56 protein-coding genes (1 of these 56 running past the window's edge) are annotated in these 57,296 nt (G+C 74.5%); 31 read left to right on the top strand and 25 right to left on the bottom strand.

The genetic code is table 11. From position 1 onward, the window contains the following. On the bottom strand, nt 1–841 hold the 5' portion of the coding sequence (locus tag LWC33_RS01590) for a tetratricopeptide repeat protein (protein WP_233302312.1). It extends 50 nt beyond the left edge of the window; 841 of the gene's 891 nt are visible here — the first part of the coding sequence; the start codon lies at nt 839–841; its stop codon lies beyond the left edge, outside the window. A 1,068-nt stretch (nt 842–1,909) separates the two neighbouring features. Here LWC33_RS01590 and LWC33_RS35720 point away from each other — a divergent pair. Genes LWC33_RS35720 through ilvA form a run of 3 tightly spaced genes read left to right on the top strand, consistent with a single transcriptional unit; the run spans nt 1,910 to nt 5,532 of the window. Continuing rightward, nucleotides 1,910–3,481 (top strand): LCP family protein, encoded by a 1,572-nt coding sequence (locus tag LWC33_RS35720; protein ID WP_233302311.1) that lies wholly within the window; start codon nt 1,910–1,912, stop codon nt 3,479–3,481. Nucleotides 3,482–3,503: 22 nt separating this feature from the next. Next, on the top strand, nt 3,504–4,220 hold the full coding sequence (locus tag LWC33_RS01580; RefSeq protein WP_233302310.1) for a TIGR03089 family protein: 717 nt from the start codon (nt 3,504–3,506) through the stop codon (nt 4,218–4,220). A 52-nt stretch (nt 4,221–4,272) separates the two neighbouring features. Beyond that, nucleotides 4,273–5,532, top strand: coding sequence for a threonine ammonia-lyase IlvA (gene ilvA / locus LWC33_RS01575; RefSeq protein ID WP_233302309.1), 1,260 nt, complete (start codon nt 4,273–4,275; stop codon nt 5,530–5,532). A 233-nt stretch (nt 5,533–5,765) separates the two neighbouring features. On the opposite strand, the gene LWC33_RS01570 is transcribed toward ilvA, so the two are convergent. Then, complete coding sequence (locus LWC33_RS01570; protein WP_233302308.1) at nt 5,766–6,923, bottom strand: acyl-CoA dehydrogenase; 1,158 nt, start codon at nt 6,921–6,923, stop codon at nt 5,766–5,768. Nucleotides 6,924–7,010: 87 nt separating this feature from the next. Between LWC33_RS01570 and LWC33_RS01565 the strand changes: the two genes are divergently transcribed. Then, complete coding sequence (locus tag LWC33_RS01565) at nt 7,011–7,688, top strand: TetR family transcriptional regulator (protein WP_233302307.1); 678 nt, start codon at nt 7,011–7,013, stop codon at nt 7,686–7,688. A gap of 322 nt (nt 7,689–8,010) precedes the next feature. On the opposite strand, the gene purE is transcribed toward LWC33_RS01565, so the two are convergent. Together purE and LWC33_RS01555 are read right to left on the bottom strand one after the other, a co-directional pair. After that, the gene (gene purE / locus LWC33_RS01560; RefSeq protein WP_308190885.1) at nt 8,011–8,517 is read right to left on the bottom strand and encodes a 5-(carboxyamino)imidazole ribonucleotide mutase; all 507 of its coding nucleotides are present in this window, start codon (nt 8,515–8,517) and stop codon (nt 8,011–8,013) included. Further along, nucleotides 8,514–9,704 (bottom strand): 5-(carboxyamino)imidazole ribonucleotide synthase, encoded by a 1,191-nt coding sequence (locus LWC33_RS01555; RefSeq protein WP_233302476.1) that lies wholly within the window; start codon nt 9,702–9,704, stop codon nt 8,514–8,516. The genes purE and LWC33_RS01555 overlap by 4 nt, the downstream gene beginning before the upstream one ends. Nucleotides 9,705–9,828: 124 nt before the next feature. Here LWC33_RS01555 and LWC33_RS01550 point away from each other — a divergent pair, with 124 nt between their 5' ends. Then, entirely contained in the window at nt 9,829–10,362 is a 534-nt protein-coding gene (locus tag LWC33_RS01550) for a GtrA family protein (RefSeq protein ID WP_233302306.1), read from the top strand. A gap of 6 nt (nt 10,363–10,368) precedes the next feature. Here LWC33_RS01550 and LWC33_RS01545 read toward each other — a convergent pair whose 3' ends face one another. From LWC33_RS01545 to LWC33_RS01535, 3 genes are all read right to left on the bottom strand, one after another. Next, complete coding sequence (locus tag LWC33_RS01545) at nt 10,369–11,310, bottom strand: alpha/beta fold hydrolase (protein ID WP_233302305.1); 942 nt, start codon at nt 11,308–11,310, stop codon at nt 10,369–10,371. Nucleotides 11,311–11,395: 85 nt separating this feature from the next. Beyond that, nucleotides 11,396–12,667 carry an ATP-binding protein gene (locus tag LWC33_RS01540; protein WP_233302304.1) on the bottom strand — a complete coding sequence of 424 codons (1,272 nt, stop codon included), beginning with the start codon at nt 12,665–12,667 and terminating at the stop codon, nt 11,396–11,398. A 6-nt stretch (nt 12,668–12,673) separates the two neighbouring features. Next, nucleotides 12,674–13,330 (bottom strand): response regulator transcription factor, encoded by a 657-nt coding sequence (locus LWC33_RS01535; RefSeq protein ID WP_233302303.1) that lies wholly within the window; start codon nt 13,328–13,330, stop codon nt 12,674–12,676. A 54-nt stretch (nt 13,331–13,384) separates the two neighbouring features. Here LWC33_RS01535 and hisN point away from each other — a divergent pair, with 54 nt between their 5' ends. Both hisN and LWC33_RS01525 read left to right on the top strand, forming a co-directional pair. Next, entirely contained in the window at nt 13,385–14,221 is an 837-nt protein-coding gene (gene hisN / locus LWC33_RS01530; RefSeq protein ID WP_233302302.1) for a histidinol-phosphatase, read from the top strand. 9 nt (nt 14,222–14,230) lie between these two features. After that, nucleotides 14,231–14,707 (top strand): MaoC family dehydratase, encoded by a 477-nt coding sequence (locus tag LWC33_RS01525; RefSeq protein ID WP_233302301.1) that lies wholly within the window; start codon nt 14,231–14,233, stop codon nt 14,705–14,707. On the opposite strand, the gene LWC33_RS35715 is transcribed toward LWC33_RS01525, so the two are convergent. From LWC33_RS35715 to LWC33_RS01505, 4 genes are all read right to left on the bottom strand, one after another. Next, nucleotides 14,708–14,833 carry a hypothetical protein gene (locus LWC33_RS35715; RefSeq protein WP_308190883.1) on the bottom strand — a complete coding sequence of 42 codons (126 nt, stop codon included), beginning with the start codon at nt 14,831–14,833 and terminating at the stop codon, nt 14,708–14,710. It lies immediately after the preceding gene. A 221-nt stretch (nt 14,834–15,054) separates the two neighbouring features. Then, nucleotides 15,055–15,987 carry a hydroxymethylglutaryl-CoA lyase gene (locus LWC33_RS01515; protein WP_233302299.1) on the bottom strand — a complete coding sequence of 311 codons (933 nt, stop codon included), beginning with the start codon at nt 15,985–15,987 and terminating at the stop codon, nt 15,055–15,057. After that, nucleotides 15,980–16,465: a PH domain-containing protein gene (locus tag LWC33_RS01510; RefSeq protein ID WP_233302298.1), complete on the bottom strand. Its 486-nt coding sequence runs from the start codon at nt 16,463–16,465 to the stop codon at nt 15,980–15,982. Before LWC33_RS01510 ends, LWC33_RS01515 begins: the two co-directional genes overlap by 8 nt. 22 nt (nt 16,466–16,487) lie before the next feature. After that, nucleotides 16,488–17,330, bottom strand: coding sequence for a biotin--[acetyl-CoA-carboxylase] ligase (locus LWC33_RS01505; protein ID WP_233302297.1), 843 nt, complete (start codon nt 17,328–17,330; stop codon nt 16,488–16,490). A 212-nt stretch (nt 17,331–17,542) separates the two neighbouring features. Between LWC33_RS01505 and LWC33_RS01500 the strand changes: the two genes are divergently transcribed. Beyond that, complete coding sequence (locus LWC33_RS01500) at nt 17,543–19,180, top strand: acyl-CoA carboxylase subunit beta (RefSeq protein ID WP_233302296.1); 1,638 nt, start codon at nt 17,543–17,545, stop codon at nt 19,178–19,180. Beyond that, complete coding sequence (locus LWC33_RS01495) at nt 19,177–19,455, top strand: acyl-CoA carboxylase subunit epsilon (RefSeq protein ID WP_308190882.1); 279 nt, start codon at nt 19,177–19,179, stop codon at nt 19,453–19,455. The genes LWC33_RS01500 and LWC33_RS01495 overlap by 4 nt, the downstream gene beginning before the upstream one ends. A 118-nt stretch (nt 19,456–19,573) precedes the next feature. Here LWC33_RS01495 and LWC33_RS01490 read toward each other — a convergent pair whose 3' ends face one another. Genes LWC33_RS01490 through LWC33_RS01475 form a run of 4 tightly spaced genes read right to left on the bottom strand, consistent with a single transcriptional unit; the run spans nt 19,574 to nt 23,387 of the window. Then, nucleotides 19,574–20,140, bottom strand: coding sequence for a GTP-binding protein (locus tag LWC33_RS01490; RefSeq protein WP_233302295.1), 567 nt, complete (start codon nt 20,138–20,140; stop codon nt 19,574–19,576). After that, a complete protein-coding gene (locus LWC33_RS01485) occupies nt 20,124–20,507 on the bottom strand; it encodes a DUF742 domain-containing protein (RefSeq protein WP_233302294.1) in 384 nt (127 codons plus the stop codon). Before LWC33_RS01485 ends, LWC33_RS01490 begins: the two co-directional genes overlap by 17 nt. 1 nt (nt 20,508) lies before the next feature. After that, nucleotides 20,509–20,910 (bottom strand): roadblock/LC7 domain-containing protein, encoded by a 402-nt coding sequence (locus LWC33_RS01480; protein ID WP_037046421.1) that lies wholly within the window; start codon nt 20,908–20,910, stop codon nt 20,509–20,511. Continuing rightward, on the bottom strand, nt 20,907–23,387 hold the full coding sequence (locus tag LWC33_RS01475; RefSeq protein ID WP_233302293.1) for an ATP-binding protein: 2,481 nt from the start codon (nt 23,385–23,387) through the stop codon (nt 20,907–20,909). Before LWC33_RS01475 ends, LWC33_RS01480 begins: the two co-directional genes overlap by 4 nt. Before the next feature lie 826 nt (nt 23,388–24,213). On the opposite strand from LWC33_RS01475, the gene LWC33_RS01470 reads away from it, so the two are divergent. From LWC33_RS01470 to LWC33_RS01410, 13 genes are all read left to right on the top strand, one after another. After that, nucleotides 24,214–25,965 carry a hydrogenase maturation protein gene (locus tag LWC33_RS01470; RefSeq protein WP_233302292.1) on the top strand — a complete coding sequence of 584 codons (1,752 nt, stop codon included), beginning with the start codon at nt 24,214–24,216 and terminating at the stop codon, nt 25,963–25,965. A gap of 97 nt (nt 25,966–26,062) precedes the next feature. Further along, complete coding sequence (locus LWC33_RS01465) at nt 26,063–26,575, top strand: hypothetical protein (protein WP_233302291.1); 513 nt, start codon at nt 26,063–26,065, stop codon at nt 26,573–26,575. Continuing rightward, complete coding sequence (locus LWC33_RS35710) at nt 26,572–27,693, top strand: sensor histidine kinase (RefSeq protein ID WP_233302290.1); 1,122 nt, start codon at nt 26,572–26,574, stop codon at nt 27,691–27,693. Before LWC33_RS01465 ends, LWC33_RS35710 begins: the two co-directional genes overlap by 4 nt. Next, nucleotides 27,690–28,337 (top strand): response regulator, encoded by a 648-nt coding sequence (locus tag LWC33_RS01455; RefSeq protein ID WP_233302289.1) that lies wholly within the window; start codon nt 27,690–27,692, stop codon nt 28,335–28,337. Before LWC33_RS35710 ends, LWC33_RS01455 begins: the two co-directional genes overlap by 4 nt. Nucleotides 28,338–28,507: 170 nt before the next feature. Further along, on the top strand, nt 28,508–29,140 hold the full coding sequence (locus tag LWC33_RS01450) for a Maf family protein (protein ID WP_233302288.1): 633 nt from the start codon (nt 28,508–28,510) through the stop codon (nt 29,138–29,140). A 77-nt stretch (nt 29,141–29,217) separates the two neighbouring features. Continuing rightward, nucleotides 29,218–30,153 (top strand): sulfurtransferase, encoded by a 936-nt coding sequence (locus LWC33_RS01445; RefSeq protein WP_233302287.1) that lies wholly within the window; start codon nt 29,218–29,220, stop codon nt 30,151–30,153. Further along, on the top strand, nt 30,150–30,587 hold the full coding sequence (locus LWC33_RS01440) for a SufE family protein (protein WP_233302286.1): 438 nt from the start codon (nt 30,150–30,152) through the stop codon (nt 30,585–30,587). Before LWC33_RS01445 ends, LWC33_RS01440 begins: the two co-directional genes overlap by 4 nt. A gap of 124 nt (nt 30,588–30,711) precedes the next feature. Next, entirely contained in the window at nt 30,712–31,698 is a 987-nt protein-coding gene (locus LWC33_RS01435; RefSeq protein ID WP_233302285.1) for a TIGR04222 domain-containing membrane protein, read from the top strand. A gap of 40 nt (nt 31,699–31,738) precedes the next feature. Continuing rightward, nucleotides 31,739–32,608, top strand: a complete 870-nt coding sequence (locus tag LWC33_RS01430) for an MbnB/TglH/ChrH family RiPP precursor modification enzyme (RefSeq protein WP_233302284.1) — start codon at nt 31,739–31,741, stop codon at nt 32,606–32,608. Next, nucleotides 32,605–33,027, top strand: coding sequence for an SCO6045 C-terminal-like domain-containing protein (locus LWC33_RS01425; protein WP_233302283.1), 423 nt, complete (start codon nt 32,605–32,607; stop codon nt 33,025–33,027). Before LWC33_RS01430 ends, LWC33_RS01425 begins: the two co-directional genes overlap by 4 nt. A 183-nt stretch (nt 33,028–33,210) precedes the next feature. Further along, nucleotides 33,211–34,992 carry an acetyl/propionyl/methylcrotonyl-CoA carboxylase subunit alpha gene (locus LWC33_RS01420; protein ID WP_233302282.1) on the top strand — a complete coding sequence of 594 codons (1,782 nt, stop codon included), beginning with the start codon at nt 33,211–33,213 and terminating at the stop codon, nt 34,990–34,992. Nucleotides 34,993–35,006: 14 nt separating this feature from the next. Then, nucleotides 35,007–35,465, top strand: coding sequence for a GNAT family N-acetyltransferase (locus LWC33_RS01415; RefSeq protein WP_308190881.1), 459 nt, complete (start codon nt 35,007–35,009; stop codon nt 35,463–35,465). Nucleotides 35,466–35,683: 218 nt separating this feature from the next. Then, entirely contained in the window at nt 35,684–36,187 is a 504-nt protein-coding gene (locus LWC33_RS01410; RefSeq protein WP_233302281.1) for a hypothetical protein, read from the top strand. Nucleotides 36,188–36,303: 116 nt separating this feature from the next. Here LWC33_RS01410 and LWC33_RS01405 read toward each other — a convergent pair whose 3' ends face one another. Further along, on the bottom strand, nt 36,304–36,651 hold the full coding sequence (locus tag LWC33_RS01405) for a hypothetical protein (protein ID WP_233302280.1): 348 nt from the start codon (nt 36,649–36,651) through the stop codon (nt 36,304–36,306). A gap of 58 nt (nt 36,652–36,709) precedes the next feature. Then, a complete protein-coding gene (locus LWC33_RS01400; RefSeq protein WP_233302279.1) occupies nt 36,710–38,113 on the bottom strand; it encodes an NAD(P)H-quinone dehydrogenase in 1,404 nt (467 codons plus the stop codon). A 157-nt stretch (nt 38,114–38,270) separates the two neighbouring features. Here LWC33_RS01400 and LWC33_RS01395 point away from each other — a divergent pair, with 157 nt between their 5' ends. Next, on the top strand, nt 38,271–38,720 hold the full coding sequence (locus LWC33_RS01395; RefSeq protein ID WP_233302278.1) for a gamma-glutamylcyclotransferase: 450 nt from the start codon (nt 38,271–38,273) through the stop codon (nt 38,718–38,720). Nucleotides 38,721–38,796: 76 nt separating this feature from the next. On the opposite strand, the gene LWC33_RS01390 is transcribed toward LWC33_RS01395, so the two are convergent. Beyond that, nucleotides 38,797–39,771, bottom strand: coding sequence for a DUF559 domain-containing protein (locus LWC33_RS01390; protein ID WP_233302277.1), 975 nt, complete (start codon nt 39,769–39,771; stop codon nt 38,797–38,799). 114 nt (nt 39,772–39,885) lie between these two features. Beyond that, nucleotides 39,886–41,121, bottom strand: coding sequence for an amidohydrolase (locus LWC33_RS01385; protein WP_233302276.1), 1,236 nt, complete (start codon nt 41,119–41,121; stop codon nt 39,886–39,888). A gap of 346 nt (nt 41,122–41,467) precedes the next feature. Here LWC33_RS01385 and LWC33_RS01380 point away from each other — a divergent pair, with 346 nt between their 5' ends. From LWC33_RS01380 to LWC33_RS01365, 4 genes are read left to right on the top strand one after another with little or no spacing between them, the layout of a single operon-like run. After that, on the top strand, nt 41,468–43,189 hold the full coding sequence (locus tag LWC33_RS01380) for a serine/threonine-protein kinase (protein WP_233302275.1): 1,722 nt from the start codon (nt 41,468–41,470) through the stop codon (nt 43,187–43,189). 19 nt (nt 43,190–43,208) lie between these two features. Further along, the gene (locus LWC33_RS01375) at nt 43,209–43,988 is read left to right on the top strand and encodes a purine-nucleoside phosphorylase (protein ID WP_233302274.1); all 780 of its coding nucleotides are present in this window, start codon (nt 43,209–43,211) and stop codon (nt 43,986–43,988) included. Nucleotide 43,989: 1 nt separating this feature from the next. After that, nucleotides 43,990–45,687, top strand: coding sequence for a phospho-sugar mutase (locus tag LWC33_RS01370; protein WP_233302273.1), 1,698 nt, complete (start codon nt 43,990–43,992; stop codon nt 45,685–45,687). A 10-nt stretch (nt 45,688–45,697) separates the two neighbouring features. Further along, nucleotides 45,698–46,150, top strand: a complete 453-nt coding sequence (locus LWC33_RS01365; RefSeq protein WP_233302272.1) for a flavodoxin family protein — start codon at nt 45,698–45,700, stop codon at nt 46,148–46,150. Here the strand turns inward: LWC33_RS01365 and LWC33_RS01360 are convergent. After that, nucleotides 46,140–46,937: an SGNH/GDSL hydrolase family protein gene (locus LWC33_RS01360; protein WP_233302271.1), complete on the bottom strand. Its 798-nt coding sequence runs from the start codon at nt 46,935–46,937 to the stop codon at nt 46,140–46,142. The two genes, LWC33_RS01365 and LWC33_RS01360, sit on opposite strands and share 11 nt — an antisense overlap. Before the next feature lie 179 nt (nt 46,938–47,116). Between LWC33_RS01360 and LWC33_RS01355 the strand changes: the two genes are divergently transcribed. Next, on the top strand, nt 47,117–47,701 hold the full coding sequence (locus LWC33_RS01355; RefSeq protein WP_233302270.1) for a TetR/AcrR family transcriptional regulator: 585 nt from the start codon (nt 47,117–47,119) through the stop codon (nt 47,699–47,701). 27 nt (nt 47,702–47,728) lie between these two features. Here the strand turns inward: LWC33_RS01355 and upp are convergent, their stop codons facing one another. Both upp and LWC33_RS01345 read right to left on the bottom strand, forming a co-directional pair. After that, nucleotides 47,729–48,352 carry a uracil phosphoribosyltransferase gene (upp, locus tag LWC33_RS01350; protein ID WP_233302269.1) on the bottom strand — a complete coding sequence of 208 codons (624 nt, stop codon included), beginning with the start codon at nt 48,350–48,352 and terminating at the stop codon, nt 47,729–47,731. 33 nt (nt 48,353–48,385) lie between these two features. Next, entirely contained in the window at nt 48,386–49,930 is a 1,545-nt protein-coding gene (locus LWC33_RS01345) for a metallophosphoesterase family protein (RefSeq protein ID WP_233302268.1), read from the bottom strand. A gap of 399 nt (nt 49,931–50,329) precedes the next feature. On the opposite strand from LWC33_RS01345, the gene LWC33_RS01340 reads away from it, so the two are divergent. Continuing rightward, nucleotides 50,330–50,566: a hypothetical protein gene (locus LWC33_RS01340; protein WP_037046372.1), complete on the top strand. Its 237-nt coding sequence runs from the start codon at nt 50,330–50,332 to the stop codon at nt 50,564–50,566. 298 nt (nt 50,567–50,864) lie between these two features. Next, entirely contained in the window at nt 50,865–52,184 is a 1,320-nt protein-coding gene (locus LWC33_RS01335) for a SatS C-terminal domain-containing protein (protein WP_233302267.1), read from the top strand. Nucleotides 52,185–52,202: 18 nt separating this feature from the next. On the opposite strand, the gene LWC33_RS01330 is transcribed toward LWC33_RS01335, so the two are convergent. Further along, complete coding sequence (locus LWC33_RS01330) at nt 52,203–53,276, bottom strand: adenosine deaminase (protein ID WP_233302266.1); 1,074 nt, start codon at nt 53,274–53,276, stop codon at nt 52,203–52,205. Between the two features lie 171 nt (nt 53,277–53,447). Here LWC33_RS01330 and LWC33_RS01325 point away from each other — a divergent pair, with 171 nt between their 5' ends. Next, entirely contained in the window at nt 53,448–54,560 is a 1,113-nt protein-coding gene (locus LWC33_RS01325; RefSeq protein ID WP_233302265.1) for a PA containing protein, read from the top strand. 67 nt (nt 54,561–54,627) lie between these two features. On the opposite strand, the gene LWC33_RS01320 is transcribed toward LWC33_RS01325, so the two are convergent. Together LWC33_RS01320 and murJ are read right to left on the bottom strand one after the other, a co-directional pair. Then, the gene (locus tag LWC33_RS01320; protein WP_233302264.1) at nt 54,628–55,236 is read right to left on the bottom strand and encodes a DUF5701 family protein; all 609 of its coding nucleotides are present in this window, start codon (nt 55,234–55,236) and stop codon (nt 54,628–54,630) included. A 67-nt stretch (nt 55,237–55,303) separates the two neighbouring features. Further along, a partial coding sequence (murJ, locus tag LWC33_RS01315) for a murein biosynthesis integral membrane protein MurJ (RefSeq protein ID WP_305080841.1) occupies nt 55,304–57,296 on the bottom strand: 1,993 nt, incomplete at its 5' end.

The following is a 57,296-nucleotide window of genomic DNA, read 5'->3' as shown; positions in this document are numbered from 1 at the left end:
CGGCCCGGTCGCCCCAGGTCACCGCCATCTCCAGGTACCAGCGCGCCGCCTCGGGCCGCCCGGTGTCGAGCAGGAACCGGCCGATGGTCCAGGCCCAGCCCGGCTCGTTGTGCCGCTCGGCCTCGCGGTACTCGCGGTCGGCCCCGTCGAGGTCGCCGCGCGCGACGAGGAACGCGGCGTAGGCGGTGTGGGCGCGGACGGCGCCGAGCTCGCCGGCGCGCCTGTAGAGGGACTCGGCCTCCGCGTCCCGGCCCTGCACCGCCCGCACGTCCGCCAGCGCGACGAGCGCGTCCGGCCGCCGCTCGTCCGCGTACCGCTCGGCGGCCACGACAGCGGCGGCGAGGTCCTCCGCCTCGAGGTGCAGCGCGACGAGGTTGTCCGGCGCCTGCGGGTCGCCCGCCTCGGCGGCGTCGGTGAGGACCCGGACGGCCTCGGCGAAGCGGCCGTCGGCACGCAGCAGCAGGGCGAGGTCGTTGGCCGCGGGGAGCTCGCGCTGCGCCACGGCGAGGCGCAGCATCTGCTCGGCCCGCGAGTGGTCGCCCAGCTCACCGAACGCCACGCCCAGCCGGCCGGCGAACTCCAGGTGCCCCTGCTCCACGAGCGGTGCGAGGAACTCGATCGCCGCGGTCCAGCTGCCGCTGTCGAGGTACGCACGGACGAGGAGGTCCACCGCACCGGGTTCGCGGCAGGCGACGGCGCGGCGCAGCGGCTCGACCGCCTCCCAGGCCCGGTGCTGCTCCAGCAGCCCCCGGCCCTCGGTCGTCAACGGGCCTTCCGGGGGCGGGACAGGGGTCCGGTGCACGGCATCGGCCCGGGCCACCTCGTCGGGCTGTGCGGTCATTCAGGCCCCTCGCGATGGGAAGATGTGAATGGTCTCACTCCTCCGGTGGTCCAGCAGGACGGGGCCGCGCGTCACCGAGATGATCACACCCAGGTCCGAGTTCGTCACTCTCCGGCGTGGAGGATCGCCCAACGGTGATCTCGAGTGGTCGACACGCCGAGCGACGCGCCGCGATCATGTGCCAGGATGCTGCACCCTCTAGGAAGGCCGGGTGACGGCCGCGCCGTCTACAGGAGACCACGCCCGTCGTGCGGCGGGAGCGAGCGAGAGCGAGGAGGTGGAGTGGACCCGACGTCCGGTGGCCGCTCCTCCTCGGGCGGGCCGCGGCGCGATCGCCGCGCCGGCGCGTCCGCGCTCTTCGGCGAGGGCGGCGCGCTGTCCGGCGGCGGCCCCGACCGCCCCCCGCCGGCCCGCACGACCGGCTCGGCGGAATCGGACGGCGCACCGGCCGCCGGCCGCCGCACGGGATCGGGATCGTCGCGCGACGGCGGATCCGCGTCGGACGGCGAAGGGTCGGGCCGTGCGGGGTCAGGCCGCACGGGGTCGAGCCGCAAGGGTTCCGGCGGCACGGGTTCCGGCGGCACGGGTTCCGGCGGCACGGGTTCCGGCCGTGCACGATCCGGAAGCACGGCATCGGGCCGCACGGGTTCCGGAAGCACAGCGTCGGGCCGCGCGGGATCCGGAAGCACAGCGTCGGGCCGCACGGGTTCCGGAAACACGGCGTCGGGCCGTGCGGGGTCCGAGAGCGCGGGGTCGGGCCGTGCCGGGTCGGGGCGCACCTCGGGCGGCTCCTCGGCCCGCGACCGCGGCTCCGGTGACCGCTCGGCCTCCGGATCCTCCCGCGACCGGTCCGGCGGCGCGGGCGGGGACGCGACCGGCCGGAACAGTACCGGTGGCCCGGCCCGCGCCTCCGATCCGACCGCGCGCGAACGCCGCGGCTCGGCGGGCTCCGCCCGGACCGCGGGCGGCGCGTCCGCCCGCTCCGGCTCCCCCACCTCGGCCCGCCGGACCGCGGCCGACCGGGCCGAGGCCCGCAGGCCCGCCCGCCGGACCGTCGTCGAGCCGACGGTGCGCCGACCTGCTCGGGACGTCGCGCGGGGCACCGCGCCCACCCGACCGCCCACCCGCACGCGTCCGCGCACGCCACCGCCCGCGCCGTCCGGCCCGCCCGCCCCCCCGCCCCGGCGGCCGTCCGGTCGCCTCGTCCGCCGGGCCCGGATCACGCTGTGCGTCCTGTCCGCGCTGGTCGTGGCGGTCACCGGCACCGCGTGGGGCCTCTACCGCGACCTCACCGCGGGCCTGACCACGACCAACGTCATCACCGGCAGCTCCTCCGGCGACGGTCAGAACATCCTGCTCGTAGGGGTGGACAGCCGCACGGACGCGCAGGGCAACCCGCTGCCCGACGACGTCCTGCGCACCCTGCGCAGCGGCGCCGAGTCCGGGGTCCTCAACTCCGACACGATCATCGTGCTGCACCTCCCCGCCGACGGCGGCAGCGCGACGGCCTTCTCGATCCCGCGCGACAGCTACGTCGACATCCCCGGCTACCGCAAGGACAAGATCAACGCCGCCTACCCGGCCACCAAGGCGCTCAAGGCCGAGGAGCTGGTGAAGTCCGGCGTGTCGCAGAAGGACGCCGACCAGCAGTCGTCGGCGTCCGGGCGGACCGCGCTGATCGACACGGTGCAGAACCTCACCGGCCTCACGATCGACCACTACGCCGAGATCAACCTGCTCGGCTTCTACAACCTGACCCAGGCCATCGGCGGCGTCGACGTCTGCCTCAAGGCCCCGGTCGACGACGACTTCTCCGGCGCCCGCTTCGCCGCCGGCCCGCAGACGATCTCCGGGGCGGACGCGCTGGCCTTCGTCCGCCAGCGCCACGGCCTGCCCGAGGGCGACCTCTCCCGCATCCGCCGGCAGCAGGTGTTCCTCGCCGCCGTCGCCGACAAGGTCCTCTCCAGCGGCACGCTCACCAACGGCTCCACGCTGTCCGCGCTCATGGACGTCGCCAAGAAGTCGCTGGTCATCGACTCCGGCTGGGACCTGCTCGGCTTCGCCCGGCAGGCCTCGGACATCGCCGCGGGCAACATCGACTTCATGACCGTCCCGACGCAGGGCGGCGCGACCAACGAACGCGGCGACGTCGTCCTGGTCGATCCGGCGCAGATCCACCAGTTCGTCGAGCAGAAGACCGCGCCGAAGGAGGAGACACCGGAGACCACCGCCGACGCGCCACCCGCCGCGGCCACCGCGGCCACCGTGAACCCGGCGGCCGTCACCGTCGACGTCGGCAACGGCTCCGGCGGCACCGGCCTCGCGGCCCAGGTCGCCGACCGCCTCGGCGGCGCCGGCTTCCAGCGCGGCACCGTCGAGAACTCGGTGAGCCGCTCCACCTCGGTGGTCCGCTACGCGCAGTCCGACGGCGACGAGGCCGCGAAGGCCGTGGCCGCCCAGCTCGGTGGGATCGGCGTCGAGCAGGCCGACGGCGTCCGGGCCGGGCACGTCCAGGTGCTGCTCGGGACCGACTTCGCGAACACCGCCGCGCCCTCCGCGCCCACGGGCGCCGGCTCCCCCTCCTCCGCCCCCGCGCCGACCTCCGAGGTCAACGCGGGCGGCGTACCGTGCATCGACTGACCACCCCGTGTGAAGGACCTCCGTGTCGCTGACCGCCACCCTGCTCGACCCGATCCTCGCCGCGGCCCCGGCGAGGCCGCTGGTCACCTTCTACGACGACGCCACCGGCGAGCGGATCGAGCTCTCCGCGGTCACGACCGCGAACTGGGTCGCCAAGGCCGCCAACCTGCTGCGCGACGAGTGCGACCTCGAGCCCGGCGGGAAGGTGGCGGTGCTGCTGCCCGCGCACTGGCAGACGGCGTCGGCGCTGCTCGCGGCGTGGTCCTGCGGGGCCGAGGTGGTCGGCGAGCCGGCCGAGGCGGACCTCGTGCTGTGCGACGCCGGGCGGATCGACCTCGCGCTCGCGGCGGACCCGTCCGGCGGGGTGGTCGCCCTGTCCCTCGACGCGTTCGGCCGCGGTATCGACGGCCTGCCCGCCGGGGTGATCGACTTCGCGACCGAGGTGCGGCTGCACGGCGACGAGTTCGTGCCCTGGGAGCCGGTGCCGGCCGACGCTGCGGCGCTCGACGGCAAAGCTGTGTCGGAGGTGGCCGCCCGCGCGGCCGCGCGGGCCGCGGACCTGGGGGTCTCGGCGTCGGACCGGGTGCTGTCGACGCGGGACTGGACCGCGCGCGAGGACCTGGTCGACGGCCTGCTCGCCGTCCTCGCCGCCGGCGCCTCCCTCGTCCAGGTCGCCCACGCCGACGCGGGCCGCCTGGAGCGCAAGTTCGAGACGGAGAAGTGCACCACCCGCCTGTGAGCGGGTGTGGGCTCGGCGCGAGCCCCGCCGGTGGCCTGGCTACGGTGGGGTGATGACCAGCGCCCCCGCCCAGAGCGTGACCGCCTCCGACGTCGATGCGGCGGCCGGGCGGTTGCGCGCGGTGATCGGGCCGAGCCCGCTGCAGCTGTCGGCACGGCTGTCCGACGCCGTCGGCGGCGAGGTGTGGCTCAAGCGCGAGGACCTGCAACCGGTCCGCTCCTACAAGATCCGCGGCGCCTACAACCTCGTCGCGCAGCTGTCGCCCGAGGAGCGCGAGCGCGGGGTGGTGTGCGCGTCGGCCGGGAACCATGCGCAGGGCGTCGCGTTCGCGTGCGCGCGGCTGCACGTCACCGCCCGCGTCTACCTGCCCCGGACCACGCCGCGGCAGAAGCGGGACCGGGTCGCGCGGCTGGGCGGCAAGGTCGTGGAGGTCGTGGTCGTCGGCAACACGTACGACGACGCCGCCGCGGCCGCGGCGGCCGACGCCGCGCAGACCGGGGCCACGCTCGTCCCCGCCTTCGACGATCCCCGCACCGTCGCCGGGCAGGGCACGGTCGCCCGCGAGGTGCTGAGCCAGCTGGCGGACCCGCCGGACCAGGTCATCGTGCCGGTCGGCGGCGGCGGACTGCTCGCCGGAACCCTCGCCTACCTGCGCGAACGACACCCGGACGTCCGGGTGATCGGGGTCGAGCCGGCCGGCGCCGCGAGCATGGCGGCGGCCCTGGCGAAGGGCGAGCCGACGACGCTGGCGGAGGTCGAGCCGTTCGTCGACGGCGCCGCGGTGCGTCGGGTCGGCGACACCACCTTCCCGATCGTGCGCGACGCGGCGATCGCCGTCGACGCCGTCGACGAGGGCCGCATCTGCGTCGAGATGCTCGCGCTGTACCAGACGGACGGGATCATCGCCGAGCCCGCGGGCGCGCTCGCCCCGGCGGCGCTGGGCCAGCTGGACATCCCGCGCGGCTCCACCACGGTGTGCCTGCTCTCCGGCGGCAACAACGACGTCAGCCGCTACGCGGACATCGTCGAGCGGGCGCTCGTCTGGGAGGGCCGCAAGCACTACTTCCTGGTGGAGTTCCCGCAGGAGCCGGGCGCGCTGCGCCGCTTCCTCGACGACGTCCTCGGGCCCGACGACGACATCACGCTCTTCGAGTACGTCAAGCGCAGCAACCGGGAGACCGGCCCCGCGCTCGTCGGGATCGAGCTGGGCGACCCGGCGGACCTGGAACCGCTGCTGGAGCGCATGGAGGCGGCGCCCCCGCAGATCGAGCGGATCCCGCCGGACTCCCCACTCTTCCGCTTCATCCTCTGATGCATTATGGAACCATAGGGCGCTCAGGACATCGATTTCCGAGCGTTATGGAACCATAACGCGTATCTGCGCACCGGATTCTGAGCACTATGGAACCATAACGCGCTCACGGGGCAGGATTGTGAGCACTATGGAACTATAACGCGCTCACGCCGTCGGATCCTGAACGCTATGGAACCATAATGCGCATCGGAGCCCCGGTTTCGCGCATTATGGTTCCACAGCGCGCCGGGTCAGCGGAGCAGGGAGCGCGCCATCACCATGCGCTGCACCTGGTTGGTGCCCTCGTAGATCTGCGTGATCTTGGCGTCGCGCATCATCCGCTCCACCGGGAAGTCCTTGGTGAAGCCGGCGCCGCCGAAGAGCTGCACCGCGTCGGTCGTCACCTGCATCGCGGTGTCCGAGGCGAGGCACTTCGCCGCCGAGGAGATGAAGCCGAGGTTCTTCTCGCCGCGCTCGGCGCGCGAGGTGGCGACGTAGACGAGCTGGCGCGCGGCCTCCACCTTCATCGCCATCTCGGCGATCATGAACTGCACGCCCTGGAAGTCGGCGATCGCCTTGCCGAACTGCTTGCGCTCCTTGACGTACGCGATCGCGTGGTCGAGCGCGCCCTGCGCGATGCCGACGGCCTGCGCGCCGATCGTCGGGCGGGTGTGGTCGAGCGTGGCGAGGGCGGTCTTGAAGCCCGTGCCCTCGGCGCCGATCAGCCGGTCGCCGGGGATCCGGCAGTCCTGGAAGTAGATCTCGCGGGTGGGCGAGCCGGCGATGCCGAGCTTGCGCTCCTTCGGGCCGACCTCGAAGCCCGGGTCGTCCTTGTGGACGACGAACGCGGAGATGCCGTTGGCCGTCTTCTCCGGGTCGGTCACGGCCATGACGGTGTACCAGGTCGACTCGCCGGCGTTGGTGATCCAGCACTTGGTGCCGTTGAGGACCCAGTCGTCGCCGTCGCGGCGGGCGCGGGTCCTCATCGAGGCGGCGTCGGAGCCCGCCTCGCGCTCCGAGAGCGCGTAGCTGATCATGGCCTCGCCCGAGGCGATCGACGGCAGGACCTGCTTCTTCAGGTCGTCCGACGCCGAGAGCAGGATCGGGACCGAGCCCAGGCCGTTGACCGCCGGGATGAGCGACGACGACGCGCAGACCCGCGCGACCTCCTCGATCACGATGCAGGCGGCCAGCTCGTCCGCCCCCTGCCCGCCGTACTCCTCGGGGATGTGCACGGCCTGGAAACCGGCCTTGACCAGCGCGTCCTTGGCCTCGTGGGGGAAGCGCGCCAGCTCGTCCACCTCCGCGGCGTGCGGCGCGATCTCCTTCTCGGCGAGCGCACGCACGGCGTCGCGGAGCGCCTCGTGCTCCTCGCTCAGCCGGTAGGCGTCGAAGTCGGCGTTCAGCATCTCTTCTCCCACGTCGGTGTGTCCGGGTGCGCCCCACTCTAACGGCACTCCGTGCCATTCAACAACGTCCCTGCTACCCTCCGTGCCATGTCCAGCGTCACTCCGCGCCGCGGCCGCTCGGCGGAGGGGCGTGCCGAGGTGCGCCGCGACCTGGTCACGGCGGCGGTGAACCTGTTCACCGCGCAGGGCTACGACGAGACGACGGTCGACGACATCGCAGCCTCGGCCGGCGTCGGACGCCGGACCTTCTTCCGGTACTTCAAGGGCAAGGAGGACGCGGTCTCCCCCGACCACGAGCTCGGCCTCGCCCGGATCGCCGAGGTCTTCGCGACGGCGCACCCCACCGAGCCGCTGCTGTCGGTGGTGCTGCGCGCCGGGGAGACGGTGTTCGACCTCTACCTGTCCGATCCCGGAACAGCCCGCAAGCGGTTCGCGCTGGTCCACGAGGTGCCCGCGCTGCGCGACCGGGAGGCCGCGATGGTGCACCGCTACCGGCGGCTGTTCACCAAGGAGCTCGCCGCCCGGCTCGCCGGCGTCGAGGACGGGGACCTGCGGGCGGCCGTGACGGGCGCGGCGGTCGTCGCCGCGCACAACCAGGCCCTGCGCCGGTGGTTGGCGGACGGCGGGACCAGCGAGGGCACCGAGGCCTGCCGGGCCCACTTCCGCAAGGTCGCGGACATGCTGCCGCTGGAGCAGGCACCGGACCTGGAGCAGGTGGCGCGCCGGCTCGAGCGCGCCGCGCGCTCGCTGGAGCGCCGGGCCTGACGGGCGTGCTCCCGGCGGGCCGCACGGGTCCGTACTTCGCCCGGAACGACCCCGGACATGGGTGATCCCCGGGCCGCACCCCGTCGGAGCGGGGAGCGCACGCCGAGCTGGACTGGGCTCGGGCCCGGGGACCACCGGTGACTGCCTGGGATTCGCCGGCACCTACCGGCTTCCACTGGCCGTCAGGAAGACGTCCTGTTGGTGCCTAGCGGGCAGCCACCTCACGTGTCCTGTCGCTAATCAACGTCGGACCACCTCCCTTCTCGTGTACCGCCACCCTACGACCGCGGGCGGGCTCGCGCCACGAATTAGGCGAGTGTGATCAGGCCCCCTGCCCGGACGCCTTGTCGCGCAACGCCGCGTCCTTCTGCAGCACCATCTCCTCGAGCGCGGACTGGAAGGCCTCCATCCGCTCGCGCAGCGCGGGATCGGCCGCGGCGAGGATGCGCACGGCGAGCAGGCCCGCGTTGCGCGCGTTGCCCACGGCGACGGTCGCGACCGGCACCCCGGCCGGCATCTGCACGATCGACAGCAGCGAGTCCAGGCCGTCGAGCACCTTGAGCGGCACGGGCACGCCGATCACCGGAAGCGGGGTCGCGGCGGCGACCATCCCGGGCAGGTGGGCCGCCCCGCCCGCCCCGGCGATGATCACCTGGATCCCGCGGCCCGCGGCGTCGCGCGCGTAGTCGAGCATCCGCTGCGGGGTGCGGTGGGCGGAGTACACGCCGACCTCGTACGCCACGTCGAACTCGGCGAGCGCCGCCCCGGCGGCCTCCATCACCGGCCAGTCCGAGTCGCTGCCCATGATCACGCCGACGCGTGCGCTCACAGCCGCGCTCCCGTCTCGGTGGGGACCTCCGCGGGGGTGCCCTCGTGCACCGACCAGCCGTCGTCCCACGTCGCGGTGGACAACCAGTGCGCCGCGAGGACGGCCTTGCGCCGCGTCTCCGCGAGGTCGCTGCCCAGGACGTTGACGTGCCCGACCTTGCGCAGCGGCCGCTCGCCCTTGCCGTAGAGGTGGACCTTGACGTCGGGGAACCGCGCGAAGAGGTGGTGGATGCGCTCGTCGACGCTCATCTCCGGCGTGACGTCCGCGCCCAGCACGTTGGCCATGACGACGACCGGTGCGGTCATCGTGGTCGTCCCCAGCGGGTAGTCGAGGACCGCGCGCAGGTGCTGCTCGAACTGCGAGGTCCGGGCGCCCTCGATCGTCCAGTGCCCGGAGTTGTGCGGGCGCATCGCGAGCTCGTTGACCACCAGCCCGGAGTCGGTCTCGAAGAGCTCGACGGCGAGCAGCCCGGTCACGTCGAGCTCCTGCGCGATCCGCAGGGCGAGCGCCTGGGCCTCGAGCGCGCGCTCCTCGGGCAGGTCCGGCGCGGGCGCGAGGACCTCGACGCACTGGCCGGCCTCCTGCACCGTCTCGACGACGGGCCACGCCGCGGCCTGCCCGAACGGCGACCGCGCGACCTGCGCGGCCAGCTCGCGGCGCATCGTCACGGCCTCCTCGGCCAGCAGCGGGGTGCCGGCGGCGAGCAGTTCGCGGACGAGATCCGGGTCGGCGGCGCGGAGGAACCAGACGCCGCGGCCGTCGTACCCGCCGCGGGCGGCCTTGAGGACGACGGGCCAGCCGTGCTGGGCCGCGAACTCGTCGACCTGCTCGGGGTCGGTGATCTCGGCGAAGGCCGGCACCGGGAGCCCCATCGCCGACAGCCGGCGGCGCATGACGAGCTTGTCCTGCGCGTGCAGCAGGGCGTCGGGGTGCGGCCGGACCGGCACGCCCTTCGCGACGAGCGCCCGCAGGTGCTCCTGCGGCACGCCCTCGTGGTCGAAGGTCACCGCGTCGCAGCCGACGGCCAGCGCCTCGAGGGCGCCCAGGTCGTCCGCCCCACCGGGCACGACGTCCGGCGCGACCAGGGGCGCGGGCTCGTCCGGCTTGACCGCCAGGACCCGCAGCGACTGGCCCAGCCCGATCGCGGCCTGGTGCGTCATCCGGGCCAGCTGGCCCCCGCCGACCATCCCGACGACGGGGAAGTCCCGGCGCGGTGCTGAGGTGCTCACGGTCGGAGGAGCCTACCCACCGACACGCGGCGGAGCCGGGCCGGACGCCGGTGCGCTGCGGCGTTCTGGCACGATCGATCGAGTGTCCCTGGTCGAGACGACGCTGGCGCGCATCCCCGAGCCCTACCGCGGCATCGCCATCAGGTACCGGGAACTGTTGAAGTTCGCGGTCGTCGGCGGGGCGACGTGGGTGATCGACACTGCGGTCTTCCTCGTGCTGAAGACCACCGTGCTCGACACCAAGCCGATCACGGCGAAGATCCTCGCGGTCCTCATCGCCACGATCGTGTCCTACGTCATGAACCGCGAGTGGTCGTTCCGGACCCGCGGCGGGCGTGAGCGCCACCACGAGGCGCTGCTGTTCTTCCTCGTGAGCGGGATCGGCGTCGCCGTCTACACCGCTCCCCTCGCCGCCTCGCGCTACCTGTTCCACCTGCAGGTGCCGGAGGTGTCGCTGGTCGTCCAGGAGGTCGCGGACTTCGTCAGCGGCCAGATCCTCGGCACGCTCGTCGGCATGGCGTTCCGCTGGTGGGCCTTCCGCCGGTTCGTGTTCCCCGACGAGAACGTGCGCCGCCAGGTCACCGTCCCCGAGCACATCGAGGAGCTGGGTCAGTAGCCCGGCTCACCAGCCGATCGCGCGCAGGAAGCCCAGCAGTGCGGCGTTCACCTCCGCCGGGCGCTCCTGCTGCACCCAGTGCCCCGCGCCCTCGACCAGTACCTGTCCGCGCAGGTCGTCGAGGTACTCCGCCTGCCGGTCCGGCGGCGTCATCCACAGCACGGGGTCCGCGGCGCCCGCGACGAAGAAGCTCGGCGCCGTGACGTGCGCCCCCGCGAGCTCGGCGGTGCGCTCCCAGTTGCGGTCGAAGTTGCGGTACCAGTTGATCCCGCCGGTGAACCCGGTGCGGGCGAACTCCGCGGTGTAGTGATCGAGCTCCGTCCGGGTGAGCCAGCCCGGCAGGGAGTCCGGCTGCGGCAGCCGCTCGACGACGCCGCGGCCGTCGTCCGGCCCGATCAGGCTCGTCCCGTCGCCGGCGACCAGCCCGCTGAGCATGCCCCGCATCGTGCGGGCCGGGTCCTTCGCCATCTCCGCGTCGGCGACGCCGGGCTGCTGGAAGTGCAGGATGTAGAAGAACTTCCCGGCCAGCTTCTCCCTCCAGATCTCGGTCGGCGGCCGTTGCGCGCGGGGCACGAACGGCACGCTCATCCCGCACACGCCCGCGACCCGCTCCGGGTGCAGCACCGCGAGGTTCCACACGACCATCGCGCCCCAGTCGTGCCCCACGAACACGGCGCGCTCCTCGCCGAGGTCGTCGAGCAGCGCGACGAGGTCGCCGGTCAGCCGGTGGATGTCGTAGTCCTCGACCCGTTCGGGCCGCGACGAACCGCCGTACCCACGCTGGTCCGGCGCCACCGCGTGGTAGCCCTCGGCCGCGAGCGCCGGGAGCTGGTGCCGCCAGGAGTACGCCAGCTCCGGGAAGCCGTGCGCCAGGATCACCGGCCGTCCCGAGCCCTCCTCGGTGACCCGCAGCCGCACCCCGTCGCCCACCTCGACCGTCCGCTCCATGCCCGCACCGTACCGAGCGGGCGTTCAGTGGCCCGGCGCCGGGAGCGGCGGTGTGGCCCAGGACGTGCCGCTGCGGCGGCTCGCGCTACCGCGGGGTGCCGGTGGGGCGGGGCGGGCCGACGACGTCGTCGGCGCGGGCGGCGGGGAGGAAGATCGTGAAGGTCGGCGGGCGGGCCCGGGAGAGCTCCAGCCGCCCGCCGTCGGCCTCGACCAGCGCGCGGGCCAGGGCCAGCCCCAGCCCGGTCGACGACTGCACGGAGACCCCCCGGTCGAACACGTGCGGAACCAGCTCCTCCGGAATCCCGGCCCCGGTGTCGCTCACCTCCACGACCAGGGCGTTCGTGCCCTCGCGCGCCGAGATCGTCACGGTGCCGCCGCCGTGGTGCAGAGCGTTGTCGACCAGCGCACCCACCGCCTCGCGGATCCGGGCGGGTGTGACGCGGGCGAGCAGCCCGTCCGGCACCCGCAGCTTGAGCCGCCGCCCGGCGGACTCGAGCGCGGGCCGCCACTCGTCGGCCACCTCGGAGAGGCCCGAGCGCAGGTCCATCGGCTCGGCCCCCGCGGCACGCGCGGCGCGGGCGGCCTCCAGCAGCTCGTCGAGCACCTCGGAGAGCTTCTCGGTCTGCTCGAGGGCGGCGAGGGCCTCCCGGCGGGCGCTGGGGTCGGGGTGGGTGGAGAGCTCGTCGAGGCGCAGGGTGAGGGCGGTGATCCGGCTGCGCAGCTGGTGCGAGACGTCGCCGACCAGAGCGCGCTCGCGCTGCACGAGGTCGGCCAGGGCGCCGGCGGAGGTGTCCAGCACGTCGGACACCCGGTCCAGCTCGGGGATGCCGTGCCGGTCCGGGGCGCGGCGGAAGTCGCCGGCACCGAGCCGCGCGGCCCGGTCGGCGACGTCGAGCAGGGGCCCGGCCAGACGCCGGGCGGTGACGGTGGCGACCACCGCGCCCGTGCCCACGGACAGCACCACCAGGAGGATCACGATCACGGTCACCTGCACCTGTTGGGTGCGCATCACCGAGATCGGCTCGGAGAGCGTGATCGTGCCGCCCGGCCCGAACGGCAGCGACTCGGACAGGATGTCGGGGCTCGCGAGCGCGCCCACCCGCTGCGCCGGCATGCCCGGGACGTCGACCACGAGCTCTCCGCCGGACGGCACCGCGAGCGCGATCGCGGACGAGTCGAGCGGGGCGCCGGGCAGCTTGTCGTCGAGCCGGTCGTCGATCTGCTCGAGCCGCTGGATGAGCTCGGCGCGGGTGAAGTCGTCGACCAGCCGCCAGGTGGTGAACGCCAGCGGACCGCCCAGGACCAGCGCCGTCACCGCGACGACGAACAGGGTCGAGAGCAGGATCCGCCGGCGCACGCGGGGTCAGCCGTGGTTGAAGCGGAACCCGACGCCGCGCACCGTCGCGATGCGGCGCTCGCCGCCGATCTTGCGGCGCAGCCACGACATGTGCATGTCCAGCGTCTTCGACGTCTTCATGTCGGGGTCGTTCCACACCTCCCGCAGGATCTCCTCGCGGGTCACGACCTGCCCGGCACGCAGCAGGAGCACGCGCAGCAGCTCGAACTCCTTGTTCGCCAGGCCGACCTCCTCGCCGTCGACCAGGACGCGGCGGCCGGAGAGCTCCATCCGGACCCCGCCGACCTCGACGGTCTCCGGGGTGAGCCGGCGCAGCAGCGCGCGGACGCGGGCGAGCAGCTCGGCGAGGCGGAAGGGCTTGCCGACGTAGTCGTCGGCGCCCGCGTCGAGGCCGACGACGAAGTCGACCTCGTCCGTCCGCGCGGTGAGCATCAGCACCGGCAGGTCGGGGAAGTCCGGGCGCAGCCGGCGGCAGACCTCGAGCCCGTCCATCCCGGGCAGGCCGAGGTCGAGGACCAGCAGGTCGACGTGCCCCTGCCGGACGGTCTCCAGCGCGGAGGTGCCGTCGGCGGCGACGTCCACCTCGTAGCCCTCGCGTTGCAGGGCTCGGGAGAGCGGCTCCGCGATCGCGGCGTCGTCCTCCGCCAACAGGACGGTGGTCACGTCCGCAGAGCTTAGGCCCGTCCGTGTGTGGCACGCGTGGCATGCTCCCCGCCCGTGACCTCCACCGGACCCGATTCGGACACGCGGGCCGATCTCGCCCTCGCGCTCCAGCTCGCCGACATCGCCGACGCGATCACCCTGCCGCGCTTCCGCGCCGCCGACCTCCGGGTCACGCGCAAGCCGGACCGCACACCGGTGACCGACGCCGACACCGCCGCCGAGGACGCCCTGCGCGCCGCGCTCGGCGGACAGCGGCCGGGCGACGCCGTGCTCGGCGAGGAGCGCGGCGGCTCGCTCGACGCGCTGCCGCCGAGCGGGCGCGGCTGGGTGCTCGACCCGATCGACGGCACCAAGAACTTCTCCCGCGGCATGCCGGTCTGGGCCTCGCTGATCGCGCTGACCGAGCACGGGCGGCCGATGGTGGGCGTGGTCAGCGCGCCCGCGCTGGGCCGGCGCTGGTGGGGCGCCGTCGGCCACGGCGCGTGGACCAGCGACCGCCCGGGCGGGGAGGCGCGGCGGATCTCGGTGACGGGAGTGGCCGAGCTGGGCGACTGCTACGTCTCCACCACCGACCTCAACACCTTCCGCGAGCACGGCCTGCTCGACGCCTGGCTCGCGCTCACCGACGCCTGCTGGGAGACCCGGGCCTTCGGCGACTTCTGGCAGCATTGTCTCGTCGCCGAGGGCGTGCTCGACCTGGCCGTGGAGCCCGAGGCCAACGCCTGGGACCTCGCCGCGGTCCAGCCGATCCTCGAGGAGGCGGGCGGGCGGCTCACCGACCTCGCCGGGCGGCCGGGCTTCGCGGGCGGCAACGGGATCGCCTCCAACGGCCTGCTGCACGACGCCGCCGTGCGCCTCCTCGGCGCGGGGTCCGGTCCCGCCGCGGGTTAACGTTCGTTCATGCCGGATGCTCCCGAGATCGCCTTCGAGGACCTCACGCCGGGCCGGGTCTTCGACCTCGGTGCCGTGACCGTCGACCACGACGAGATGGTCGAGTTCGCCCGCCGCTTCGACCCGCAGCCGTTCCACCTCGACGAGGCGGCCGGCAAGGAGTCGATCTTCGGGCAGCTCGCCGCCTCGGGCTGGTTCACCGCGGGCCTGTGGATGCGGCTCTACGCCGACGGGCTGCTGCTGCGCTCCACCGCGCTCGGCTCGCCGGGCGGCGACGAGATCGCCTGGCCCGCACCGGTCTTCGCGGGCGACCGGTTGTTCGCCTCGCTCGAGATCCTCGAGGCACGGCGCTCGTCGTCGAAGCCGTGGATGGGCCTGGTCACCCTGCGGGCCTGGATGCGCCGGGGTGCCGCGGACAGCGAGGACGTGGTCTACCGCGGCCGCTTCACCGGGATGTTCGGCTCCCGCGAGCACGCCCGCCCGTAGCTACGCCAGGGCCGCGACGTCCACGGTCAGCTCGACCGGCGCGTCGAGCGTGACCGTGGCGCGCAGCTCGCCGGCGACCGCCGGCCGCTCCACGTAGCCCTCGCCCGGGACGCCGAGCGCGAACACCGTGAGCGTCGGGGCCGGCGGGTCGAGGTCGACGACCCAGTACTGCGGGATCCCGGCCTCGGCGTACTCGTACGCCTTGAGGCGCAGGTCGAGGTTTGCGACTGCCCGGCGCGATGATCTCCACGGCGAGCGCGACCTCCGCCGGGTCGAACCGGACGTCGTCCGGGTCGCCGTCCCGCAGGACGACCGTCTGCCGCGCCGCGAGGAGTTGTCCCCAGGGCTCAGGCTCCCGAGAGCGCCTTCACCACGCGCGAGGGCGAGGGGCGGCCGAGCTTCCCCGCCATCCACACGCTGGTCTCCACCAGGGCGTCCAGGTTGGCGCCGTGCCTGATGCCCAGCCCGTCCAGCATCCACACGAGGTCCTCGGTGGCGAGGTTGCCGGTGGCGGACTTCGCGTACGGGCAGCCGCCGAGCCCGCCCGTGGAGGCGTCGACGGTGGTGACGCCGCGGCGCAGGGCGGCGAGCGTGTTGGCCAGCGCCTGGCCGTAGGTGTCGTGGAAGTGCACCGCGATCGTGTCGACGGGCACGGCGCCGGCCACGCAGGCGTCGATCACGGCCTCGGCGTGCCCGGGCGTGCCGGTGCCGATGGTGTCGCCCAGCGAGAGCTGCCAGCAGCCCATCTCCACCAGCCGCCGGCCGACGGTCGCGACCTTCGCGGGCTCGACCGCGCCCTCCCACGGGTCGCCGAAGGCCATGGAGACGTACGCGCGCACCCGCATGCCGTGGTCCAGGGCCCGCTTCACGGTCGGCTCGAACATGTCGAACTGCGAGTCGAGGGTTCGGTTGAGGTTCTTGGCCGCGAAGGTCTCGGTGGCGCTGGCGAACACCGCGACGTGGTCCACGCCGGCCTCGATCGCGCGGTCCAGCCCGCGGTCGTTGGGCACCAGGACCGGGTAGTCGACGCCGGGGCGGCGCTCGAGCCGTTCCAGCAGCTCGGCGGCGTCGGCCAGCTGCGGCACCCACTTGGGGTGCACGAAGCTGGTGGCCTCGAGGGTGGTCAGGCCGGCGTCGGCGAGCCGGGACAGGAACTCGGCCTTCACCTCGACCGGCACGACGGCCTTCTCGTTCTGCAGCCCGTCCCGCGCACCGACCTCGTAGATCGTCACGTGCGCGGGCAGCCCCGCGGTGGGCACGGTCATGGGCAGCTCAGGCATCGTCGGCGACCTCCTGGTAGAGCAGCGAATGCACCTTCTCGACGGCGGGGACGTCCGTGAACTCCAGCGGCTCGTCGGAGGCCGACTCGATGACGAGCGTCCCGCACCCCAGCATGCGCTCCACGGCCGTGTGCCGGAACTGCACGGTGTTGATCCGCGACATCGGGATGTCCATGCCGCTGCGGGAGAGCACGCCCTCGCGGACGAGCACCCGACGGGTGGTGACGACGAAGTGCGTGGTCCGCCAGCGGACGAAGGGCAGCACGGTGAACCGGCCTACCAGCACCACACCGACGACCGCGAGCGCGACCCGGGCGACCGGCGCCCAGCCCTGCGCGCTCACCAGCGCCGCGAGGAACGACGCCGCGGCGACCACCACGAGGAACACCAGCACCGGGAGCACCAGCATCTTCCAGTGCGGCCGAGTGTGGAGCACCACCCGCTCGCCCTCGACCAGCAGCTCGTCCGGATAGGCCACGCACCCACCGTATCCGGGGTGATCACGCGTCGGGACGGTCCGCCGGTCGCAGGTGCACGATGTCGCCCGCCGCGATCGCGCGGCGGTGCCCGTCGGCCTCGAGGACCAGCAGGTGGCCCTGCGGGTCGACGTCCTCGGCCATCCCGACCAGCGCCGTGCCGCCGGGCAGCTCGACCCGCACCTCGGAGCCGAGCGACAGGCAGCCGGCGCGGTAGTCGGCGCGCAGGCCGGACTCGTCGGCGTCGCCGGCGGCGGCACGCCAGGCGGACTCCCGCTCGGCGAGGTTCCGCAGCAGCGTGACGAGCAGCTCCGAGCGGTCCACCGGGGCGCCCTCGGCCGCCAGCGAGGTGGCCGTCGGCGGCAGCGTCCCGGCCGGGGCGTCGACGTTGATCCCCATGCCGAGCACGACGCCGGGGCCGCCACCGGACACGGGCGTCATCTCGGCGAGGATCCCGGCGCCCTTGCGGCGGTCCGTGCCCAGCAGCAGGTCGTTGGGCCACTTGAGGCCGGCCGCGACGTCGGGCGCGACGGCGCGGATCGCGTCGAGCAGCGCGACGCCCGCGAGCATCGGCAGCCAGCCGAGCCGCTCGGCCGGGATGCCCTCGGGCCGCCAGAGCACGCTCACGGCGATCCCCGACCCGCGGGGCGCCTCCCAGGTGCGGTCGAGGCGGCCGCGACCCTTGGTCTGGTGCTCGGTGACCAGCACCGAGCCGTCGGGGGCGCCGGCGAGGGCCTCGGCCATCAGGTCGGCATTGGTGGACCCGGTCTCCTCGACGACGTCGAGCCGGGCCCAGCGGCCGGCGGGGCCGAGCAGGGCGTGTCGCAGCGCGTGCTCGTCGAAGGGCTGCGGCGCGGGGGTGCTCACCGCCGGAACCTATCTCCGCCCGGCCCGTCGTTCCCGTCGCGAGGGGCGGTGAAGGCGCTCGGCGGTGCGGCAGGCGCGTCCGGTGCGCCGAGCGGCGCGCCGAGCGAGCGACCAGCGTCACCGGACGTCACCCGGGTGACCGGCGGGAACGTGACGCAGACCGCTCCGCCGGGCGGCCCGGGCGCGTTACCGCCGGGTTAGGCTCCGCAGCCATGAGCGCTGCAACGGAGCCGATGGGGGACCCGTCGAACGCCCCGGACGTCGAGCCGGACGTGCACACGACGGCCGGCAAGCTGGCCGACCTGTACAAGCGGTACACCGAGGCCCTGCCCTCGGAGGCGGCGGCGGAGCGCCAGCACGCCAAGGGCCGGCAGACCGCCCGGGAGCGGATCGACCAGCTGCTCGACCCCGGCTCGTTCGTCGAGCTCGACGCCCTGGTGCGGCACCGTTCGACCAACTTCGGGATGCAGGAGAAGCGCCCGTTCGGCGACGGCGTCGTCACCGGCACCGGCACGATCGACGGCCGGCCGGTCGCCGTGTTCAGCCAGGACGCCACGGTGTTCGGCGGCTCGCTCGGCGAGGTCTACGGCGAGAAGATCGTCAAGGTCATGGACGTGGCCGCCAAGATCGGCTGCCCGGTCATCGGCATCAACGACGGCGGCGGCGCCCGCATCCAGGAGGGCGTGGTCGCCCTCGGCCTCTACGGTGAGATCTTCGTCCGCAACGTCCGCGCCTCCGGCGTGGTCCCGCAGATCTCGCTGATCATGGGTCCGTCGGCGGGCGGCGCGGTGTACTCCCCCGCACTCACCGACTTCACCGTGATGGTCGACGAGACCAGCCACATGTTCATCACCGGCCCGGACGTCATCAAGACGGTCACCGGCGAGGACGTCGACATGGAGGAGCTCGGCGGCGGCCGGGCGCACAACTCCAAGTCCGGTGTGGCGCACTACCTCGGCTCGGACGAGCAGGACGCGATCGACTACGTCAAGGAGCTGCTCTCCTTCCTGCCGTCGAACAACCTGTCCGAGCCGCCGACCTACCCGGCGCCGGAGCCCACCGCGGGCTCGATCGAGGACGGCATCACCGACACCGACCGCGGGCTCGACGAGCTGGTCCCGGACTCGGCGAACACGCCCTACGACATCCGCGAGGTCATCAACCGGGTGGTCGACGAGGGTGAGTTCCTCGAGGTCCAGGAGCTGTGGGCGCCGAACATCGTGGTCGGTTTCGCCCGCGTCGAGGGCCGCTCGGTCGGGATCGTGGCCAACCAGCCCACCCAGTTCGCCGGCTGCCTCGACATCGACGCCTCCGAGAAGGCCGCCCGCTTCGTGCGGACCTGCGACGCCTTCAACATCCCGATCCTCACCTTCGTCGACGTCCCGGGCTTCCTGCCGGGCACCGACCAGGAGTGGAACGGCATCATCCGCCGCGGCGCGAAGCTGATCTACGCCTACGCCGAGGCGACCGTCCCCAAGGTCACGGTGATCGTCCGCAAGGCCTACGGCGGCGCGTACGACGTCATGGGCTCCAAGCACCTCGGCGCCGACGTCAACATCGCCTGGCCCACGGCCCAGATCGCGGTCACCGGCGCCTCCGGTGCGGTGAACATCCTGTACCGCAAGGAGCTCAAGGGCCTGGAGGGCGACGAGCTCGCCGCCAAGCGCGCCGAGCTGCAGCAGGAGTACGAGGACACCCTCGCCAACCCCTACATCGCCGCCGACCGCGGGTACATCGACGCGGTGGTCCCGCCCTCGCACACCCGCGGGTACGTGGGCCGCTCGCTGCGCATGCTGGCGACGAAGCGGGAGCAGGGCCCGGCCCGCAAGCACGGCAACATCCCGCTGTGAGCGGCGGCGTGGAGGACTCGGTGGACGGCGCGGACGAGACGGACGAGACGGACGAGAAGACCCCGGAGGAGCGCCGCGCGCTCTTCCGGGTCGTCAAGGGCGACCCGACGCCCGAGGAGCTGGCGGCGCTGACCGTGGTTCTCGCGGCCGCGGCGAGCGGCGGCGACACGCCGCCCCCGAAGGCGCGCGACCTGTGGTCGAACCCGGCGGACCGGCTGCGCCGCCCGCTCGAGGCCGGCCCGGGCGCCTGGCGCGCCTCGGTGCTGCCCCGCTGACCCTCGCTCCCACCCGGACCCGAGAACGACGACGGGCCCCCACCCGAGAGGGTGGGAGCCCTTTCGCCGAGGAGCGGGGTCCGTGTCCCGAAGACGCGCGCCGGAGGACCCCGGCGCATCAGCCCGCGACGGCCGTGCGCGACAGCGCGTGCTCGACCAGCGCCACCAGCGACCGGAGACTCGAGTCGGCCTCGCGGGCGTCCATCCACAGCACCGGGGTCTCCGGTGCCAGCGCGAGCGCGTCGCGCACGTCGGCCTCGCTGTGCGCGTCCGACCCCGGGAACCGGTTGACCCCGATGACGTACGGGATCCGCCGGTCCTCGAAGTAGTCGATGGCCGGGAAGCACTCGTCGACCCGGCGCAGGTCGACCAGGACGACGGCGCCGACCGAACCGCGCGCAAGCTCGTCCCACATGAACCAGAAGCGGGATTGCCCGGGCGTGCCGAACAGGTACAGGATCAGCGACTCGTCGACCGTGATCCGGCCGAAGTCCATCGCGACCGTCGTCGTGGTCTTGTCCGGCACCGCGACGGTGTCGTCGACGCCGACCGACGCGGCGGTCATCGCCTGCTCGGTGAGCAGCGGCGGGATCTCCGACATCGACCGCACGAAGGTCGTCTTGCCCACCCCGAAGCCACCGGCCACGAGGATCTTCAGCGGGTAGAGCTCACCCCGATCGCGCACGAAGCCCCTCCAACAGTCTCTCCAGGATCTCGGGGCCGGGGGCGCCGTCGCCCCCGACCTGCGGCAGGTGCACCGCCACGTAGCCGGCGTCGGCGAGGTCGCCGACGAGCACCCGGGCCACGCCCACCGGCACCTGCAGGGCGGCGCCGATCTCGACCAGCGAGACCGGGGCCGCGGCCAGGCCGAGGATCGTCCGGTACTCCAGCTGCAGGTCGGCCGCGTGCCGACCCGAGTGGGTGACCGTCACGAGCGCCTCGACGGGCAGCTCCTTGCCGGCCGAGCGGGTCCGCCCGCCGGTGACCGCGTAGACCGGGACGACCCGGCCGCCCCGTCTCGGGGCCTGGTCGTCCGCCGTCCCGTCGCGCACCTCAGCGGCCCGCCGGTGTCCGTGGCGCCGGGGTCAGCGCGTGGCCGACCCGCGACGCCAGCAGGGTCATCTCGTAGCCGATCATGCCGATGTCGCACGCCCGCTCCGCGTGCACGGCGAGCGTCGCGCCGCGGCTGACCGCGGTGACGAAGAGGTAGCCGCCCTCCATCTCGAGGATGGTCTGGCTCACCGCGCCGGAGCCCAGCAGCTGGGCGGTCCCGTTGGCCAGGCTCACGAGGCCGGAGGCCGCGGCCGACAGCTGGTCGCCCAGGGCCTCGCCGACACCGGGCGAGGAGGCCAGGCGCAGCCCGTCGCCGGAGACGACGACGGCGTTGACGACGCCCGGGACGTCCCGGGTGAACTCCACGAGCAGCCAGTCCAGCCGGCCGGTCGATGTGCTCACGGGTGGGTCCTCCTGTCGGTGATGTGCTGGTCGTGCGCCCCGTCGAGGACCTGGTCGGCGACGGCCTGGGCGGCCTGCCGGCTGGCCTGGTAACGGGACAGTGCCTGGGCGGCACCGGCGTTGGGCGCGGCCGGGGCGGCCGGCGCCGTCGGGGTGGCGGGCTCGGCCGAGCCGCCGCGCAGCTCGGGGGCGAGCGACGCCTGCGGGACCCGCCGCCGCAGCCCGCTGGAGCCGGTGGCCGGTGGCCGCGAGCTCTCGGCCGGGGCCGGCCGCGGGGTCGGGATCGGGACCCGGGCGGTGTCCGGGGCGTCGGCGTCGCCGGACCGGCCGACGGTGCCGTCCGCGCGGCCGTCGGCGCGGTCGCCGGCGCGGTCGCCGGTGTCGGCACGGTCCGGGCGGTCGGTGGTGCGGTCCGGGTCGGTGGTGCGGTCCGGGCGGTCGGTGGCCCGACCGTCGGCGCCTGCCGGGGTGAGGCGGGTGCCGTTCGTGTGGCCGTTGCCGGTGTGCCCGTCGGTGCCGTTCACCTGCACGCGCCCCACGGTCGCCGGGCCGCCGGCGGCCACGGCGCCGTCGCCCCCGAGGAGGGCGTGCCCGTTGCGCGCCTCGCCGCTGTGCCCGGTGCCGTTGTGCCCGTTCCCGTCGTACCCGTTGCCGTCGTACCCGTTGCCGCCGTACCCGTTGCCGCCGTACCCGTTGCCGTCGTGCCCGTTGCCGTCGTGCCCGTTGCGGTGGGGAGCGAGGCCGGTCGAGCCGTTGCGGCCGTTCGCGGCGTGGCCGTCGCCGTTGCCGCCGGGCCGGTCCTCCACGGAACGGCCGGGGGCGCGGTCGGCGGGTGCCGGGTCCCACCAGCCCGACCAGTTGCCGCCCTGCCCGGCCGGGATCGGGGCGGGCCGGCTGATCGGCAGCGCCGCCGGGGTGGCCGGCGACGAGACCGGCGTGGCCGGGGTGCCGCGGCGGGTGGCCGGGACCGGCCGGTCCGGTGTCGACGGCGTGGGAGCCGGCGAGCTCGACGGGGACGGCGACGGGGACGGCGGGGTCCAGGCCGGGGCGGTCGCGGCCGCGAGACCGGGGAGCGGACTGCGTTCGGTGGTCGCGGTGGCCTGGGCGCTGCGGGCGTGCTCCGACGGGGTGTGCTCGTGGACGGCGGCGGCGCGCCGCGTCTGCTCCGGCCCGCTGCCGATTCCGGCGTGCGGACCGGCCTGCGGGTCGGACACGAACAGCGCCGCGGGGAGGATGACGACGGCCGTCAGCCCGGAGCCCGGCGTGGTCGACAGCGACACCTCGATGCCGTGCCGCGCGGCGAGGCGCGCGACCACGTGGAAGCCGAGCCGCTGCGACACCGACAGGTCGACCTCGCGCGGGCGGATGAGCATGTCGTTGGCCGCGGCCAGCTCGTCGTCGGGCATGCCGACGCCCCAGTCCTCGATCGTGAGGACCTGACCGCCGATATCGGCGCGCTGCGGGCGGCTGCGGATCGTGACGGCGGTGTCCGGCGGGGAGAACCGGACGGCGTTCTCGGTGAGCTCGGCGAGCAGGTGGGTCAGGTCGGCGACACTGTGGCCCGTGACCGCGATCCGGTCGTCGACGGAGAACTCCACCCGCTCGAGGTCCTCGGTCTCGGCGATCGCGGCGCGCACGACGTCGCGCATGGAGACCGGCGCCGACCACACGCGGGGCGGCTGCTCGCCGGAGAGGACGAGCAGACTCTCGGCGTTGCGCCGGACGCGGGTGGCGAGGTGGTCGAGCTTGAACAGCTCGGCGAGCGCGTCGGGGTCCCGCTCCTTCTCCTCGAGCTGGTTGATGATGTCCAGCTGCCGGTAGAGCATCGACTGGTTGCGCCGGGCCAGGTTGACGAGCATGTCCGAGGTGAACTGCCGGCGGCCGATCTCGGCGTCGGCGCGGACGAGCTCGCGGCCGAGCTCCTCCTTCTCGTGCTGCTCGTCCTCCGTGATCCGCCAGAAGATCACCATGCCGACGCACGCGCAGAGCACGGCGCCGGAGTGGATGCCGGCCCACACCCACGGTTCACGCTGCGCATCGGGGTGGTTGAAGATCAGCGTCGGCCAGAAGAGCGTCCCGATGCCGTGCGACACCCCGGTGAGCAGGATGTTCCAGAGGAACGGCACCCAGTCCTGGTAGAGGGCGATGAAGCCGATGATGATGAAGAAGTGGAAGTGCGACTCGATCGTGCCGTGCGTGACGGCCACGAGCGTGATCGAGCACCACACCAGCCCGGCGCTGACGCACGACGCCGCGACGCGCTTCGCCGGCACGAAGTGCCCGGCCAGCAGCAGCACGACGACGGGGGCGATACCGGCCCCGAGCACCAGGCCCATCGGGTTGTCGAGGAACAACCCGAACAGGAACAGCACGGGGACGTGCGCGGCCAGGATCCACTGCAGCAGTCGGTGGCGCCTGCGGAACGACGCCTCGTCGAGCGTGTTGCCGCGTGGCAGCCAGTCCAGCAGCCTCGTCATTCGGTCGGCCACCCTCTCGGTCGCATTCGTCCGGCTCGGCGCGCGCACCACCGGCGGGCCACTCACTCTCGGCCAGGCCCCGGCCGGGCGGTCGTCCGATCGGGTCGGGGCCCCGGTGGACTATGCACGCGTCGACGGCGGAAGGTACACGGAGCGTGTCTCGGGCATGACTCGATCGGGTGGAAGTTCATGATCCACAGCCGTGGAGACTGCCGATCGGCGCGGAACGGAGGCCTTTCGCCCCTGTCGGCGGTGCACGGGGCACACCCGTTCGGCACAGTGCCGTGCCGTGTCCGGGGCCGTTGCGACCGCCGGGCTCAGGCTGCCGACCACTCGCCGCGAAAGAGGCTCATTCGGCGAGAGATCGCCCGGGACGCTCGTTGGGCCGCAGTTGCTGTGAGCCCGCGGAGGCGGGCGATAGGCCCTTCGGACGCGTGCCGAGCCGGATCGGCGCGACGACGACCCCGCGTGGTCGCCCGACGCCGGAGCGCGAGAAATTCACCCTGTGGGAGCAGCGACCGAGCCACCCGAGGTGACCGCTCGGCGACGCACCGCGCCCACTTCGGCGTGTCGACGTGCGGAAGCGGGAGCGCGCCACACCCATGACCACCTGCGACGACGTTCCCGCCCCGCAGTCGGGTACCTCCGGCCGGAGTCGATCTTCTGGACCGTTCGGCCCAGTCGATCACCGTCACGATCGAGGTAACGTGCCTCGCGGTCCACGTGCAGCACCGGGAGCACCCCGCGCGCGTTCGTGGTGACCGCGGCGCAGCGTCGCGCCCGGTCGGCAGTGCTCCCCCACTGGTCGATCATCCCGGAGAAGTACGTGAGAATCCTGCTGCTCTGTTCGTCCTACAACGGGCTGACCCAGCGCGTCTGGACGGAGCTCCGCGAGGACGGGCACCACCTCGACGTGCGACTGGCCCACGACGAGGCCACCATCCGCAAGGCCGTCGAGACCACGCGACCCGAGCTGGTGCTCTGCCCGTTCCTGAAGGAGCGGGTGCCCGAGGACGTGTGGCGGGGGTACCGCGTCGTGGTGATCCACCCGGGCCCGCTGGGCGACCGCGGCCCGTCGTCGATCGACTGGGCGGTCACGGACGCGGAGCCGGTCTGGGGCGTCACGGCGCTGCAGGCCGTCGAGGAGATGGACGCCGGCCCGATCTGGGGCACCCGGACCTTCGCGATGCCCGCGGAGCCTCCCCGCAAGTCCGCCGTCTACAACGGACCGGTGGCCGACGCGGCCGTCGAGCTGGCCCGTGAGGTCGTCGCCAAGGCGCAGGACCCGGCGTTCGTCCCGCTGCCCGTCGAGTCGTTCGGCGACGCCGTGATCGGGCGGCTCCGGCCGACCATGAAGCAGACCGACCGGGCCTTCTCCTGGGAGGACCCGACGGACCACGTCCTGCGTCGGGTGCGGGCGGGCGACGGGGCGCCGGGCGTGCGCTCGGAGATCGCCGGCGTCGCACTGTCGGTGTTCGACGCGCACCGCGGCTCGGCGACCCCGGGCGCGCCCGGATCGATCGCCCTGCGCCGGCACGGCGCGCTCCTGGTGCGGACGGGCGACGGGGCGGTGTGGATCGGGCACGCCCGCGTCCCGGGCGGGGTCAAGCTGCCCGCGACCACGGTGCTGGGCAGCGCTCTCGACGGGGTCCTCGACGAGGTGCCCGAGTCGCTCGAGCGGCCGACCGGCCCGTCGGACGGTTACCGCGAGATCAGCTACCGGCGCGTCGGGCCGGACGGCTGTGTGGGCGTGGTGCGCGCCGACCTCTACAACGGCGCGATGTCCGCGGGCCAGGGCCACCGGGTCGCCGCCGCGCTCCGGCACGCGGCCGCGCAGGACACGAAGGTCCTGGTCTTCGAGGGCGGCGAGATCTTCTCCAACGGCATCCACCTCAACGTCGCCGAGGGCCGGCCCGACGCGACGGTGGAGAGCTGGCGCACCATCAACGCCATCAACGACGTGTGCCGCGAGCTGCTGACCTGCACCTCGCAGCTCGTCGTGACCGCGGTGGGCGGGCCGGCGGGCGCCGGCGGCGTGATGATGGCGCTCGGCGCCGACACCGTGCTGCTGCGCCGCGGGGCCGTGCTCAACCCGCACTACCGGAACATGGGCCTGACCGGCTCGGAGTACTGGACCTACGCCCTGCCGCGGCGGGTCGGCCTGGCCGACGCGGTCCGGTTCACCCGCGACTGCCTGCCGGTCGGCGCGGCCGAGGCGCTGCGCACCGGCCTGGTCGACGAGGTGCTCGAGGGCGACCGGGCGGCCTTCGACGAGCAGGTCGTCGAGCACGCCGTCCGGCTCGCCACCGGCGATGGGTACGCCGCCGCCCTGGCCGCCAAGCAGGCCGCCCGCGAGGCCGACGAGCTGCGCCGCCCGCTCGAGACCTACCGGGTCCAGGAGCTGGCCGAGATGAGCCGGGACATGTTCGACGACCGGTTCGGCTACGCCCGGCTGCGGCACGAGTTCGTCACGAAGGCCAAGGACACCTCCTTCGACGACCCGACGATCGCCCGCTCCGTCCGCGAGGCGGCGACCGTGGCCGAGGCCGAGCCGGTCGTGGCGGAGATCGCGGGCTGATCGTGGGCCGGTCCACCCCCGGGTGGAGCCGCGGCTCCACCCGGGTTCGACCCGAGGGCCGACGATCGGCCCGCGGTTCCCGAGCAGGCTTCGGGGCATGGACTTCGCCTCGGGGAACCCCCTGGTCACCGCCCTCGTCGTCGCGGCGCTGCTCGTCTGGGTCGTCACCCGCCAGCTGACCGACCGGCCCGTCACGGACCGGCGGACGATGCTCGTGCCGCTGGTGCTGACGGTGCTCGGCGTGCTGACGCTCCTGCAGGCGCACGCGCCGGTGACCACGGTCGGGCTGGCGTTGACGGGCGTCGAGCTGCTCCTCGTCGTCGGGCTCGGGGTGCTGCGCGGCCGGTCGGTGCGGCTGTTCGTGCGCGACGGCGTGCTGCACCAGCGCGGCGGCGCGGTCACCCTGGCCCTCTGGGTACTCACGATCGGGCTGCGGATCGGGCTGGGCCTGCTCGCCGTCCGGCTCGGCGCGGGCGCGCTCGAGTCGGCGACGCTGCTCGCCTCCCTCGGGCTGAGCCTGCTGGTGCAGGGCTGGGTGCTGCGGGCACGGGCCACCACGGTGACGTCCGTTGACGGGGCCGGGACCCCGCACGCGAGGATCGGGGGGTGATCCTCGACGCGGCCGGTCCGGGGTCGCGCCCCTCCGCCCTGCGGCGGGCCGCGGCCCTGGTCTGGCTGCCGATCATCGTGGCCGCGGCCTATCTCGGGCAGCCACGGTTGCCGGTCACGCCGCTCGCCGTGGTGGCCACGGCGGTGGCCTGCCTCGGCTGGGTGGTCATGGGTGCGCGGCTCGAGCGGCCGGGCTGGGACGCCGGCGGGCTCGTCGCGACGGCGACCGGGGGCTGCCTGATGAGCGCCCTGGCGGGGTCCTGGTCCACGTCGGTCGCCTTCTGCTTCGTCGCGGTCGGTGCGGCGGGGGCGCGGCTGCCCCGGTGGCCCGCCGTCGCGCTCACCGCCGCCACGTCGCTCACCCTCGCCCTGACGATCGCGAACGGCGAGCTCGTGCCGTCGCTGCTGGTCACGCTCGGGCTGGTCAGCGCGATGCTGATCGGTATGAGCCGGCGGGACGCACGCCGCCGCGCCGAGGAGCAGGAGCTCGCCCGCGCCGCCGAGACCAGGGCGACCGAGGAGCACGCCCGCGCGGCGGCGCTGGCCGAGCGCGCCCGGATCGCCCGGGACCTGCACGACGTCCTCGCGCACTCGCTCTCCGCGCTGGCGGTGCAGCTCCAGGGGGCGCGGCTGATGCTGCAGCGCGACGGCGCCCCGGCCGACACGGTCGCCCAGATCGAGCGGGCGCACCGGCTCGCGACCGAGGGCCTCGCCGAGGCGCGGCGGGCCGTGCACGCACTGCGCAGCGAGCCGGTCGACCTCCCCACCGCGCTGCGGGCGCTCGCCGCCGACCACGCCGGCGCGACCCTCGACCTGGCCGACGACCTGCCGGAGGTGTCCCCCGAGGCCCGCGACACCCTCGTCCGGACCGCACAGGAGGCGCTGTCCAACGCGCGCAGGCACGCCCCCGGCGCCCCGGTCACGGTGCGGCTGCGGCGGACGGGCGGCGACCTCGAGCTCGAGGTGGCCGACGTGACCGGTGTCCGTCCCGAGCCCGGCACCGGCGGCTACGGTCTGGTCGGGATGGCCGAGCGGGCGGCACTGGTCGGCGCCCGGCTCGACGCGGGACCGACGGAGGACGGATGGCGGGTTCGGCTCACGGTCCCGGTGACGCCGTGACCCTGCGGGTCGTGCTGGCCGACGACCAGCGGATCGTCCGGGACGGCCTGGTCACCCTGCTCGGTCTGCTCCCGGGGATCGAGGTCGTCGGCGCGGCGGCCGACGGCGCGGGCGCGGTGGAGCTGGTCGCCGAGCACGGCCCCGACGTGCTGCTCACGGACCTGCGGATGCCGGGGGTCGACGGCGTCGAGGCCACCCGCCGGGTCCGGGCCGAGCACCCGGGCACCGCGGTCGTCGTCCTCACGACGTACGTCGACGACGAGGCGCTGGTCCCCGCCCTGCGCGCGGGCGCCGCGGGCTGGCTGTCCAAGGACGCCGACGCCGAGGCCATCGGCCGGGCACTCCGCTCGGCCGCCGACGGGCAGACCACCCTCGACCCGGCCGCCGCCGCCCGGCTCGTCGGCGGGGCCGCCCCGGCGCCCGCCCCGGCCCCGGACGCCCTGCCCGACGGGCTCACCCCGCGCGAGGCGGAGGTGCTCACGCTCATCGCCGAGGGCCTGTCCAACCAGCAGATCGCCCGCCGGCTGGTGGTCGGTGAGGCGACCGTGAAGACCCACGTCAACCACCTGTTCGCCAAGGCCGGGCTGCGCGACCGGGCCCAGGCCGTCCGCTACGCCTACCGGCACGGGCTCGTGGGCGAGTGACCCGCGGCGGGTGGTCGTGGCGGGTGGGGCCGCGGGTGGTGGCTGCAGGTCGTGGCGGGCGGTCGTTGCGGATGGTCGCCGCGGGCGGTCGTTGTGGATGGTCGTGGCGGGTGGTCGCAGCCGCCCCACGTGCCGCGCGGGGGCGCCGGGGGCGCACCTAGAGTCGGCGCGTGCGTCTGGTCCTCGCCTCCGCCTCCCCCGCCCGGCTGTCCGTCCTGCGCGCGGCGGGCCTCGATCCCCTCGTCCGGGTCTCCGACGTCGACGAGGACGCTCTGCTCGGCGCGATCCCCGGCGCCCCGCCCGCCGAGAAGGTGACCACGCTGGCCGGGGCGAAGGCCACGACCGTCGCCCGGACGCTCGACGGGACGCCCGACGACACCGTCGTGATCGGCTGCGACTCGATGCTGCTCATCGACGGCGAGCTGGTCGGCAAGCCGCACGACGTCGACACCGCCCGCACGCGGTGGAAGGCGATGGCCGGGCGGACGGGCGACCTGGTGACCGGGCACGCCGTGCTGCACGTCGTCGAGGGGGAGATCGAGCGGGTCGCCGAGGGGCACGCGACCACCACCGTCCGGTTCGGCACGCCCACCGACGCCGAGCTGGAGGCCTACCTGGCGAGCGGCGAGCCGCTCGTCGTCGCGGGGGCGTTCACGCTCGACGGGCTCGGCGGGTGGTTCGTCGACGGGATCGACGGCGACCCGTCGAACGTCATCGGGATCAGCCTGCCGCTGGTGCGGCGGCTGCTGGGCGCGTTGGGGATCTCCCCGACCGACCTGTGGACGACTCCCCCGGAGGGCTGACCGACCGGCGGCGTCCCGGCCGCCGCGTGGATGGTCGACTCCGCAAGCTTCGTCTCCGCCGGACTACGCTCGCGGCCATGGCTCCCACTGACCCGGACCCCAAGTTCGCCGAGTACGCCCACCCGGAGCGGCTGGTCACCACAACCTGGCTGGCCGAGCACCTCGGCGACCCGGACCTCGTCGTCGTCGAGTCGGACGAGGACGTGCTGCTCTACGACACCGGCCACATCCCCGGCGCCGTGAAGGTGGACTGGCACACCGAGCTGAACGACCCGGTGACCCGGGACTACGTCGACCCGGAGGCCTTCGCGAAGCTCTGCGGCGAGCGCGGCATCGCGCGCGAGTCCACGGTCGTCTTCTACGGCGACCGCAACAACTGGTGGGCCACCTACGCGCTCTGGGTGTTCCGGCTGTTCGGCCACGAGGACGTCCGGATCCTCGACGGCGGTCGCACCAAGTGGGTCGCCGAGGGCCGCGAGATGACCACCGAGCAGCCGAAACCCGCGGCGGTCGAGTACCCGATCGTGGAGCGGGACGACATCGCGATCCGCGCCTTCAAGGAGGACGTGCTGCGCCACCTGGGCGGCCAGCTCGTCGACGTGCGGTCGCCGGGCGAGTACTCCGGCGAGCTGCTGCACATGCCGGACTACCCGCAGGAGGGCGCGGTCCGCGGCGGCCACATCCCGGGCGCCGCCAGCGTGCCGTGGGCCCGCGCGGCGAACGAGGACGGCACGTTCAAGTCCCGCACGGAGCTCGCCGGGATCTACGAGGACGAGCAGGGCCTGGCCAAGGACTCGCCGACCATCGCGTACTGCCGGATCGGCGAGCGTTCCAGTCACACCTGGTTCGTGCTGTCCTACCTGCTCGGGTTCGAGGGCGTCCGCAACTACGACGGCAGCTGGACCGAGTGGGGCAACTCCGTGCGGGTCCCGATCGTGCAGGGCGCGGAGAAGGGCGCCGTGGAGGGCACTACGAAGGGCACTGTGAAGGGCACTGCGAAGGGTTCGTCATGAGCCTGCCCCCCGCCCTGGCGGAGCTCGTCGAGGACTTCGAGGCGGTCGGTCCGAAGGACCGCCTCCAGCTCCTCCTCGAGCTCAGCCAGGAGCTCCCGGACCTCCCCGAGCGCTACGCCGACGCGGCCGACTCGATGGAGCAGGTGCACGAGTGCCAGTCGCCGCTGTTCCTCGCCGTCGAGGTCGACGACGACCCGGACCGGCGCGTGCACCTGTTCTTCTCGGCGCCGCCCGAGGCCCCGACCACGCGGGGCTTCGCCGGGATCATGCACACCGGGCTGGACGGTGAGCCCGCGAGCGAGGTGCTCGCGGTGCCGGACGACTTCTACACCGCGCTCGGGCTCACGCAGGCGGTGAGCCCGCTGCGGATCCGGGGCATGGCGGCGATGCTCGCGCGGATCAAGAAGCAGGTGCGTACCGCCGTCGCGGCCTGAGCCGGGCGTCCCCGGAGCCGCCGGGCCGCGAACCCTAAGCCTTCGTCAAGAACGTTCCGCAGTGGCCTGGGCCACCCCCATGCTGTGCTCGTCCCACAGGACGACCGACCGGGGGGTGGTCGTGATGGCGGTACTCGCAGCACCGGGAGACACCTGGGGCATCGATGGCCCCACCTTCCTGTTCCTCTACGTGGTCCTCGCCGCGGTGGTGCTCGTCGCCGCGGTGCGGGCGCGCCGGCGGATCGCCGGTGCGGAGGCCGGGCGCACCTCCGCCGTGGACCGGGCCGGGCCGCTCTCCGGCCGGCCCCAGGACGTGGCGTACCTGCACGGCGGCCCGGAGCTGGCCGTCTGGTCCGCGCTGAGCGCGATGCACCTGTCCCGCACGGTCGTGACCGCCGGGCGCGGCCTGGTCCAGGCCGTCGGCCGGCCGGAGACCCGGGCCACCGAGCTCGAGCGGGCGATCCACACGACGGCCACCGCACCCACCGCACAGCACCGGCTGCGCTACCACGGCCAGGTCGCCGCGGCGCTCGACGGGATCCGGGCGCGGCTGGTCGCCGAGCAGCTCCTGCTGTCCGAGGCCCGGCGCGGCCGGATCCGCCGGACCGGCGGCTGGATGCTCGCGGTGGCTGTCCTCGGCCTCGTCCGGATCGTCGCCGGGGTGGCCGACACCCGACCGGTCGCCCTCCTGGTGGCCGTCACCGTGGTCGTCGCCGTGATCGGGCTCGTGCTGGTGGTCCGCGTGCCGCAGCGCTCGGTCGCCGGGCAGCGGGCGCTGGAGTTCCTGCGCGCCGAGCACTCCGACCTGTCACCGGACATGAAGCCGGACTGGGTCGCGCACGGCGCCGGGGCCGCGGCGCTCGCCGTCGGGATCTTCGGGATGGGCGCCCTGTGGGCGTCGGATCCCGTGTTCGCCGACGAGCTGGCAGCCCAGAAGGCCGCGGCCGCGACCGGTGGGTGGAGCGGTGGCTACTCCGACTCCGGCAGCAGCAGCTGGGCCTTCGGCGGCGGTGGTGACGGCGGGGGCGTCAGCAGCTGCGGCGGGGGCGGCAGCAGCTGCGGCGGCGGGGGCGGCTGCGGTGGTGGAGGCGGCGGTGGCTGCGGCGGCTGACCGTCCCGGGCTCCCTGCGCTCCGGTCCGCCGGATCGCCGATGGCCGCGCTCTCGGCGGGCCGGTCCGCCGGATCGCCGCCGGTCGCCGGCCTCGGCGTCGGCTGGCGGCCCGAGATCGCCGGGGTCGTCGCGGGGGTGGCCGGCCTCGGGTTCTGCGAGGTGATCGCGGAGTCGCTCGACCTCCGGCACCCCGACCGTCCGCCCGCAGGTCCGTCTCGTGGGGTGACGGACCTGCGGAACCGCGGGATCCCGGTGATCCCGCACGGGGTGCGGCTCGGCCTGGGCGACGCCGCGGGCGTCGACCCGGGCCGGGTCGCCCGCCTGGCCACGTGCGCCCGGGCGCTCGGCGCGCCGCTCGTGAGCGAGCACGTCGCGTTCGTCCGTGCCGGCGGCCGCGAGGCCGGGCACCTGCTCCCGGTGCCGCGCACCCGCGAGGCGCTCGACGTGCTGGTGGCCGGCGTCCGCCGCACCCAGGCCGAGCTGGAGGTCCCGCTCGCGCTGGAACCGATCGCAGCGCTGTTCGACTGGCCCGACGACGAGTACGCCGAGGGCGACTTCCTCACCGAGCTGCTCGACCGCACCGGTGCGCTGCTGCTGCTCGACGTCGCCAACGTGTACGCCAACGCCCGCAACCGCGGGCAGGACCCGTCGGCCGTGCTCGACCCGATGCCGCTCGATCGGGTGGCGTACGTGCACGTCGCGGGCGGGGCCGTGCGGGACGGGCTCTACCACGACACGCACCTCGACCCGGTCCCACCCGCGGTGCTGGCGCTGCTCGAGGAGGTCCGCGAGCGCGGCGCCGCCCCGGCGGTGATGCTGGAGCGGGACGGCCGCTATCCACCGGCCGCCGAGCTGCACGGTGAGCTCACGGCGATCGCCGCGTCGGCACGGCTGGAGCCGGTCCCGTGACGGACGGCCCGGTCGGTCCCGCGGAGGCAGGCGCCCTCGCGGCCCGGCAGGCCGCGTTGGTCGCGGCCCTCGTCGACGGCGCCCCGGACCCGCCCGGCTTCACCGGCGATCGGCTCGCCGCGACCCGCGAGGCGTTGCTGCGCAAACGCTCCGGGCAGGCCGCCGCCGCGTGGCCGCTGCTCGCCGCCGGCCTCGGGCCGGAGTGGACCCGCTTCGCCTGCACGGTGCTCGCCGGGCGTCCGGTGGCGGGGGCGCTGCGCGACGGCTGGGACGTCGCCCTGGCCGCCCGGGCGGCGGCCCGGCTCACCGAGGGCGCCCGGCGCGAGCTCGCCGACCGCGAACGAGTCCTCCGGTACGACGGCGTCCGGGCCCCACGCCGGCGGCCGACCGCCCGGCTCCGCGGCCTGCTGCGCCGCTGATCCACGTTTCGTCGGCCTCCCTCCGGGGAAGGCCCGGCGTCGGAGAGACGGTCAGCCGTGACCGTTCGATGACGGATGCCACATCCGCTCGCGTTCGGTGTTCGCTGGGTGAACTCCTAGACTCCGCGGTAACCAACGCGCCGACGCAACGGGGGTCGGCCGCGAGCCACGAGGAGACCGAACGTGCCTGAACTGCGCAAAGTTCTCGTCGCCAACCGCGGGGAGATCGCCGTACGGGTGATCCGGGCCGCACGGGACGCGGGCCTTGCCAGTGTCGCGGTCTACGCCGAGCCGGACCGGGACGCGCTGTTCGTGCGTCTGGCCGACGAGGCGTACGCCCTGGGCGGCACCACCGCTGCCGAGTCCTACCTCGACATCGACAAGGTCATCGGCGCGGCCAAGCAGGCCGAGGCCGACGCGATCCACCCCGGCTACGGGTTCCTGTCGGAGAACGCCGAGTTCGCCCAGGCCGTGATCGACGCCGGGATCACCTGGATCGGCCCGTCGCCGCAGTCCATCCGCGACCTCGGCGACAAGGTCACCGCCCGCCACATCGCGATGCGCGCCGGCGCGCCGCTGGTCCCGGGCACCGCCGACCCGGTCTCCGGTGCCGACGAGGTGATCGAGTTCACCAAGGAGCACGGGCTGCCCGTCGCGATCAAGGCGGCGTTCGGCGGCGGTGGGCGCGGCATGAAGGTCGCCCGCGAGGAGAAGGAGATCGCCGAGCTCTACGAGTCGGCGGTGCGCGAGGCCACCGCCGCGTTCGGGCGCGGCGAGTGCTTCGTCGAGCGCTACCTGGACAAGCCGCGCCACGTCGAGACCCAGGTGCTGGCCGACACTCACGGCAACGTCATCGTGGTCGGCACCCGCGACTGCTCGCTGCAGCGCCGCTTCCAGAAGCTCGTCGAGGAGGCGCCCGCGCCGTTCCTCACCGACGAGCAGCGCAAGACCCTCTACGACGCCTCCAAGGCCATCGTGAAGGAGGCCGGCTACTACGGCGCCGGCACCGTCGAGTTCCTCATCGGGCAGGACGGGCTGATCACGTTCCTCGAGGTCAACACCCGGCTGCAGGTCGAGCACCCGGTGTCGGAGGAGACCTCCGGGCTGGACCTGGTGCGCGAGCAGTTCCGCATCGCCGAGGGCAAGGAGCTCAACCTCCTCGACGACCCGGAGCCCCGCGGGCACTCGATCGAGTTCCGGATCAACGGCGAGGACGCCGGCCGCAACTTCCTGCCGGCCCCGGGCACCGTGGAGACGATCGCCTACCCGGCCGGCCCGGGCGTGCGCGTCGACGCCGGCGTGGAGGCCGGCTCGGTCGTGGGCGGGCAGTTCGACTCGCTGCTGGCCAAGCTGATCGTCTCCGGCTCGGACCGCAACCAGGCCCTCGAGCGCTCGCGGCGGGCCCTGGCGGAGTTCCAGGTCGGCGGCATGGCCACGGTGCTGGAGTTCCACCGCCTCGTCGTCTCCGACCCGGCCTTCGCGGCCGACCGCGAGGAGGACTTCACCGTCCACACCCGTTGGATCGAGACCGAGTGGAACAACACCGTCGAGCCGTTCACCGGCACGAGCGAGGCCGACGAGGACGCGGCGCCGCGGCAGAACGTCGTGGTCGAGGTCGGCGGCAAGCGCGTCGAGGTCTCGCTGCCCGGTGACATCTCCTTCGGCGGCGGGGGCGGCGCGGCCGCCGGCGGTGCCGCGAAGGCCAAGCCCCGCAAGCGCGGCGGGGGCGGCGGCGGGGCCAAGGCCTCCGGCGACGCGGTCACCGCGCCGATGCAGGGCACGATCATCAAGGTCGCGGTCTCCGAGGGAGACACCGTGTCCGCGGGCGACCTGATCGTGGTCCTGGAGGCCATGAAGATGGAGAACCCGGTCACCGCGCACAAGGACGGCACCGTCACCGGGCTGTCCGCCGAGACCGGCTCCTCCATCTCCCAGGGCACCGTCGTCTGCGAGATCAAGGACTGACCCGCGGGTGCCGGGTGCCCCTCGAGGGCACCCGGCACTCCGGCTCCGCGATGGAACCCGTCGAGATCAACGCCGGGACCTGGTACCTGCGGGCGCTACGCGCCGACGACCGGATCACCGACGTCCCCGCCCTCGCCGAGGCCGGCGTGCCCGACCCGGAGGCACACGTCCGGCTCCGGGCCGCGCAGTGGTCGTCGGACACGGGCTGTTCGTGGGCCGTCGCCGAGCCGACGACCGGCGAGATGCTCGGGGAGATCGCGCTGACCGGGCTCGACACCGGCACCCCCGAGATCACCTGCTGGGCGCTGGAGCGCGCCCGCGGCAGGGGCATGACCACCACCGCGCTGGGTGCCGTGCTGCGCTTCGCGACCGGCGGGCTCGGCCTGGAACGGATCCGCTGCGGCGGCTCCGGACCGGCCGCGACCCGGCTCGCGGCGCGGTCCGGTGCGCCCGATCTGCTGATCATGGATTGACGTCGCCCTGCGCGTCGGGTTGACTTCGCACCGCCAGGTTCGACCGTGTTCGGCGCCTGCGCTGCACAAGTACACAGCGCCCGACACGCACCCGTGTGATCATCCCACGGGGCCCGGTCCCTCCGCCACGCGGCCAGGACCGCGCCGCGGATCCCGCCCGACACGAGGCCACCTCGTCGCGGGCACGTCCTCGACAGCCTCGAGAACCAGGATCCGTCATGCCCCCCGACATCCCGTCCGACCCGACGACCCTGTTCGTCACGACCCACATCCACACCGACGGGCCCATCCCGGGCCCGCACTCCCTGCTCACGCTGACCTCGGCGGCACACCGTGCCGACGGGGTCCCGACCGGGACGTTCACCGCGAACCTGCGGGAGCTGCCCGGCGCCACCCTGCACCCGGCATCACTGCAGGACTGGCGCACCCGGGCCGGGGACTGGCTCGCCACCCGGCGGGCCGCGCGTCCCCCGGCCCTCGCGACGATCGCCTACGCCCGCTGGGTGGAGCGGCTGCCCGGCCGCGCGGTGTTCGTCGCGGAGCACGACTCGCAGGACTACCTGTTCGTCTACTGGTACCTGCAGCGCTTCGCCGGTGAGTGGCCGTTCGCGGGGAGCCTCTCCGCCGCGTCGTCCCCGATCCGGCCGGCGCGGGCAGCCGAGGCGTGCGTCCTCGCGTCGTGCCGTACGGCGCCCGGCCCCGGCCTCGCCGCGGCGGGCTGAGCCCGACCGGCGCCCCCGGTGGACACCGTCCGCCGGGGGCGCCGTGTCGTCGGGGCGTCCGTGGACCGTGTCGTGGTGTGGGCGCCGTGTGGCGTGGGCGGTGTCGTGCGGGCACCTCAGTCGCGGTGCGGGCGCACGTCCGGGCGGCCCAGGATCGCGCCGCCGACGCCGGCCAGCACCGTCAGGCCCGCGACGATGATCGAGACGAGCCCGAGCCCGCTGAGCAGCAGCCCGACGCCCGCCGAGACGGCGCCGACGGCGAGCCCGGCGCGCGGCACGGCGGCGCCCTGCAGCTTCGTCGTCACCAGGCGGGCCGCCCCGGCCGTGAGCACGATCGCCAGGATCGCCGCGGCGCCGGGGAAGGAGGGCAGGAACACGAACAGGAGGTCGTCGGCGAGCTGCCCGGCGACCCCGGCCGCGACCACCGGCAGGACCGGCACGCGGGTGGGGACGGGAGTGGTCATGCGTCCACGGTCCGCCGCGGGGCAGGCGGCGGGATCGGGGATGACCCCGAGAACTCCCTTAGTCCAGGTCGCTGTGCTGCATCAGCTGGCGGCCGGCCTCGGTGATCGAGCCCGACAGCGAGGGGTAGACGGAGAAGGTGTGGGCGAGGTCGTCGACGCCCAGCCCGTTCTGCACCGCCATCGCGATCGGCAGCACGAGCTCGCTCGCCACCGGGGCCACGACCACGCCGCCGATCACCACGCCGGTCGCCGGGCGGCAGAACAGCTTGACGAAGCCGCGGCGCAGCCCGCGCATCTTCGCCCGCGGGTTCGTGGCCAACGGGAGCATCACCGTCCGGGCGGGGACCTCGCCGGCGTCGATCGCGCGCTGGCTGATGCCGACGGTCGCGATCTCGGGCCGGGTGAAGACGTTCGACGCCACGGTGCGCAGCCGGATCGGCGCGACGCCCTCGCCGAGGGCGTGCCACATCGCGATGCGGCCCTGCATCGAGCCGACCGACGCCAGCATGAGCAGGCCGGTGCAGTCGCCCGCGGCGTAGATGCCGGGGACCGACGTGCGGGAGACCCGGTCCACGGGGATGAACCCGCCGCGGTCGAGCTCGATGCCGATCTTCTCCAGGCCGATGTCGCGGGTGTTCGGCACGGACCCGACGGTCATCAGCGCGTGCGAGCCGCGGACGACCTCACCGCCGGCGAGGGTGACGACCACGCCGTCGCCGTCGCGCACCACGGACTCCGCGCGGGCCTTCGGGATGATGTCGACCCCGCGCTCGGCGAAGACGTCCTCGAGGACGGCCGCGGCGTCGGCGTCCTCGCTGGGGAGGACCCGGTCCCGGCTGGAGATCAGCGTGACCTTGCAGCCCAGCTCGACGTAGGCGGAGACGAACTCGGCGCCGGTGACGCCGGAGCCCACCACGATCAGGTGCTCCGGGAGCGCAGGGAGGTCGTAGAGCTGGCGCCAGGTGAGGATGCGCTCGCCGTCCGGCCGGGCGGAGTCGAGCACGCGCGGGGTGGCGCCGGTCGCGATGAGCACGGTGTCCGCCGGCAGCTTCTCGACGGTGCCGTCGTGGTGCCGGGCCTCCACGGTGTGCGGCTGGCGGCCGCTCGTCTCGTCGAGGAAGGAGGCGGTGCCGTGGATGATCCGGACGCCCTCGCTCTCCACGCGGGCCCGGATGTCGGCGGACTGGGCCAGCGCCAGGCCCTTCACGCGGCCGTTGACCTTGGGCAGGTCGACGCCGGCCGTGTTGCGGTCGAGCAGCACGCCCAGGTCCTCGGCGCGGTGCAGGTCCACGCGGACGGCCGCGGAGGAGATGAAGGTCTTGGAGGGCACACAGTCGTGCAGCACGCAGGCGCCGCCCATACCGTCCTTCTCGACGACGGTCACGTCGCTGCCGTGCTGGGCCGCGACCAGCGCCGCCTCGTACCCGGCGGGGCCACCGCCCATGATCACGATGCGGGTCACCGTACGCACGCCCCTCCGAGAGACAGCCGATCCGAGCGGCCGGTCCTGGATCGATCCGACCGGCGCGGACGCCGCCGGGCGCCCGTTCATACCGTACGCGCGTCCGCCGAGCGGTCCCGAAGGGCCCGGACGGGGCGGGCGCCGTTACCCTGTCCTCGTGCCGCTGTACGCCGCCTACGGGTCGAACATGGATCCGGGCCAGATGAAGGAGCGCGCCCCGCACTCGCCGATGGCGGGCACCGGGTGGCTGATGGGCTGGCGCCTGACCTTCGGCGGCGAGGACTACGCCTGGGAGGGCGCGCTCTCCACCGTGGTCGAGCACCCGCCGTCGCAGGTCTTCGTCGTGCTCTACGACGTCCCGGACCACGACGCCGCCCAGCTCGACCGCTGGGAGGGGGGCGAGCTCGGGCTGCACAAGAAGCTCCGGCTGCGGGTGCAGACCCTCGAGGGCAGCGTGCTCGCCTGGATCTACGTGCTCAACGCCTACGAGGGCGGCCTCCCCAGCGCCCGCTACCTCGGCGTGATCGCCGACGCCGCGGAAGCCGCCGGCGCCCCCGACGACTACGTCACCGAACTCCGCAACCGCCCCAGCCAGAAGAGCGTGTAGCCCGGGAAGACCCCGCGAGTCGACACCTTCAGTCGTCCGAACCACACATCCCGGGAGACGACCTCCAGGCTGGCCCTCACGCGCCGCGTGGCTCGCGATGCCGTCGTGGTCGCAACGCGTTCATGATCCGCCGGGACGTGTCGACGCCACGGCGGGCGAACGCCGCGTCGAGCGCCCGCTCCAGGGGCCCCGTGTTCACCAGGTCGGCCTTGCGCACCCTGATCACGATCCAGCCCCGAGCCTCCAGATCGGCGACGCGCGCCAGATCCTCGGCCTCGCGGTCGACGTGCGCCTCGTAGCCGTCGTACTCCACCGCGATGCGCAGCTCCGGCCAGCTAAGGTCGAGTCGGTGGATCGGGACGCCGCGCAGATCGTGGACCCAACGGTTCACCTGCGGCACGGGATAACCCAGATCGACCACACGCCACAGCAGATGGCTCTCGGGCGGGGACTCGGCGCGCCCTGTCGCCAGGTCGAATAGGCGCGCGCCGATCAGCGTGCCCCGCGGGTCGGACCGGGCGCGCAGGCGCGCCCGCACATCCGCTCGGAACTCGGCCGTCTCCGCCTTCGGCACGAGCGCCAGGGCTTCGTCGGCGACGGCGAGAGCGTGCCACGGCGCAGCGGTACATAGGAGGTCGGTGACCACCCGCTCGAGCCGCAGCGTGGGCAGGCCCCGAACGACGACGTGGTCGCCGGCAAGGTCCGGACCGTTGTGCACGACGAGACCCGGCCGAGTTCGGCGGCGGGTCTCGTACGGCACGACGAGATGCACCGGCTGGGGCGGGAGCGCCGTGCATCCGTGCAGGTGAGCCGCCGACGGTCCGGCGACCACTGCACCACCGCCAACGGCAAGCCACGCCGCGGCGACCATCGTGAGTGAGTCCGTGGCGCACGCCGGGTCCGCGAGCACCCCTGGCCACGGCACCAGGGCCTCACCGGTGCTGACCGCTCGGCGGACCCGGTACTCACCGACGGCATCGACGAGGACGCTGCGCAAGCAGGCGCCCGCCGTACCCAGTTCCCAGGGAAGCACCACGCCGGCGTCGGGCACCCGGAGCCACGCGGACGCGATCGGGCGCAGCCTGTGGATGGCGGAGCCCGCCTGTGGACAACCGATCTACCGAGATGTGCAGTTCGGTCGCCCGGAAGTGCCGACTCGCGGGGGTTATGCCAGGGCTTGCAGGGCGCTGTTGACCAGGACCCGGACGCCGAAGGGGAGGGCGCGTTCGTCGAGGTCGAAGGTGGGCTGGTGGATGTCCTTCATCGGGCCCACCCCCGGCCACACCCCCAGCCGCGCCATCGCGCCCGGCACCTTCTCCAGGTACCACGCGAAGTCCTCGCCGCCGCTGGACTGCTCGGTGTCGGCGGCGGCCTCGGGACCGCCGGTGAGGATCGCGGCGTCGCGGAGCATGCCGGAGCTGACGACCTCGTTGACCACCGGCGGCACCCCGCGGATGTGGTCGATCACGTACCCGACGCCGAGCGGCGCGAGGACGGCTGCGACCAGCGCGCGGAACTTGTCCTCCAGCTCGGTCCAGGTGGCGTGGTCGGCGGTGCGCAGCGTGCCGCGCAGCACGCCGTGCTGCGGGATCGCGTTGGCGGCCTCGCCGGCCTGCACCGCGCCCCACACCAGGACGGTGCCCGAGCGCGGGTCGACCTGGCGGGTGAGCAGCAGCGGGAGCTGGGTGATCAGCAGCCCGAGCGCCTCGACGAGGTCGGCGGTCAGGTGCGGGCGGGCGGTGTGCCCGCCGGGCGAGGTCAGGCGGATCTCGACGACGTCGCACGCCGAGGTGATCGGCCCGACCCGGGTGCCGAGCCGGCCGACCTCCAGCCGCGGGTCGCAGTGCAGCGCGAAGATGCGCTCGACGTCGTCCATCGCGCCGTCGGCCACGACGTCGATCGCGCCGCCGGGCTGGACCTCCTCGGCGGGCTGGAACACCAGCCGCACGCGGCCGGGCAGGGAAGGCGCGGAGGCGAGCGCGAGGCCCGCGCCGAGCACCATCGCCGTGTGCGCGTCGTGCCCGCAGGCGTGCATCACGTTGGGCACGGTCGACGCGAACGGCAGCCCGGTCTCCTCGCCGAGGGGCAGGGCGTCGAGGTCGGCGCGCAGGGCCACGCAGCGGTCGCCGCGGCCCACGTCGCAGACGAGGCCGGTGCCGCCGGGCAGGGTGCGGGGCTCGAGGCCGGCGACCATCAGGCGACGGGCCACGAGGGCGGTCGTCCGGTGCTCGTCGCGGCCGAGCTCGGGTACGGAGTGCAGCGACCGGCGGACGGCGACGACGTCGGACCGGTGGGCCGTGAGCCACTGGTCCAGCCAGGCCGGGCCGGTGCCCGCGCCGAGGTCGGTGACCACCTGGTCACCGCTGGTCGCGAGCTCGGGGTGCGCCTCGAGCAGGGTCACCGGACATCACCGGCCCGACCCGCCCCTCGAGGGCTCTTCGCTCTCTCCTGCATTGCCCCATGGTGCTCACCCGGTCAGCGGTGTACCAACCTGAAACCGGACGTTCACCCGGTATCCGCGCCGAGGGGTCGGCGTCCGGCGGCGGACGGCGAACCTGTCCGTGACGAGCGGTTGTCGCAGGTTGCGACGAACGGGCGGCCCTGCCGCTCGGCGACGGGAACGAGGCTGCACAGCGTCGTCACCCGGTCACGTGACGTGCCCGTTTGCGCTGGTCCAGGCCCCGTCCGAGTCGTCCGCAGGCGTACCCGCCCGCACACACGTGCGGGCCGTCGCCGACAATGGTCACGTGTCCACGCAGGAAGACGAGCAGCCGGGCCGCGTCGTCGGCGACCGGTACCGCCTCTCCGCGCAGCTCGGCAGCGGGGCGATGGGCACGGTCTGGTCGGGGTACGACGAGGTCCTGCGCCGCCGGGTGGCGGTCAAGGAGCTGAAGGTCCCGCGCGGGATCCCGGAACGCGAGGCGCTCGGGATGCGCGAGCGGATGCTCCGCGAGGCGCGTGCCCTCGGCGGGTTGTCGCACCCGAACGTCATCACGGTGTTCGACGTCGTCGACGCGGCCGGCGAGCCGCTCGTCGTCCTCGAGATGGTCCCGTCGCGCAACCTCGCCACGATCATCTCCGAGCAGGGCCGGCTGAACCAGCGCCAGGCCGCCGTCGTCGGCTACGCCACGGCCGCGGCGCTGCGGGCCGCGCACCGCGCCGGCATCACGCACCGGGACGTCAAGCCGGGGAACGTCCTCGTCGCCCACGACGGCCGCATCAAGCTCACCGACTTCGGCATCGCGCGCAACGCCTCCGACGCGCCGATGACCACCGCCGGGCTCGTCCTCGGCTCCCCGGCCTACATCGCCCCCGAGGTCGCGATGGGCGCCGCCGTCACCCCCGCCGCGGACCTCTGGGGCCTGGGGGCCACCCTCTTCGCCGCGCTCGAGGGCCGCCCGCCCTACGACGTCAAGGGCGACCCGGTCTCCACCATCACCGAGGTGGTCGACGGCGAGGTGCCCCGCCCGCGGGAGTACGGCCCGGTCTCCGAGGTCATCGCGGCGCTCATGGTCAAGGACCCCGACCAGCGGATGCCGCTCGACGAGGTGCGCCGCCGGCTGCGCCCGCTGCTCGACGACCCGGACGACCCGCTGTACCCCGGCTCCCCCGACGCCCCGACCACCTACTCCACGGTCGCCCGGCCGGAGGCGGTGCCGGAGCCGAGGGTGGCCGCGTCGGGCCCGATGGCGGCGCCGGAGCCCTGGGGCGGCACGTACGGTCCCGCCGGCTCGACCCGGCTGCCGGCCGCGGACCCGCCGCAGCCCGCCCCGCGCGGCCTCGCCGCCGCACCCGGCCCGCTCCCCACCCCGACGGGCGCCCACGCACCGGCCCGCCCGCCCGTCCGCCCCTCGCCGACGTCGACGGCCGCCCCCGTCCGCCGCACCACGACGGTCGCGATGCCGACGCGCTGGGCGCTGCCGCTGGCCGTCGCGGGTGCGGTGCTCGTCCTGCTCGGCGCCGCCGGCGGCTACGGTCTGGTCCGGACGCTGGCCGGGCAGTCCCCGGCGTCGACCGTCACGGTCACCACCGACCGCAGCCCCACCACCGTGCACTCCGACCCCGCGGGCTGGAGCGTCGCGGTGCCCTCGAGCTGGGCGCAGTACCGCGACGGCGACGCGTACCCCGTCGTCCGCTTCGTCTCGGCCGACGGGTCCGAGGCCCTCGCCGTGTGGAAGGCCGGGTCCGAGAACGAGGTCACCGCCGGGCTCACCGCAGCGCACCTCGGGGTCGACGCCGTCGACGCCGGCCCGGCCGAGCCCGTCGCCGGTGCCCCCGCCGGGGTCCGCGAGCTGCGCTACACCACCACCGAGGGCTCCCAGCGGCGCACGACGGTCCTGCGCACGGTCCCCGCGGCCGACGGGCTGTGGGCGCTGTCCCTCACCGTGCCGGCCGACCGCGCGGACGACCGCTCGGCAGCGCTGTTCTCCGCGCTCGCCTCGACCTTCACGGCACCGGCCGCCGGGTGATCACCCGTACCCTGCGCGCATGAGCATCGCGCAGCAGGCCGCGCAGGCGCTGGCCAACGCGACCGGGGTGGAGCGGCACGACGTCGCGGTGGTCCTGGGCTCCGGGTGGCGGCCCGCCGCGGACGTGATCGGCGTCGGGGCGGACGTCCCGATGGCCGGGCTGCCCGGGTTCGTCCCGCCCGCCGTCGAGGGCCAGAGCGGCACGGTCCGCTCGCTGGGCGTCGGCGGCCGGAAGGTCCTGGTGATGCTGGGGCGCACGCACGGCTACGAGGGACACCCGGTCGAGGCCGTGGTGCACGGGGTCCGGGTGGCGGCGGCCGTCGGGTGCCGCACGATCGTGCTGACCAACGCGGCGGGCGGGATCCGGGAGGGCATGTCGGTCGGGCAGCCGGTGCTGATCAGCGACCACCTCAACCTCACGGCCCGCTCGCCGCTGGTCGGCCCGCGGTTCGTCGACCTCACCGACCTCTACTCGGTCCGGCTGCGCAAGCTCGCGCGCGAGATCGACCCCTCGCTCGAGGAAGGGGTGTACGCGGGGCTGCCCGGCCCCCACTTCGAGACGCCCGCCGAGATCCGGATGCTGCGCACGCTCGGCGCCGACCTGGTCGGGATGTCCACCGTCCTGGAGGCGATCGCCGCCCGCGCCGAGGGTGTCGAGGTGTTCGGGGTGTCGCTGGTCACGAACCTCGCCGCCGGGATGACCGGGCAGCCGCTCGACCACGAGGAGGTGCTCGAGGCCGGGCGCGCCTCGGCGACCCGGATGGGCGAGCTGTTGCGCGAGCTGGTCGCGCGCGCCTGACATGGGTCTGGACCCCGCGCTGCGGGACGCGGCGATGCGCTGGATCGCCGACGACCCCGACCCCGCCACCCGCACCGAGCTGCAGAAGCTCCTGGCCGCCGCGATGACCGGGGGCGACGCCGGCTCGACGGTCGGCTCCGCAGGCTCCGCCTCCGGCCAGACGGTCGGCTCCGCACGCTCTGCCTCCGGCCAGACGGTCGGCTCCGCACGCTCCGCCTCCGGCGCCCTCGCCGACGCCCTCTCGGGTCCGCTGCGCTTCGGCACCGCCGGGCTCCGCGGTCCGGTACGGGCCGGCCCGTCCGGCATGAACATCGCCGTGGTCCGCCGGGCCACCGCCGGCCTGGCCGCCTGGCTGGTCGCGCGCGGCGCACGGGGGCGGACGGTCGTCGTCGGGCGGGACGCGCGGCACGGGTCCGAGGCCTTCGCCCGCGAGACCGCCGGGGTCCTCGCCGCGGCCGGGTTCGCCGTGCACGTGCTGCCCGGGGCCGTCCCGACCCCGTTGCTCGCGTTCGCGGTGCAGCAACGGGACGCCGCCGCCGGGGTGCAGATCACCGCCTCGCACAACCCGCCGCAGGACAACGGCTACAAGGTCTACCTCGGTGCGGGCGTGGGCGACGCCCCCGGCGCCCAGCTCACCACCCCCGCCGACGCCGAGATCGAGGCCGCGATCGCCGGCGCCCCCGCTGCCGTGGCCATCCCGGCCCACGGCCCGACGACCGTCGACGACGTCACCGAGGAGTACCTGGACCGGGTCGCCGGGCTCGGCATCGCGACCGCCGCCTTGCGGATCGCGCTCACGCCGATGCACGGCGTCGGCGGGGCCATCGCCGTGCACGCGCTGGCGCGCAGCGGATTCACGGACGTCCACGTCGTCGCCGAGCAGGCGGCGCCGGACCCGGACTTCCCGACCGTCGACTTCCCGAATCCGGAGGAGCCCGGCGCCACGGACCTGCTGCTCGCGCTGGCCGGGCGCACCGGCGCCGACATCGCGATCGCCCTGGACCCCGACGCCGACCGCTGCGCCCTCGGCGTCCCGACGCCCGCGGGCTGGCGGATGCTCACCGGCGACGAGACCGGCGTCCTCCTCGGCGACCACCTGCTGCGCCGGCGCAGCGGCCTCGTCGCGACCACCGTCGTGTCGAGCTCGATGCTGGCGAAGGTCGCCGCCGCCCACGGCGCCCCGTCCGCCGAGACACTGACCGGCTTCAAGTGGATCGTCCGCGCCGGCCCCGGCCTCGTCTACGGCTACGAGGAGGCCCTCGGGTACTGCGTGGACCCGGAGGCGGTGCGGGACAAGGACGGGATCGCCGCGGCCGTCGTCGCCGCCGACCTCGCCGCCGGGCTGAAGGCCGCGGGACGGACCCTGCTCGACCGGCTCGACGAGCTCTCCCGCGCCCACGGTGTGCACCGCACGGTCGGGATCTCGCTGCGGATGGCCTCCGTGGAGCGCGACGCCGTGGTGGCCCGCCTGGCCGGCGCGCCGCCGGAGGGCTGGAGCGCCGACCGGCCGGCCCCTTATGTCCTGCGGCTGCGGCACGACGGCCTCCGGGTGGTCGTGCGTCCCTCGGGCACCGAACCGAAGCTGAAGGCCTACCTCGAGGTCGTCGAGCCGCCCACCGACGACCTGGTCGCCGCCCGGGCCCGCGCCGACGAGCGGATGGCGGCGCTCCGGGAGGAGATCACGGCCCTCATCGGGTAGGACGGGGCCCGTGGCAGTCCTGCTGATCGTCCACCACACGCCGTCGCCGGCCACCCAGGAGCTGCTCGACGCCGTGGTCCGCGGCGCGAGCGACCCGGAGATCACCGGGGTGGAGGTGCGCCGCCGGGCCGCGCTGGCCGCGACCGCCTCGGACCTGCTGGAGGCCGACGGCGTGGTGCTCGGAACCCCGGCCAACATCGGCTACATGTCCGGGGCGTTGAAGCACTTCTTCGACCAGGTCTACTACGTCTGCGGCGACGACACCCGCAAGCTGCCGTACGGCCTCTACGTGCACGGCAACCAGGGCGTGGAGGGCGCGGTGAAGGCCGTCGGCACGATCGCCTCGGGCATGGGCTGGGAGCAGGTCGCCGCCCCGGTGGAGGTCATGGGTCCGCCGGACAAGGCGGCACTGGAGGCCTGCTGGGAGCTGGGGGCGACGGTGGCCGCGGGGCTCAGCGACTGACGGCCGGGGTCACCGGCTCGACCGGCGCCGCCCGCCGCTGCGCCAGCCAGCCCTCGATCTCCGTGGTCCACATCGCCGCGATCTTGCGGTAACCGCCGGCGTTCGCGTGCAGCCCGTCGGCGAAGTCCCCGGGGGACAGCAGCGTCGAGGTGTCCACGAACTCCAGGGAGTGCCCGAGCGCGCGGTGCCGGGCGACGACCCCGGGCGTCAGCCGGGCCAGCTCCGCGCGGTCCTTCGCGTGGGCGGTCAGCGGCGCCCAGATGCCCGCGACGATCACGTGGGTCTGCGGTGCGGCCTCGAAGACCTTGTCGAGCAACGCGTCGAGCCGCGCCGCGGCGACGCTCCCCGTCGCCCCGGAGTTCACGTCGTTGGTGCCCATGTGCATCAGCACGACGTCCGGGTCGGCGGCCTTCACCCAGGCCCCGACCGCCGGGATCATCTTCGCCAGCGTCCAGCCGGAGTGCCCCTCGTTGTCCCGGTCGGCCATCCCCGGGGGGCCGTCGTGGCGCGAGCCCACGTAGTCGACGCGGATGCCGTCGGCGGTCAGCTCGGCGAACAGAGGGCCGCGGTACCCGGCGGTGGCGGGGCTGCCGATGCCCTCGGTGCTCGACGCGCCGAGCGGCATGACCCGCAGCGTGGCCTTCGGCCCCGCGCCCTCGCCCGCGGTGCGCACCCCGGGTGCCGCGGCGCCCTCCTGGGCGGGGAGGGCGGCGACGACCAGGCCCGCGACGAGCAACGCGGTCAGCTGCAACGGAACCCGCCAGCGAAGCCCCCCGACCCAGCGCACGCCGACCTCCCGCCGGGGCGCCACCGGTCGGCGCGACCCACGAGAAGATCTCCCGAACGGTCCCGCGCGTTACTCGCCCGTGGAGCTCGACCCGACACGGTTTCGTCACGCCCCCGTGTCCGGTCCGTGACCGCACCGTGAACGGGCGGGACCCCCGGGAGGAGGGGTAGCCTCCGCCGGTGCCCCGGCCCAAGGTCCACGACGACGTGTTGCGCACCAAGCTGCGCGCCCGCGCGGCGGAGCTGCTGAGCGCACACGGTGTGACCGGGCTGTCGCTGCGCACCCTCGCCGCGGACGTCGGGACGTCGACCACCGCGGTGTACGCGCTCTTCGGCGGCAAGCCCGGCCTGGTGAAGTCCCTGGTCGACGACGCGTTCCGGCGGCTGGGCCGGACGTTGGCCGACGTGCCGCCCGCCGGCGACCCGGCCGAACAGCTCGTCGCGCTCGGCGAGGCCTACCGCGCCGACGCCCTGCACGACCCGCACCTCTACGACGCGATGTTCGACCGCGACCAGCTCGACGCCGAGTCGCGCGAGCTGCAGGAGGCGGCGTTCGGCCCGCTGGTCGAGGCGGTGGAGCGGGCGGTCGACGCGAAGGTGCTGCGGCACGACGCGCACCCGCCCACGGTCGCGCTCGGGCTCTGGTCGGCGCTGCACGGGCTGGTGTCGATCCAGCTGCACGCGCACACCCCCGACGCGGTCGACGACCCGGCCACGGGCTTCGCGGCCGTCCTGCGCGCGGTGGTCGACGGCTGGCGGGCCTGACCCCGCCCGAACCCGACCCGACTCCGCTCAGACCGCCCCGAACTGCCGGTCCCCCGCGTCGCCGAGGCCCGGGACGATGAAGGCGGAGTCGTTGAGCCGCTCGTCGATCGACGCGGTGATGAGCTGAACGGGGAGCCCGCTCGACTCGAGGGTGCGCACGCCCTCCGGTGCGGCGAGCACGCACACGGCGGTGACGTCGTCGGCACCCCGGGCGGTGAGCAGCTCGACGGTGTGGACCATCGACCCGCCCGTGGCGAGCATCGGGTCGAGCACGAACACCGGCCGCCCGACGAGCGAGGCCGGCAGCGACTCCATGTACGGGGTCGGGCGGTGCGTCTCCTCGTCCCGCGCCACCCCGACGAACCCCATCTGGGCCTCGGGGATCAGGTTCTGCGCGGCGTCGACCATGCCGAGGCCGGCGCGGAGCACCGGTACGAGCACGGGCGGGTTCGCGAGCCGGTACCCGGTCGTGCGGGCCACCGGGGTGTGCAGCGGGAACTCCGCCACCTCGAAACCGCGGGTCGCCTCGACGATCAGCAGCAGGGTGAGATCGCGCAGCGCGGCGCGGAAGGCGGCGTTGTCCGTTCGCGCGTCGCGCATCGTCGTGAGCCGAGCCCTGGCCAGGGGGTGGTCGACGACCCGCACGTCCATGGGCCGGACAGTAGCGGGCGCCGGACCGATTCCTCAGGGGCGCTCGCGGCCCGGGGTGGCGCTCGTCCACCGCCAGCGGCCGTCCGCGCCGGGCCGGGCGACGATCCGGTCCTCGAGCACCGGGTCGCGCTCCTGCGCCAGACAGCCCGTGGCGGCCCAACAGTCGATCCGGATCTCCGGAGAGTCCCCGGCCGTGGCGTCGAGCCGCAGGAAGCTCTTGAGCATCGGCGGGCGGTCGGTGTCGTAGAGCATGGAGGTCCAGTTCTCCGAGCGGCCCTTCGGCCCGCCCAGCACCCGCTCGGCCGCCCGCCGCGCCCGCGGCGAGATCTCGGCCGGCGGGGTGCCGGTCCGCGGCGGCGCGATCCCGATCCGCTCGGCCATGATCGTGGTCGCGTCCGCGGGCGAGACGACGGCGGTTCCGGTCCCGAACCGGCGCAGCGCGTCGTAGCGGCGGCTGAAGTGCGCCAGCGAGTCGCCGCGCAGCGGGTAGCAGCGGAAGCCCTCCTCGGAGCACTCCGGCACCAGCACGTCGACGTTCGGGACGGGATGGGTGGCGGAGAGGTAGGCCCCGCTGCCGCCCGCGACGAGGTGCAGGATCTCCCGGCCGTCGGCCAGCCGGACCGGGTAGCGCTGGTAGTTGTGGTCGTCGCCGCCGATCACCGCGACGACGGAGGCGCGCGGGTCGCGGACGAGCTCGGCCACCGTGCCGCCGCCCTCGATCGGGCACGGGTGGTGCTCGGCGTAGGTGATCAGCGGCTTGCCGGTGAGCACGACCGTCGGCCGGCCGGCGGCGAAGAGGGTGTCGCGCAGCCACTCCCCCTGGTCCCGGTCGAGGCCGCCGCGGATCCCGGTGTCGATCAGCACCAGCCGGACCGGCCCGGCGTCGATCGCGCAGTAGGGGCCGGGCTGCAGCGCGCGCTGCCGCTCGGCCGGCCGCCAGGCTCGTGCCGCCTCGAGGTCCGCGGTCCGCCCGCGCGGCCCCCGGCGCCACAGCAGCCCGCGCAGGAACGCGTTCCAACCGGTGCCCGGGACGGCGGGAGCCCGCTCCTCCGGCGGGATGCCGCAGAACCAGCTCATGAAGCCGGTCAGGCCGTCGTACCAGTCGTGGTTGCCGGGCAGGCCGTAGATCGGGCCCGGGTAGTCCGCGTAGGGGCGGGCGTGCTTGGCCGCGTACTCGCGCAGCCCGCCGGCCGGGTAGATGACGTCGGAGACGACGACCGCGAGATCGGTGTCCCCGGCCACCCGCTGCAGCACCGGCACCACGCAGTACTGCGACGCGTCGCCCTCGCCGGGGTCGCCGAGCAGCGCGACCGCGATCGCGTCCCGCCCGGCGAACCGGTCGACGAGCCGGGCGGGGTCGGGGCCGCGCTGCGTGTCGAGCCGGCGCACCCACTCCCGGCGCATGTCGTCCGTGGGGTCGCCGAGCAGCCGGACCAGCCGGTCGTTGCGGGACTTCCACAGCGGGCCGGGCCGCAGCCAGGACATCCGCGCGCCTCCCGGGACGGCGGCGATCCCCGTGCCAGGATGCTCGCAGCCGTACCCGGTGTTGGCCTCGTCGAGCCGGGAGGGGTCGTGCACCCGATGATCGTCGCAGGGGCGCCGCCCCCCCTCGACCACCCGCCGGTCCGGGTGGGGACGACCGGCGTCCGGTCACCCTGTGTACGCCTGCGGGCGCCCGGTGCGGCCGTCCGCGCGACGTCGTGTGCACCGCGCGGACGACCCTCGATCCGGTCCCCCGGCCACCCTGGGCACACGAGACACCATGATCGACTTCTCCAGCCCGATTTCGATCACACGCCGTGCCCGGCGTCCGGAGGTGACACCAGTGATCAAATGGATCGTGCGCGCATCGCACCGGACTTCGCACCGGCCGTGACCACAGGTGCCATTTATCTGACCCGAACGGGTGGTATGGCACGGACACTGTCACGCCGGGGCCGTCGCCGACGCTGTACTAGGTGACAAGGAGGTGATCCGGTGCCGGAGAACACGACTTCGGACGAGCAGACCCTGGTGGCTGCCGCCGAGAAGCTCACCCAGTGCGACGGGTACGTGGTGCTCGCCGTCGACCCGCAGACCGGGGAGGTGGACGCGCACGGGCCGTTCGACGGGCTGACCGCGACGGTGAAGGCCGACCAGCTGCGGCGGGACTTCGACCGCGGCGGTCTGGAGGACGTCACGGTGGGCGTCGTCCGTCTGCACAGCTCGACCTGACGATCCGGGCCGGCACCGGCCGCCCGCCCGCACCGCGGGCGGGCCCACCGGTTCCCCGGCCCCGCGAGGAACCGCCCGTGCCGGACCCGGCACCACGCTCCCCCGGCGCTCCCCCCAGCAGGCGACCCGGCCCCGCACCAGGTGCACGTCCCCGGGACCGGCCGTCGGGGATCCTCCCCGGTGTGGGGCACCCCCGCCGTCGGCGGGCAGTGCCACCGGCTACTGCCGCCGGCACCGACACCCGCCCCGGCGACGCGTCGTCGGGGCGGCACTCAGGTACCGCCGCTAGCATCGCCGCGTGGCAAGCGACATCGTCCCGATCCAGCTGTCCCTCACCGAGGGCGACCTCGTCACCCTCTGGGCGCCGCGGTGGCGCGAGGACGGCGAGGAGTGGGAGGCCTTCCTCGGCGACGACGACGCGGTGTTCGCGTTCCCGGAGGTCGCGCAGCTCGCCGCGTACGTCCGCACCCGGACCGAGCACGACCTGGCCGACCATCCGGCCTGGTCGGTCGTGCCCACCCTGACCGTCGCGGAGCTGACCCCCGAGGAGACCCGCCGCTTCGACGTCATCGGCGTGCCCGAGCTGGTCGCCGAGGAGCCGGACACCTGGACGATCGGCGAGCTCGCCGAGATCACCGACATGGTCCGTTCCTTCGCCGACGTCTGCGACCTCGAGGAGGTCACGGCCGTCCTGGACTCCGCCCCCGGGTTCGGGCTGCTCGGCCAGGGCACGCTGCCGTTCGCCGGGCGCGAGGGCCGGCGGCTGTGGACCCAGCTCGCCCAGACCGTGCAGGACCGCTGGGACAGCGTCGTCGACGCGCTCGACGCCCTGACCGCCACCCCCGAGGTCGACGCCCGCGCGCTCGCCGGCGCGGAGAAGGAGGCGGAGGCGCTCGCCGCGCGCATCGCCGAGGCCGAGGCGGCGCTCGACCTCGACGAGGGCGACGACACGGACGACGAGACCCTCGAGGAGGCCGCCCGCGAACGCGCCGACGAGGAGGCGCTCACCGAGCAGGTCGCCGAGGACGAGGCGGAGCTCGAGGAGGCGGAGGCCGAGGGGCCGGTCGGGTTCTGGGAGGAGATCGGCATCGACCCCATCCGGATCACCACGTCCGACGGTCGGTGGGTCACCCTGCGCTGCTACCTCGACGACAAGCCGGTCTTCCTCGGCTCCGGCGGCCGCGTCGACGTCTTCGACTCCGAGCGGGCGCTGGCCCGCTGGCTCGCCGACGGCGGCAAGGACGACAACGACCTCGTCGCCGCGTCGACCTGGCAGGACGTCCTGGACAGGGCCGCGGTCGGCGAGCTCGACGTGGTGGTCGACGACCTCAACGACTACGTGCTGGCCGGGATCGACGAGGACATCGCCGAGGGCACCCTCGAGGTCGACCCGACCCAGCTGGACCTGGCCACCGAGCTGGTCCTCGACGTCGCCGAGTGGGCGGGCGACCCGGAGCCGGCCCGCGCGCTCGCCGAGTCCGAGAGCCTGGGCTGGCTGGTCTCCTTCGTCATCCGGCCCAACCCGACCCGGCTCGCGCCCAGCCCGCCCTTCGACGCCGAGGCCACGCGCTGGCGGGAGCTGGTGCACGCGACCGAGGCCCGGCTGCACCGCCGCTGACCCGGGGGCGGCCGCCCCTCACGCGGTGAGCGCGTCGTACCCCGGCTTGATCACCTCGTCGATGAGCGCGAGCCGCCGGTCGAAGTGCAGGAACGCGCTCTTCATCGCGTTGATCGTGAGCCAGCGCAGGTCCTCCCACCCCCAGCCGAAGGTGTCGACGAGCGCGGCCATCTCCGAGGTCATGGAGCAGCCGGACATCAGCCGGTTGTCCGTGTTGACGGTGACGCGGAAGCGCAGGTCGCGGAGCAGGCCGATGGGATGGTCGGCCAGGCTGGTCGCGGCGCCGGTGTGGACGTTCGACGTCGGGCACATCTCCAGCGGGATCCGCATGTCCCGCACCCAGGCCGCGAGGCGGCCGAGCTCGGCCGTCCCGTCGGACCGGACGGTGATGTCGTCGACGATCCGGACGCCGTGGCCGAGCCGGTCCGCCCCGCAGAACTGCAGCGCCTCCCAGATCGAGGGCAGCCCGAAGGCCTCGCCGGCGTGGATGGTGACGTGCGCGTTCTGCTGCCGGACGTAGTCGAACGCGTCGAGGTGCCGGGTGGGCGGGAAGCCCTTCTCCGCGCCGGCGATGTCGAACCCGACCACCCCCGCGTCCCGGTAGCGCACGGCCAGCTCGGCGATCTCCTGCGACCGGGCGGCGTGCCGCATGGCCGTGAGCAGGCAGCGCACGGTGATGCCGCGGCCGGCGGCACCGCGGTCGAAGCCCTCCAGCACCGCCTGCACGACGCCGTCGAGGTCCAGGCCCCGCTCCACGTGCAGCTCGGGGGCGAACCGGATCTCCGCGTACACCACGCCGTCGGCGGCCAGGTCCTCCGCGGCCTCCTGCGCGACCCGGACCAGCGCCTCGCGCGTCTGCATCACCGCCACCGTGTGCCCGAACGTCTCCAGGTACCGTTCCAGTGACCCGGAGTGCGCGGCACCGAGGAACCAGCCGGCCAGCTCCTCGGGGTCGCGGGTGGGCAGGCTGTCGTACCCCACGGCGTCGGCGAGCGCCACGACGGTGGCGGCCCGCAGGCCTCCGTCGAGGTGGTCGTGCAGCAGGACCTTCGGGGCGGAGCGGATCGAGTCCGCGGTGAGCGGGACGGCCACCCGCGCACCGTATACCCCCTTCCGACCAGGCCGGATCGGGCGAACGAGGCCGGTCGGGTGCCACCCGGTCGGCCTAGTGGTGACTCCGTGTCTGCCGGTTTCGTGGGGTCGCTACCCTCAGTGCAGCGTTCCCCGCTCCCCCATCCGGATCACAGGAAGCACCAGGCGCCAATGAGCGATAACTCGACGATGTCGTTCGACCGGATGCGCGGCATGCTCATGCGCGCGGCCGAGATCCGCGACTCCGAGCAGCAGCAGATCTTCGACTCCCTGGACGAGATCCACGCCCGGCTCTCCGCCCTCGACGCACTGGGCACCGTCCGCAAGCGGCTCACCGAGCTGCCGGACCGCACCGAGGTCGGCGTGCTCGCCGAGCGCCTCGACGAGACGGTCCAGAAGGTCGACGCGCAGGAGGCCGTGCTCGCCTCCCTGCTGCGGGCGATCGAGGGGTTGCCGGACAAGCTCGCCAAGCCCTTCGCCCAGCTCGACGGCCGGCTCGACGGCATGGCCGGACGCCTCGAGGGTGTCTCCGGGCGGATGGACGGGCTCGACGACCGGCTCGGCGGCCTGCACAAGCGGCTCGACGACCTGGACAACCGCCTCGACCGCCACGAGATGCGGCTCGACGCGATGCCGAACGCGGTCGCGTCGCCGATCAAGGAGCGCGTGGACGGCGTCGAGAAGATGGTGCGCGAGCAGCTCGACGGCGCGCTCCGGTCGATGGACGAGTCCAACGAGGGCGTGCGCAACCTCCTCGGCGACACCAGCGTCGGGCTGCACCGCCGGCTCGAGGACCTCGCCGGGCGGCCCGCGGTCGACCCGACCGAGGCGCTCGACTCGCTGGCCGAGCGGCTGGAGATCCTCGCGGGGCGGCTCGAGGCGGTGGCCGGCCGGGTCGACGCCGTCGAGAGCGGGCTGGGCGACAAGCTCGGCGAGCTCACCGGCGCGGTCGACGAGAAGATCGCCGCGCTCGGCAGCTCGGTCGACGGCAAGCTCGGCGACCTCGACTCGGTGCTGCGGGCGCGCCCCGACACGACCTCGGTCACCGCGCTCGTCGCCAAGGCCAACGAGGAGTCCGAGCGGCGCAACGCCGGCCAGCTCGACGAGGCCATGGCCACCTTCGCCGAGCTCATCCTCGGCCGTGGCCACGGCGGCCCCGCGCCGACCCCGCCGCCGCCCCCGCGCCCGGCGCAGCGCCGGGCCAGCCGCAGCCGCGCCACGGTGAAGAGCTCCGCCAACGGGCACGCCCCCGCCTCGGACGTCACGGACGACCCGGACGACTGAGTCCCGCCCGTTCCCCGGGAGCCCCCGCCGCACGCCGCGGCGGGGGCTCCCGCTGTCTCGAGGGCGTTCAGGGGGTCCGGGCGGTGGCGGACGCGAAGCCCAGCCACGTGTGCCGGTTGCCCGCCCAGCACCAGCCGACCTTGGGGGCGTCGCGGCGCTCCCGGCCGTCCCGCCCGGTCCCGTTCGAGATCCAGAGCGCGGGGGTGCGGGCGTCGAGTCGGCCGTTTCGCCGGCGCAGGCGCGAGCCGATCGTCATGAAGCAGGCGTTGCGCGCCAGCGCTCCGGGATCCTGGAGGACCCACTGAACGCCCTCGGTGAGCAGCAGCGGGGTGCGACCGGTGCGGGCGAGCTCGGGGTAGGCCTCGTCGGGACTCCGGTTGGCGAGATGGTCGCCGCGGTCGAGGCCCTCCACGAGGTAGACGGGTGCGTCCGGCACGGCGACGTCCGGCAACGGGGCGAAGTCCTCGGCGTCCGTCATGTCGGTGACCACGAACCCGGCCTTGTCGCCGCGCCGCAGCAGGGGCGCGAGGACGGACGGCGCCGCGCCCGCGACGACGAGCAGACCGGGCCGGTCGGGCAGGTCCTTCGCGGCGATCCGCAGCTCCTCCGCGGTCAGCGGCGCGGTGGCACCGAGGGAGACGAGTCGGTCGACCTGGGCGGCGACAGCGGGCAGCACGGGACCTCCGGGGATCGGCGACGGCGTGTTCCCAACGCGGGTGCCCCCCGCCGTGTTCCCCCGGGGGTCAGCCGCGGCGGAGCCGGGCGGGCAGCCGGCGCCAGAGCGGCTCGAGTTCGCGGAGCCTGAGCAGCTTCATCCCGACCAGCAGGAGCGGCGTCGCGACGACGAGTGCCACGGCCAGCACCAGCCAGGCCGAGCCGGCGGAGTCGCCGCCCGTTCCGGCCTGGATCGCGCGCCCGACGAGCCAGGCCACCAGCCCCGCGGCGATCGAGGCCGCGAGCGTCCGCCAGAGCGTCGAGAGCACCTCGCGGCTGCGGACGTGCCCGAGCCGGCGCGCGATCACGAACTGGCCGAGGACCGCGCCGACCACGAACGAGAAGCTGTTCGCCGCGACCAGGCCCAGCACGACGTCCTGCGGCGCCAGGAAGACGGGGCAGAGCAGCAGCAACGGGATCTTCACGACCACGATCACCAGCATGATCAGCGTGGGCGTGCGGCTGTCCGTCATCGCGTAGAACACCCGCAGCTGCAGCAGCGTGACGGCGTAGGGCAGCAGCCCGAAGGCCGACCAGGCCAGGGCGGTGCCCAGCCGGGCCGCGCCGCCGCCCGCGTTGCCGGCGCCCAGGGAGAACAGCGCCAGGCCGACCTCGGTGCCGAAGAAGGTCAGCAGCACCGAGATCGGGACCAGGAACACCGTCGACAGGCGGCTGCCGAGGGACAGGTCGGACACGACGTCGTCGAACCGGTTCTCGGCCGCCGCCCGGCTCATCCGCGGCATCAGCGCGGTGAGCAGCGAGACCCCCAGCACGCCGTACGGCACCTGGAGGAGCAGCCAGGCGTTGGAGTAGATCGCGTAGGCGCCGGCGTCCGAGGCGGTCGCGACCCGGGTGGTGACGATCAGGCCGGCCTGCCCGACGAGCACGTACGCGATCACCCACAGGGCCAGCCCGCCGGCCGAGGAGAGCCGCGGGTCCCAGCCCCAGAGCGGTTTGAGGGGGATGCCGACGCGGCGGACCGCGGGGAGCATCACGAGCGCCTGCACGGCGATGCCCAGCGTGGTGCCGACGCCCAGGACCAGCAGCTTCGTGTCGCCCATCCGCACCGGGTCGAGGCTGATCTCCCCCGGCACCAGGGCGTAGACGACGAGCACCCCCAGCATGACGACGTTGTTCAGCACGGGCGCCCAGGCGAAGGCGCCGAACCTCCCGCGGCTGTTCAGGATCGCGCCGAACAGCGCGCCCATGCCGTAGAAGAAGATCTCCGGCAGCAGCAGGACGGCGAGCGCGGTCGCCAGCTCGGGGTTCGCGTTCGCCGTGGTCTGGCTGCCCATGTACAGGGCGACCAGCGGTTTCGCCGCGAGCATCGCGACGACCGTGGCGCCCAGCAACGCCAGCCCCGCCATGGTGAGCAGGCGCCGGGTGTAGGCCTCGCCGCCGTCCGCGTCCTCCTTCTGGGCGCGGATCAGCAGCGGGATCATCACGCTGGTCAGCACACCGCCGAGGAGCAGCTCGTAGACGATGTTCGGCAGCGTGTTCGCGACCGTGTAGGAGCTGTTGACCAGGCCGAACGACAGCACCGCCGCCAGCGCGATCTGGCGCAGGAAGCCGGTGACCCGGCTCGCCAGGTTCGCGACCGCCATCAGCGAGCTCGACCGGGCGAGCGACTGGCCCGTCGGCGGGCCGGGCTCGGCCTTCGTACCGCGGCCGTCGGCGCGCTCGATCACGTCGGTCGGCCGGTCGAGCGGAGCGAGCAGCTCGGTGGGGTCGTCGAAGTTGCTGCCGGGCACGCGCTGCCACGGCGGCGGGACCGGCCGGCGCTGCGGCCCGCGGCTCACGGCGGCGGGGCGGGGGTGGTCCGCGGCGGGGCCGCCGTGGACCGGGGCCGTCGCGTCGGGGTCGGGCGGGCGCGGGCCGCCGGGTGGGGCGGGCCACGGGCCGGGACCCGCCGGGCGGGGCGGGGGGCCGGGGCGGCGCGGACCGGGGTGCGGCTGGTTCCTGGGCGGTCCGGGATGACCGACGCCCTCCTGCCGCGCCGCCCGCTCCCGCGCGGTCGGCCAG

It is taken from the genome of Pseudonocardia terrae, assembly GCF_021343995.1.
In the GTDB taxonomy this organism is placed as follows: Bacteria; Actinomycetota; Actinomycetes; order Mycobacteriales; family Pseudonocardiaceae; genus Pseudonocardia; species Pseudonocardia terrae.
Note: the sequence above shows the minus strand (reverse complement) of the source record. Positions and strands in the feature narration are given on the sequence as shown.

Coding starts and splice junctions, on each gene's coding strand:
- LWC33_RS01405 (WP_233302280.1), bottom strand. CDS start 36,651: ATGACCACTCCCGTCCCCACCCGCGTGCCGGTCCTGCCGGTGGTCGCG.
- LWC33_RS01545 (WP_233302305.1), bottom strand. CDS start 11,310: ATGGAGCGGACGGTCGAGGTGGGCGACGGGGTGCGGCTGCGGGTCACC.
- LWC33_RS01370 (WP_233302273.1), top strand. CDS start 43,990: ATGGGTCTGGACCCCGCGCTGCGGGACGCGGCGATGCGCTGGATCGCC.
- LWC33_RS01525 (WP_233302301.1), top strand. CDS start 14,231: ATGCCGGATGCTCCCGAGATCGCCTTCGAGGACCTCACGCCGGGCCGG.
- ilvA (WP_233302309.1), top strand. CDS start 4,273: ATGACCAGCGCCCCCGCCCAGAGCGTGACCGCCTCCGACGTCGATGCG.
- LWC33_RS01430 (WP_233302284.1), top strand. CDS start 31,739: ATGGCCGCGCTCTCGGCGGGCCGGTCCGCCGGATCGCCGCCGGTCGCC.
- LWC33_RS01515 (WP_233302299.1), bottom strand. CDS start 15,987: ATGCCTGAGCTGCCCATGACCGTGCCCACCGCGGGGCTGCCCGCGCAC.
- LWC33_RS01375 (WP_233302274.1), top strand. CDS start 43,209: ATGAGCATCGCGCAGCAGGCCGCGCAGGCGCTGGCCAACGCGACCGGG.
- LWC33_RS01435 (WP_233302285.1), top strand. CDS start 30,712: ATGGCGGTACTCGCAGCACCGGGAGACACCTGGGGCATCGATGGCCCC.
- LWC33_RS01440 (WP_233302286.1), top strand. CDS start 30,150: ATGAGCCTGCCCCCCGCCCTGGCGGAGCTCGTCGAGGACTTCGAGGCG.
- LWC33_RS01445 (WP_233302287.1), top strand. CDS start 29,218: ATGGCTCCCACTGACCCGGACCCCAAGTTCGCCGAGTACGCCCACCCG.
- LWC33_RS01475 (WP_233302293.1), bottom strand. CDS start 23,387: ATGACGAGGCTGCTGGACTGGCTGCCACGCGGCAACACGCTCGACGAG.
- LWC33_RS01565 (WP_233302307.1), top strand. CDS start 7,011: ATGTCCAGCGTCACTCCGCGCCGCGGCCGCTCGGCGGAGGGGCGTGCC.
- LWC33_RS01500 (WP_233302296.1), top strand. CDS start 17,543: ATGAGCGCTGCAACGGAGCCGATGGGGGACCCGTCGAACGCCCCGGAC.
- LWC33_RS01570 (WP_233302308.1), bottom strand. CDS start 6,923: ATGCTGAACGCCGACTTCGACGCCTACCGGCTGAGCGAGGAGCACGAG.
- LWC33_RS01325 (WP_233302265.1), top strand. CDS start 53,448: ATGAGCGATAACTCGACGATGTCGTTCGACCGGATGCGCGGCATGCTC.
- LWC33_RS01465 (WP_233302291.1), top strand. CDS start 26,063: ATGGACTTCGCCTCGGGGAACCCCCTGGTCACCGCCCTCGTCGTCGCG.
- LWC33_RS01410 (WP_233302281.1), top strand. CDS start 35,684: ATGCCCCCCGACATCCCGTCCGACCCGACGACCCTGTTCGTCACGACC.
- LWC33_RS01555 (WP_233302476.1), bottom strand. CDS start 9,704: ATGGTCGGCGGGGGCCAGCTGGCCCGGATGACGCACCAGGCCGCGATC.
- upp (WP_233302269.1), bottom strand. CDS start 48,352: ATGGACGTGCGGGTCGTCGACCACCCCCTGGCCAGGGCTCGGCTCACG.